General features: G+C 42.9%; 55 protein-coding genes, 1 tRNA gene, 1 other RNA gene and 1 riboswitch (1 of these 58 running past the window's edge). Of the genes, 46 read left to right on the top strand and 11 right to left on the bottom strand.

Features of this window, described 5'->3' with window-relative positions:
• From LI149_RS09360 to LI149_RS09345, 4 genes are all read right to left on the bottom strand, one after another.
• Nucleotides 1-84, bottom strand: partial view of an ABC transporter ATP-binding protein gene (locus tag LI149_RS09360; RefSeq protein WP_033121505.1) — the 5' end (the start) only. Its footprint begins 684 nt before the window's first position; the window shows 84 of its 768 coding nt (coding positions 1-84); the start codon lies at nt 82-84; its stop codon lies off the left edge, out of view.
• Between the two features lie 77 nt (nt 85-161).
• Nucleotides 162-1349: a hypothetical protein gene (locus LI149_RS09355; RefSeq protein WP_117522845.1), complete on the bottom strand. Its 1188-nt coding sequence runs from the start codon at nt 1347-1349 to the stop codon at nt 162-164.
• 31 nt (nt 1350-1380) lie between these two features.
• Nucleotides 1381-2670 carry a protein kinase gene (locus tag LI149_RS09350; RefSeq protein ID WP_227143263.1) on the bottom strand — a complete coding sequence of 430 codons (1290 nt, stop codon included), beginning with the start codon at nt 2668-2670 and terminating at the stop codon, nt 1381-1383.
• A gap of 14 nt (nt 2671-2684) precedes the next feature.
• A complete protein-coding gene (locus LI149_RS09345) occupies nt 2685-3788 on the bottom strand; it encodes a DUF6076 domain-containing protein (protein WP_117522886.1) in 1104 nt (367 codons plus the stop codon).
• A gap of 220 nt (nt 3789-4008) precedes the next feature.
• On the opposite strand from LI149_RS09345, the gene LI149_RS09340 reads away from it, so the two are divergent.
• From LI149_RS09340 to LI149_RS09290, 11 genes are all read left to right on the top strand, one after another.
• Nucleotides 4009-4620 carry a CHC2 zinc finger domain-containing protein gene (locus LI149_RS09340; protein WP_117522847.1) on the top strand — a complete coding sequence of 204 codons (612 nt, stop codon included), beginning with the start codon at nt 4009-4011 and terminating at the stop codon, nt 4618-4620.
• Complete coding sequence (locus LI149_RS09335; protein WP_227143262.1) at nt 4604-5977, top strand: phage/plasmid primase, P4 family; 1374 nt, start codon at nt 4604-4606, stop codon at nt 5975-5977. Before LI149_RS09340 ends, LI149_RS09335 begins: the two co-directional genes overlap by 17 nt.
• A 399-nt stretch (nt 5978-6376) precedes the next feature.
• Nucleotides 6377-6592, top strand: coding sequence for a phosphoribosylglycinamide formyltransferase (locus LI149_RS15720; RefSeq protein ID WP_109258817.1), 216 nt, complete (start codon nt 6377-6379; stop codon nt 6590-6592).
• Between the two features lie 63 nt (nt 6593-6655).
• A complete protein-coding gene (locus LI149_RS09325; protein ID WP_117522849.1) occupies nt 6656-6841 on the top strand; it encodes a hypothetical protein in 186 nt (61 codons plus the stop codon).
• A gap of 77 nt (nt 6842-6918) precedes the next feature.
• The gene (locus LI149_RS09320; RefSeq protein WP_117788320.1) at nt 6919-8208 is read left to right on the top strand and encodes a plasmid recombination protein; all 1290 of its coding nucleotides are present in this window, start codon (nt 6919-6921) and stop codon (nt 8206-8208) included.
• 18 nt (nt 8209-8226) lie between these two features.
• Nucleotides 8227-8529: a hypothetical protein gene (locus LI149_RS09315; RefSeq protein WP_085531218.1), complete on the top strand. Its 303-nt coding sequence runs from the start codon at nt 8227-8229 to the stop codon at nt 8527-8529.
• Between the two features lie 80 nt (nt 8530-8609).
• Nucleotides 8610-10256, top strand: a complete 1647-nt coding sequence (locus LI149_RS09310; protein ID WP_330628462.1) for a recombinase family protein — start codon at nt 8610-8612, stop codon at nt 10254-10256.
• Nucleotides 10257-10708: 452 nt separating this feature from the next.
• A tRNA-Lys gene (locus tag LI149_RS09305) sits at nt 10709-10781 on the top strand.
• 344 nt (nt 10782-11125) lie between these two features.
• Nucleotides 11126-12688, top strand: a complete 1563-nt coding sequence (locus LI149_RS09300) for a glycogen synthase (protein ID WP_227143261.1) — start codon at nt 11126-11128, stop codon at nt 12686-12688.
• An 87-nt stretch (nt 12689-12775) separates the two neighbouring features.
• Nucleotides 12776-13936 carry a phosphopentomutase gene (locus LI149_RS09295; RefSeq protein ID WP_173786146.1) on the top strand — a complete coding sequence of 387 codons (1161 nt, stop codon included), beginning with the start codon at nt 12776-12778 and terminating at the stop codon, nt 13934-13936.
• A gap of 113 nt (nt 13937-14049) precedes the next feature.
• The gene (locus LI149_RS09290) at nt 14050-14775 is read left to right on the top strand and encodes an HAD family hydrolase (RefSeq protein ID WP_173786147.1); all 726 of its coding nucleotides are present in this window, start codon (nt 14050-14052) and stop codon (nt 14773-14775) included.
• A 225-nt stretch (nt 14776-15000) separates the two neighbouring features.
• On the opposite strand, the gene aroB is transcribed toward LI149_RS09290, so the two are convergent.
• Both aroB and aroF read right to left on the bottom strand, forming a co-directional pair.
• The gene (gene aroB / locus LI149_RS09285) at nt 15001-16062 is read right to left on the bottom strand and encodes a 3-dehydroquinate synthase (RefSeq protein WP_227143260.1); all 1062 of its coding nucleotides are present in this window, start codon (nt 16060-16062) and stop codon (nt 15001-15003) included.
• Nucleotides 16063-16129: 67 nt separating this feature from the next.
• Nucleotides 16130-17143, bottom strand: a complete 1014-nt coding sequence (aroF, locus tag LI149_RS09280; protein WP_227143259.1) for a 3-deoxy-7-phosphoheptulonate synthase — start codon at nt 17141-17143, stop codon at nt 16130-16132.
• A gap of 294 nt (nt 17144-17437) precedes the next feature.
• On the opposite strand from aroF, the gene LI149_RS09275 reads away from it, so the two are divergent.
• The 4 genes from LI149_RS09275 to tadA are packed head-to-tail and all read left to right on the top strand — an operon-like array spanning nt 17438 to nt 21761.
• Nucleotides 17438-18733: a hypothetical protein gene (locus LI149_RS09275; RefSeq protein ID WP_227143258.1), complete on the top strand. Its 1296-nt coding sequence runs from the start codon at nt 17438-17440 to the stop codon at nt 18731-18733.
• Between the two features lie 35 nt (nt 18734-18768).
• Nucleotides 18769-20208: a deoxyguanosinetriphosphate triphosphohydrolase gene (locus tag LI149_RS09270; RefSeq protein WP_117494434.1), complete on the top strand. Its 1440-nt coding sequence runs from the start codon at nt 18769-18771 to the stop codon at nt 20206-20208.
• A 35-nt stretch (nt 20209-20243) separates the two neighbouring features.
• Nucleotides 20244-21275: a hypothetical protein gene (locus tag LI149_RS09265; protein ID WP_173786150.1), complete on the top strand. Its 1032-nt coding sequence runs from the start codon at nt 20244-20246 to the stop codon at nt 21273-21275.
• A gap of 12 nt (nt 21276-21287) precedes the next feature.
• Nucleotides 21288-21761: a tRNA adenosine(34) deaminase TadA gene (gene tadA, locus LI149_RS09260; RefSeq protein WP_005331869.1), complete on the top strand. Its 474-nt coding sequence runs from the start codon at nt 21288-21290 to the stop codon at nt 21759-21761.
• Nucleotides 21762-21812: 51 nt separating this feature from the next.
• Here the strand turns inward: tadA and ffs are convergent.
• Nucleotides 21813-22076, bottom strand: an RNA gene (gene ffs, locus LI149_RS09255) — signal recognition particle sRNA large type.
• Between the two features lie 160 nt (nt 22077-22236).
• Here ffs and LI149_RS09250 point away from each other — a divergent pair.
• From LI149_RS09250 to LI149_RS09155, 20 genes are all read left to right on the top strand, one after another.
• Entirely contained in the window at nt 22237-23985 is a 1749-nt protein-coding gene (locus LI149_RS09250) for a B12-binding domain-containing radical SAM protein (RefSeq protein ID WP_227143257.1), read from the top strand.
• 137 nt (nt 23986-24122) lie between these two features.
• Nucleotides 24123-25640, top strand: a complete 1518-nt coding sequence (locus tag LI149_RS09245) for a VanW family protein (protein ID WP_227143256.1) — start codon at nt 24123-24125, stop codon at nt 25638-25640.
• 113 nt (nt 25641-25753) lie between these two features.
• Nucleotides 25754-26623, top strand: a complete 870-nt coding sequence (locus LI149_RS09240; protein WP_005331872.1) for an AIR synthase-related protein — start codon at nt 25754-25756, stop codon at nt 26621-26623.
• 27 nt (nt 26624-26650) lie between these two features.
• On the top strand, nt 26651-27142 hold the full coding sequence (locus LI149_RS09235) for an Lrp/AsnC family transcriptional regulator (protein WP_005338050.1): 492 nt from the start codon (nt 26651-26653) through the stop codon (nt 27140-27142).
• The gene (locus tag LI149_RS09230; RefSeq protein WP_005331879.1) at nt 27142-28308 is read left to right on the top strand and encodes an aminotransferase class I/II-fold pyridoxal phosphate-dependent enzyme; all 1167 of its coding nucleotides are present in this window, start codon (nt 27142-27144) and stop codon (nt 28306-28308) included. Before LI149_RS09235 ends, LI149_RS09230 begins: the two co-directional genes overlap by 1 nt.
• A gap of 252 nt (nt 28309-28560) precedes the next feature.
• The gene (locus LI149_RS09225; RefSeq protein WP_005331883.1) at nt 28561-29073 is read left to right on the top strand and encodes a tRNA (cytidine(34)-2'-O)-methyltransferase; all 513 of its coding nucleotides are present in this window, start codon (nt 28561-28563) and stop codon (nt 29071-29073) included.
• Between the two features lie 339 nt (nt 29074-29412).
• On the top strand, nt 29413-29973 hold the full coding sequence (locus tag LI149_RS09220) for a hypothetical protein (protein ID WP_005331887.1): 561 nt from the start codon (nt 29413-29415) through the stop codon (nt 29971-29973).
• A 12-nt stretch (nt 29974-29985) separates the two neighbouring features.
• Nucleotides 29986-30507 carry a hypothetical protein gene (locus tag LI149_RS09215; protein WP_005331888.1) on the top strand — a complete coding sequence of 174 codons (522 nt, stop codon included), beginning with the start codon at nt 29986-29988 and terminating at the stop codon, nt 30505-30507.
• 13 nt (nt 30508-30520) lie between these two features.
• On the top strand, nt 30521-32251 hold the full coding sequence (locus tag LI149_RS09210; protein WP_005331889.1) for a V-type ATP synthase subunit A: 1731 nt from the start codon (nt 30521-30523) through the stop codon (nt 32249-32251).
• 11 nt (nt 32252-32262) lie between these two features.
• Nucleotides 32263-33558 (top strand): V-type ATP synthase subunit B, encoded by a 1296-nt coding sequence (locus LI149_RS09205; RefSeq protein ID WP_005331890.1) that lies wholly within the window; start codon nt 32263-32265, stop codon nt 33556-33558.
• A gap of 12 nt (nt 33559-33570) precedes the next feature.
• A complete protein-coding gene (locus LI149_RS09200) occupies nt 33571-34185 on the top strand; it encodes a V-type ATP synthase subunit D (protein ID WP_005331891.1) in 615 nt (204 codons plus the stop codon).
• Nucleotides 34182-36032, top strand: coding sequence for a V-type ATP synthase subunit I (locus LI149_RS09195; protein ID WP_117494442.1), 1851 nt, complete (start codon nt 34182-34184; stop codon nt 36030-36032). The genes LI149_RS09200 and LI149_RS09195 overlap by 4 nt, the downstream gene beginning before the upstream one ends.
• Nucleotides 36033-36055: 23 nt before the next feature.
• The gene (locus LI149_RS09190) at nt 36056-36490 is read left to right on the top strand and encodes an ATP synthase subunit K (RefSeq protein ID WP_005331894.1); all 435 of its coding nucleotides are present in this window, start codon (nt 36056-36058) and stop codon (nt 36488-36490) included.
• 105 nt (nt 36491-36595) lie between these two features.
• A complete protein-coding gene (locus tag LI149_RS09185; protein ID WP_005338039.1) occupies nt 36596-36979 on the top strand; it encodes a hypothetical protein in 384 nt (127 codons plus the stop codon).
• Nucleotides 36980-37231: 252 nt separating this feature from the next.
• Nucleotides 37232-37642, top strand: coding sequence for a C-GCAxxG-C-C family protein (locus LI149_RS09180; protein ID WP_117606407.1), 411 nt, complete (start codon nt 37232-37234; stop codon nt 37640-37642).
• Nucleotides 37643-37744: 102 nt separating this feature from the next.
• Entirely contained in the window at nt 37745-38239 is a 495-nt protein-coding gene (locus tag LI149_RS09175; protein ID WP_227143255.1) for a shikimate kinase, read from the top strand.
• A 305-nt stretch (nt 38240-38544) separates the two neighbouring features.
• Nucleotides 38545-39837, top strand: a complete 1293-nt coding sequence (locus tag LI149_RS09170) for a UDP-N-acetylglucosamine 1-carboxyvinyltransferase (RefSeq protein WP_005331917.1) — start codon at nt 38545-38547, stop codon at nt 39835-39837.
• Between the two features lie 86 nt (nt 39838-39923).
• A riboswitch (SAM riboswitch) is annotated at nt 39924-40022 on the top strand.
• A gap of 135 nt (nt 40023-40157) precedes the next feature.
• Complete coding sequence (gene metK / locus LI149_RS09165; protein WP_117606408.1) at nt 40158-41345, top strand: methionine adenosyltransferase; 1188 nt, start codon at nt 40158-40160, stop codon at nt 41343-41345.
• Between the two features lie 130 nt (nt 41346-41475).
• Nucleotides 41476-42972, top strand: a complete 1497-nt coding sequence (locus tag LI149_RS09160) for a HAMP domain-containing sensor histidine kinase (RefSeq protein ID WP_173786154.1) — start codon at nt 41476-41478, stop codon at nt 42970-42972.
• Nucleotides 42965-43654 carry a response regulator transcription factor gene (locus LI149_RS09155; protein ID WP_005331920.1) on the top strand — a complete coding sequence of 230 codons (690 nt, stop codon included), beginning with the start codon at nt 42965-42967 and terminating at the stop codon, nt 43652-43654. Before LI149_RS09160 ends, LI149_RS09155 begins: the two co-directional genes overlap by 8 nt.
• An 85-nt stretch (nt 43655-43739) precedes the next feature.
• On the opposite strand, the gene LI149_RS09150 is transcribed toward LI149_RS09155, so the two are convergent.
• The gene (locus LI149_RS09150) at nt 43740-44501 is read right to left on the bottom strand and encodes a TSUP family transporter (protein ID WP_005338012.1); all 762 of its coding nucleotides are present in this window, start codon (nt 44499-44501) and stop codon (nt 43740-43742) included.
• 273 nt (nt 44502-44774) lie between these two features.
• Here LI149_RS09150 and rpsL point away from each other — a divergent pair, with 273 nt between their 5' ends.
• The 4 genes from rpsL to tuf all read left to right on the top strand — a co-directional run bounded on the left by rpsL (nt 44775) and on the right by tuf (nt 49380).
• Nucleotides 44775-45194, top strand: a complete 420-nt coding sequence (rpsL, locus tag LI149_RS09145; RefSeq protein WP_005331923.1) for a 30S ribosomal protein S12 — start codon at nt 44775-44777, stop codon at nt 45192-45194.
• Between the two features lie 257 nt (nt 45195-45451).
• Nucleotides 45452-45922: a 30S ribosomal protein S7 gene (gene rpsG / locus LI149_RS09140; protein ID WP_207635665.1), complete on the top strand. Its 471-nt coding sequence runs from the start codon at nt 45452-45454 to the stop codon at nt 45920-45922.
• Nucleotides 45923-45939: 17 nt separating this feature from the next.
• On the top strand, nt 45940-48057 hold the full coding sequence (gene fusA, locus LI149_RS09135; RefSeq protein ID WP_173789787.1) for an elongation factor G: 2118 nt from the start codon (nt 45940-45942) through the stop codon (nt 48055-48057).
• Nucleotides 48058-48186: 129 nt separating this feature from the next.
• Nucleotides 48187-49380 (top strand): elongation factor Tu, encoded by a 1194-nt coding sequence (gene tuf, locus LI149_RS09130; RefSeq protein ID WP_227143254.1) that lies wholly within the window; start codon nt 48187-48189, stop codon nt 49378-49380.
• 257 nt (nt 49381-49637) lie between these two features.
• Here tuf and LI149_RS09125 read toward each other — a convergent pair whose 3' ends face one another.
• Nucleotides 49638-50120, bottom strand: a complete 483-nt coding sequence (locus tag LI149_RS09125; RefSeq protein ID WP_008790928.1) for a helix-turn-helix transcriptional regulator — start codon at nt 50118-50120, stop codon at nt 49638-49640.
• 232 nt (nt 50121-50352) lie between these two features.
• Between LI149_RS09125 and LI149_RS09120 the strand changes: the two genes are divergently transcribed.
• The 7 genes from LI149_RS09120 to LI149_RS09090 all read left to right on the top strand — a co-directional run bounded on the left by LI149_RS09120 (nt 50353) and on the right by LI149_RS09090 (nt 55709).
• Nucleotides 50353-50547: a hypothetical protein gene (locus LI149_RS09120; RefSeq protein ID WP_008373537.1), complete on the top strand. Its 195-nt coding sequence runs from the start codon at nt 50353-50355 to the stop codon at nt 50545-50547.
• A gap of 11 nt (nt 50548-50558) precedes the next feature.
• Entirely contained in the window at nt 50559-51650 is a 1092-nt protein-coding gene (locus tag LI149_RS09115) for a site-specific integrase (protein WP_004850597.1), read from the top strand.
• Nucleotides 51651-51819: 169 nt separating this feature from the next.
• Nucleotides 51820-52902, top strand: a complete 1083-nt coding sequence (locus LI149_RS09110; RefSeq protein WP_055152729.1) for an AAA family ATPase — start codon at nt 51820-51822, stop codon at nt 52900-52902.
• Between the two features lie 67 nt (nt 52903-52969).
• Nucleotides 52970-53209, top strand: a complete 240-nt coding sequence (locus LI149_RS09105; RefSeq protein ID WP_008793133.1) for a hypothetical protein — start codon at nt 52970-52972, stop codon at nt 53207-53209.
• 174 nt (nt 53210-53383) lie between these two features.
• Nucleotides 53384-53611 carry a DUF5348 domain-containing protein gene (locus LI149_RS09100; protein ID WP_008373546.1) on the top strand — a complete coding sequence of 76 codons (228 nt, stop codon included), beginning with the start codon at nt 53384-53386 and terminating at the stop codon, nt 53609-53611.
• Nucleotides 53612-53812: 201 nt separating this feature from the next.
• Nucleotides 53813-55228 (top strand): plasmid recombination protein, encoded by a 1416-nt coding sequence (locus LI149_RS09095; RefSeq protein WP_015541741.1) that lies wholly within the window; start codon nt 53813-53815, stop codon nt 55226-55228.
• A 4-nt stretch (nt 55229-55232) separates the two neighbouring features.
• Entirely contained in the window at nt 55233-55709 is a 477-nt protein-coding gene (locus LI149_RS09090; protein WP_008793036.1) for a TnpV protein, read from the top strand.
• Between the two features lie 464 nt (nt 55710-56173).
• Here LI149_RS09090 and rlmN read toward each other — a convergent pair whose 3' ends face one another.
• Both rlmN and LI149_RS09080 read right to left on the bottom strand, forming a co-directional pair.
• Nucleotides 56174-57163: a 23S rRNA (adenine(2503)-C(2))-methyltransferase RlmN gene (gene rlmN, locus LI149_RS09085; protein ID WP_002569187.1), complete on the bottom strand. Its 990-nt coding sequence runs from the start codon at nt 57161-57163 to the stop codon at nt 56174-56176.
• Between the two features lie 23 nt (nt 57164-57186).
• Nucleotides 57187-57366: a cysteine-rich KTR domain-containing protein gene (locus tag LI149_RS09080; protein ID WP_002588768.1), complete on the bottom strand. Its 180-nt coding sequence runs from the start codon at nt 57364-57366 to the stop codon at nt 57187-57189.
• Nucleotides 57367-57671 lie beyond the last annotated feature (305 nt).

Below are 57671 nucleotides of genomic sequence, written 5' to 3'. Positions count from 1 at the left end.
GGTGATCCCATTCAGTGCCTTTGTTTGACTTGGCACATTGCCATAGATTTTTGTTAAATTTTCAATATTCAAAATGGGTTTCATGTGAATACCTCCTATCATTTGTAATAAAATGATAGCATGGGAACACAGCAAATACCACTTACAGTTGTTGTAAGGATTCAGGATATAAGTGGCGGCTCAAGGGGGACGAGCATATATTTTTTAAGAGCATCAGGCGACAATGATAAAATATACCGGATCGCCTCATTGGCAAACCAGTTCGTTTTAATTGTATCCCAATCAGCAAGCCGAATGATTTCTGCTGTGCCGTTCTCAAAATCAACTGATATTTCGCCCCATTCGCCGTCGCAGTCTGCCTGGTATTCGTAGATTGCGGCGGTGATTTTCTTTTTGCGCTTGGTTTTGGATTTCTGTTTCAGCCGGACTGCATGGATAGCACCCTCGGCAACCAGAAGCTCTGTCAGCTTATCCATCGCTTTCCGGTAAGCCCGCTCTGCACCGCTGGCTGTGCTTCCCTCAAACATAACCGCCAGGTCTTCAAAGGTGGGGCGGTTCTTCCATGAGCCAACACGCCCACAGGTCATGCAAATTGCTAACCGTTTTTCGAGCAAGGTCTGCTCCCGGTAATTCAGTTTCTCAAATGCCCGTTGCACCTTTTCTGCCTGTATGCCGTTCCAGAGGATGTCGGTATAGTTCCAACTATCGTCAAGGGCGACATCTTCGCCAGTTTCCTCGCCGTCCTCGTCTGTCACATAGAATGGCTGCTGATTGCGGATACCTCGGACAACTTTCAGATATTCTTCGGCAAGAGCAAGATCACAGTTGTATTTCTTGGAAAACTCGTTGACCGCATCCTTGGTATTGTGGTACAGCCAAGCCATTGACCGCACCATTTTGTAATTAGTCAGAGAGGATACCGACCATTTTTCTTCGCCCATGCGGAAACGGAGCATAGCATCCCGGATGAACGGAAAAATGTATGTAGCATACTCCGCACCCTTGGCAGGATCATAGTCCATCAGCTTTTGGAGCATTTGCTCCCGGCAGGACAGTTTTATATCCAGAAAACGGTCTGTATCGTACAAATCGCCGCCATCCACACCAAGAAAGCTCTTGATGCGCTTATTAAGCTGCGGCTCGTAGTGATGTAGAAAGAACGAAAAATGTAGCAAATTCTTTTCATGCAAAGCAGACAGGATATATTCGTTCAGATTGCCCACTGATGGCGGCTCCGGTTCCAGTTGGAAGATGCGCTCTGCCACATAGGGAATGATGCCGTCACCGTGCGGATTGACTTGGTATTTTGGTATGTATCCGGTCATATTCCATGTAAAATCATTCAGCATAGCGCACCTCCCTTCTGTATGCCATTCTGTTTTATGAAATGTATTCCATGATTATGGAGTTCAAAATATTATACAATGATTCTACGCACATCAGCTTTACTACGCCGTTATGGTCACTTAAAATCGTACCATCTTCGGAATAATAGAACCGTATCGTCTTCCAACTATCTATTGTGTATTTTATCGTGATGCTGCAATACCTATCAGTTCCACGAGCGGGTTCATAATTAATTGAAAAATAGATTCGGTCATAAGTTCCGCTATAGAGATAATGGCTGGCATTGTTTTCAACATTTACGGATGTATAATCAATGCCATCCTTTGAATTTTTACGGTATTCATCGTAGAGTTTTTGAATCAGCTCAAAATCAGGGTATGTATTCAGTAATTCTTCTAACGCCTTTATATAATACTGACTAAAGGAATTTACAATTAGCCGATTCTTTTCTTTTATCTCCAAGAGTTCTAAATTCCGTTTCTCTTGATATACTCGTACTCGATACTGTTCTTCTTCCCCTGGCGTCATATTGCCCTCTGCAATGAAGTTCTCAATCTGTCCAATCAAACTTGAATATGCGCAGCGCTCATCAGGAGCAATATTCAAACATGATGCAATAATTGTATTAGCAACAATCATATCAGCATTTCCGGGAAAACGCTTGGTCAAATCATATTCATCAACAAACCAGAAGTTTGAAGGCATAAAGTCCTCCGGCTCACCATTGATCATACACCAAAGAACTTTACCCAAAGAAAATATATCTCCTCTTTCAGTTACTTCCTCTACACGACCTGTTTCGTATTCTGGGGCAATATACATCCTGGGACCAACTGCCATAGTTTCCGGTGTCAGTCGTTCGCTCCCATCGTTAAGAAAACACGTTCCAAAATCTGTAAGATACAGTGTGTATTCATCACCTTTTTTCAAAAACAAGATATTATCCGGCTTTATATCTCTGTGATACAAGGGCGGATTTCCGGTTGAAAGTGTATAGAGTGCTTTGATGACCGGCAAAAGCAGTTCAAATGCTAATTTAACATTCCCTTTGGTAACTTCGAGTATATCGTATACCGAACCGTCATATTTTTTCATTTCAACATAAGATTCAGCAATTTTATCCTCGTTAATATAAACATCCGTCACCTCAACAACATTGGGAATTGGATTCTTGCATAATTCCTGAAATACAGCAAGTTCTCGTTTGAAGCGTGCGACTTTTTCAACGGTAGACGTATTTCGAAGGTATTTTCTCGCAGTTCCGGTTTCAGTATCGAATACCACATCACCATTACCGCCTTTAACATCAGCTTTTCGTGCCATGTATTATCTCCTTGTCATTTTTTGTTGTAAGCTTCCTTTTTCAAGGCAGCCTGTCCCATTTCCTTTTCATAATCGCCCTTGGCATAAGCAACATTGCTCAAGGCCCGGAGCATTTTATCTTTCGCCAGTTTCTTCATAACCTCTGCAAGATCAGCGTCCAGAGTACCACGCTTCACATAGCGGTTTATGGTGTTCAGCCGCTTCTCATAAATCTGTTTCAGCGGATGATCGTCCGCAAGCTCCCGCTGTTCTCTGCCTTTCAGATTGCCGATCTGCCGGCAAGTGCGGTGCAGCTTATCTCCCGGTGCATAACCGCCGCAGTATTTGGTGTGCCTTGCGTTGGTGGTCAGAAACCATTTGCCGCAGATCCGGCATTTTTTCGGTGCATGACCAACACACAAGCCCTCAAAGAGATCAGAACGGAACATTCCCACAAAGGATACATAGTGCATCCGTTTGACGAGCTTCGCCACATCCTCGCCGGGACGGACAGTTGTCACATACTGAATAGAGTTGTTCGCAACAGACATCCAGGCATTGCCCTCCGTGATAGAAAACTCCGGCGGGAAATAGCTGCCGAACATTTTTGCAAAGCCCTCTGCGGTACGGTCTGCTTCGTTGCTGTCTGATTTTTCCGCAAAATCAAGCACTGCGGTTTGGTATTCCCTAAGAGAATATGCCAAATGTCCGAATACAGCGGTATAACGTTGGAGCATCGCCGCATCAGCATATTTCGGAACTTCTTCAAACGGTAAAGAATTGGTTGCAGCTTTTGTAGCAAACTCCACATATTTTTGTGCGCTGTCCGCAGTAAAAACCTTTTCTATCCGTTCCCGGTGCTTTGGTATATCCATATAGGAGAACGGCGGCGTTTTGCTGAGAATCTCTAACATTGTCAATGCAGCTTCCCTTGCCATAGGAAAGAGTGCAGAAGCGTCCTGTCCGGCGTTCAGCATTCCAAGCAGTAGATTAATTTTCTGGCATTGTTCATTCATTTTGGCAAGAGTATCCGCCGAAACATTCAGCGCATCACAGGCAAGAGTGCCGATAGGAAGTGCTTTGTCCTCATATATGATTGTATCCTGCCAAAAATCCAATGTCATCAATTCTTGATTCATGCTTGCTCTCCTGTCCTGTTTTTTCATTTCTTTCATTATATCATGCAAATGTGAAGAAATCTACATCCTCCGAAAAGCTGTCCTGTTTTTTGAAATGGGGTTGTCCACCGATTAGCCTGTTTTTTGAAAAATCCGGCATAACAATAGTAGACGGAGCGAAGCACCTGCCAATCACGGCGGGTGTTTCGTGCTTTCTGAATACTATGAACGGAGGTTTTCTATGACAATCTATGAAACCATCAAGGTGGCAATCAGCGTAAAGCAAGCCGCCGAACACTACGGGCTGAAAGTCAACCGAAACGGCATGGCTTGCTGCCCGTTCCACAATGACAGGCATCCGAGCATGAGGCTGAATGAGGATTATTTCTTCTGCTTTGGCTGCGGAGTCAAGGGGGATGTGATCGACTTCGTGGCAAGGTCGTTCGATCTGAGCAGCTATGAAGCAGCACAAAAGCTGGCTTCGGATTTTGGGCTTGACCCGAAACCGCCCACTTCCGCAGCTATGCTCAAGCCCAAACGTCCCTATATCCGTCAGTTTCGGGAGGACGAAATGCTGTGCTTCCGGGTGCTGATGGATTATCTGCATCTGCTGGAAGATTGGAAAGTGCGATATGCACCGAAAACACCGGACGATGATCTGGATGACCGTTTTGTGGAAGCCTGCCAGATGATTGATTATATCGAATATCTGGCAGATATTTTGACAGTCGGTGATTTAGAAGAACGGGTTGCCGTGGTGGACGAGCTAATGAAGGAGAGCAAGATTGCTTTCCTTCGGAACTATGTGGCACGGAAACGAAAGGAGGGGTTGTCCCATGGGGAAGAAAGGTAAAATGCCGGATATGAATCTGCCGATCTGGTTTGACGGGCAGAACATCAATGAAGCTCTGTTCTGTGAAGAATTTCTGCGTGAGCGCAGAATCATCTTCGCAAACGGAGCTTTTTTTACGCCCGATGGTCGGGTAACAGACGATCTCCCTCTCCGGGGTGAGATTTACGACAAGCTGAAATTCTGTGCCGTGAACAACATCCCCCGGAAGATCACCAATATTCTGGAGGTGCTGAAACTGGAAGCACAAGTGCCTGACTTTCCTCCGGAGCAGGATCGGATTCATGTTGCCAACGGTACGCTGCTGCAGAACGGAACATTCACTGAGGGCAGACCTGCTATCGTGCGGAGCCGTCTGCCTGTTGCCTACAATCCCGATGCTCCTGCTCCTGTGGTCTGGCTGAACTTTCTGGATGACCTGCTTCATACAGAGGACATTCCCACTTTGCAGGAGTTTATCGGCTACTGCCTGATTCCCTCCAACAAAGGACAGCGCATGATGGTGATTAAGGGCAACGGCGGCGAGGGTAAATCCCAAATCGGTGCGGTGCTTTCGGCAATCTTTGGCATGAATATGAAAGACGGCAGCATCGGAAAGATTTCCGAAAACCGCTTTGCCCGTGCCGATCTGGAACATATCCTCTTGTGCGTGGATGATGATATGCGGATGGAAGCTCTGCGCCAGACCAACTATGTGAAATCCATCGTGACAGCACAGGGCAAGATGGATTTGGAACGCAAGGGCAAGCAGAGTTATCAGGGCTGGATGTTCGCCCGGCTGCTTGCGTTCAGCAACGGCGATTTGCAAGCTCTTTATGATCGCAGTGACGGATTTTATCGCAGACAGCTTGTGCTGACCACCAAGGAAAAGCCTGTGGATAGAGCTGATGATCCTGACCTTGCGGAGAAGATGAAAGCCGAAGCCGAGGGCATCTTCCTGTGGGCATTGGAGGGATTGCAGCGGCTTGTTGCCAACAACTTCAAATTCACAGAGAGTGACCGTATCCGGGAAAACCGGGAAGCGGTCAAGCGTGACAATAATAATATCTTTGATTTCATGGAATCGGAGGGATACATCCGGTGCAAAGCGGATGCGTCCATCAGCTCCAAGGATTTCTATGAAATCTACCGGATGTGGTGCGAAGAAAATTCCCTTGCACCGCTGAAAGCCCGCAGCTTCAGCGACGCCATGATTGCCAATGCCGGGAGATTCAATCTGGAACATTGCAACAACATCACCAACTCTGCCGGACGGCGGGTGTGGGGATTTATGGGTGTGGAAGCTGTGGCAAGACCTCATATAAATGGGTTTTACGATGTTTCGTCATGTACGTACGTACCGGAGGAATGGCGGGATTGATTTTGCCAGTCATGCTCTGTACGTATGTACGCAGCATTTACCCCTGTTTTCTCCCATTATAGGAAACAACGGCTTTCAGAGACAACCTGTTTTCGGGTATTGAAAATCAATGGCAATGGAAACAGCAAAGTTTTTGACCGCAGGACGAAGCTATTTCACGAAATCGTGCTTCTCTGAACCGTGTACCCTGTTCACGGAACAATAGATGTTTTCATTTTTCCAGACCAAATCACACGAAACAGTAAAGCGGGATATGGTCATATATGGACAGGACATCACAAGCAAAATTCTGAACGGATTTCAGAGATTGCAGATTTTTCACTGTTCGGTGTATCTGCTCCGTTTTGGGGTGCAGAGATTGTACCGAACCACAAACAGAATTATGAAGGATTTTTCAATATGAATGTACGCAATGAAATCAAGGCACAGATCATCCGTGCTGGGATGACCATGCAGGAAGTTGTTGACCTGCTCTCGGACGAGTACGGATGGAGCGACAGCGTTTCCAACCTGTCCGCAAAATTACAGCGGGAAAGCATCCGATACAAGGAAGTATTGGAGCTTGCCGATGTGCTGGGATGCGACATTGTATGGCAGCAAAGACGGGAGAAGTGATGCCCCCGGCAACAGCCCCTCGCATCTCCCGTCCCCATAGGCTCACCGCAGTGCTGCCTATGGATGGCAGTGAAAGACGCTGCCAACGTCTGCAAGAAACGTTCCGCAGAACAGCTTCATGCAGACGGGCTGACCATGGGAAAAGTTGCAGACATTTTGCCTTGGTCAGCAGAGGTCACCGCAGTGACCGCATACCCCCTCGGGAGAGCCCACGGCACTTTGCAGCCAGAATGGATGAAAGTGTTATAGTGGGTTATTACACTTCCGCAGAAGTGCATCCCCGCAGCCCCGCCCGTCTGCTACTCTCGAAAGAAAGGAAAAAACCTATGGCAAGAAACGATGGAATTGACCGTACCTTTGCCCGTAACCAGGACTTGCCCACCCTCGACGATGTGGCGAAAGTTCAGGAGCATAACGAGCGAGAAAAAGACAGCTACTCCAATCAAGATATTGATACCACCCAGACCCACCGCAATGTCCACTTCAAGAAACCTACCGACAGCTATGCCGCCATGTTCGATCAGATGATTGCAGATGGTGTTATCTCCACCCGTGGTCTGAAAGCCGATGCGGTGAAATATGGGGAGCTGCTGTTTGATGTAAACTCTGCCTACTTCCACAACCACGGCGGCTATGAATATGCCAAACAGTTCTATGCCGATGCCTACAAAGCCGCCGTGGAGATTGTGGGCGGCGAGCAGTATATCCTCTCCGCTGTGATGCACGCCGATGAGCGCAACCGGGCAATGTCCGAAGCCCTGGGCGAGGATGTGTATCACTACCACCTCCATGTGGTTTATATCCCGGTGGTGGAAAAGCAAATCCTGTGGTCGAAGCGGTGCAAGGATGAATTCCTCCGGGGAACGGTAAAAGAAACGATCACACAGGTCAGCCGCAGTAAGAAATGGGAATCCAAACCCGTTCTCAATGAAGATGGCAATCCGATGTTGAACGCAAAAGGGAAAAAGATTTTGAAGTCGTCCTACAGTGTGCTGCAGGATGACTTTTTTAATTTCATGCGAGCCGCCGGATATACCGATGTGGAGCGTGGAGAGCGTGGCAGTACCGAGGAACATCTGACGGTGACACAGTTCAAGGTACAGGCCGAACAGCACCGCCTGGAAACTGTGACCGGACAGGTGGAACAGGCCGAGCAGAGTTTGGCGGATGCCAAGGCTGCTACGGAGAAGCAGAAAAAGAAACTGGAAGCTCTGCAAAAGGAAACCAAGGCAGCAAAGACCATTGCGCTGACGGTGCAGGATATTGAGGAAATGGGCAAGAAAAATGCCCTCACCGGAAATGTCTCGCTCACGCCGGATCAGTGCGATACACTCAAACGCTATGCGGTCAACGGCATTATTGCCAATGCTGACAATAAGCGTTTGAAAGAGAAACTGGCTTCTGCTGAAAAAACAATTTCCATCTGGAAACAGCGGTATGAAGCAGTAAACGAAAAATATATGGAACTGAAACAGAAAGCCCAGCCTTTCTTGGATGCGATAGAGATTGCGTCTGAAAGGGTTTGGGCTTTTGTTCATGCCATTCTCGCCAGAGGAAAGGAAACACAGGAACATAAGCACCCTGCCCGTAAGCGTAGGCAGGATATGGAAATTTAAGAAAGGAACTATTTGCCTATGAATAAAACCGTAGAGGAAATTAACAAGATGATTATGGAAGATGCCCCGATGGAAGAAATCAATGATGCCATCGGCTATATTGATATTTACTCCTGCTTCGACCCGATTTTTGAGCCGCCCATTGATTTTTTGGAAGAATGCCGCAAGCATTGGGAAACAGCGCAGTCTTCTTTCCGCAAAACCATTGAGCGTAAGATCGGGAACACATGGTATGTGATTGAAACAGAATGTGACGGGAATGAGCCGCTTGCCGACAAGGTAAAACGGCTCATTTTTTCTGACAAGGGGGTGATTTGTTAATGACTGCGACACAAAAGCATGATATAATTCCAGTATGCACAACGGTACTGTCGGCTGACCAACAACCGAAGGAGGATATTATGTTGGATCAGCAGAAAATTACCATTCTCTACTGTCGTTTGAGCAATGAGGATGCCCAAGATGGAGAGAGTAACAGTATCGCAAATCAGCGAGAGTATTTAACCCGATATGCCCGTAACCACGGGTATACAAACCTGAAAATTCTGGTGGATGACGGTTATACGGGGACGAACTTCAATCGTCCCGGTGTGCAGGAGGGCTTTGAGCTTGTCAAGCAGGGGCTTGTAGGCTGCTGGCTGGTCAAAGACCTCAGCCGATTTGGTCGTGACTATCTGACTGTTGGACAATATACGGATATTATCTTTCCGAGCTACGATGTCCGCTTTATCGCCGTAAATGACGGTGTGGACAGCAACCGGGGAGACAGCGAGGGCTTCGCCGCAATCCGTAATCTGTTCAACGAGTGGTATCCCCGTGATACCAGCAAGAAAGTCCGTGTCAGTTTGCGGCAGAGAGGAACCAGTGGGAAGCACATGGGCAAACCGCCCTACGGATACCGCTGTGACCCGGAGGACAAGGATCACTGGATTCTGGATGAAGAAGCGGCTCCGGTAGTCAAGCTCATCTTCGACCTTTGCATTGACGGCAAAGGCCCGGAGCAGATTGCAAGGATTCTGGAAGAAAAGCAGATTCTGACCGCAAAAGCTCTGTATGCCAAGCGAAAGAAAAAGCCGATGCCGGAAAGACCGTACCACTGGAGCAACCAGTCCATTGTAGGGATTTTGGAACGGCAGGAGTACACAGGCTGTACCTGCAACTTCAAGACTTATTCCAAGTCCTACAAGCTGAAAAAGCGGATTCCCAATGAGCCGGAGAATATGTTTTATCTGCCGGACACACAGGAAGCGATTGTATCTCAGGCACAGTTTGACAGGGTGCAGGAACTGAGGAAAAACAAACGCCGCCCCGCAAAAGCGGAACGGCAGGGATTGTTCTCAGGGCTTCTGTTTTGTGCCGATTGCGGCGGCAAGCTCCACTTTGCCACAAGCAAAAGCTTTGAGGGCAAGCAGGATCACTACGTCTGCAACAACTACAAGAGCAACCGTGGTACTTGTACTGCCCACTATATCCGGGAAGATGTGCTTCGTGAAATCGTTCTGGAACGCATCCGGGCAGTCAATGAGTATATCCGAAGCGATGTGGACGGTTTTCAGGAGGAATGGCTGCAATGCCGCAGGACTGACCAGGAGCGCAGCATCCGGGATGACAAAAAGAAGCTGGAACAGGCAAAGAAACGCCTTGCCGATCTGGATGTCATCATCTCCCGGCTGTACGAGGACTATGTTCTTGGAAATCTCAATCAGGACAGATACAGAAAGATGTCTGCGGACTATGAAGCCGAACAGGAACGGTTAAAGCTCGAAATTGAAGTTATCGAAGAATGGGTGGAACAGCGGGAAGAAATGAATGACGGTCTGGATGCCTTTATCGCCCTGACACAGAAATATGTGGATGTGGAGGAACTGACACAGACCATCGTGAACGAGTATATCAAGAAGATCGTTGTCTATGCCCCGGACAAGTCCAGCGGCAAGCGCAAGCAGAAAGTGAAGATTTTTTTCAACTTTGTGGACGATGTGGATATTCCCGTTATTTCCGAGCCTATTGTCACACAAACAACCTATGAACGCAGAAAAACGGCGTGACCTTCGGGTCACACCGTTCTCTGCGACAAAATAGTTACTTGTCACTATTAACCCTTGGTTTTTCGGGTTTTGTAACGGGTGATAGTATAGCATGGAAAAAGAAGAAAATCAAGGCTCGACTCACTTTGTGCCCACTTTAATTTTAAATTTGCAGATTGTATTACTGAAATGCATATGCTGCAATGCCAATAGGCAAAGAGAAGTGATTAGTCCATGTGACTCAATTACATTCAAGTCGAACGTCCGGAGAGGCAACTCCTGGGTTTTCTATTTGTCAGGCATCCGTTCTGAAAGGTAAAAAAATGGACAAAATGGGAAAATTTCTTGCTGATGTTTCCTAATGAAAAAATAATGAAAAAATATAAAAAAATGAAAAAAAGTGCTTGCATTTTCAGAAAGGCTATTATATAATAACACTTGTCGTTAAGAGATGCGACAGAAAAATAAGAGATGCGCGATTAGCTCAGTTGGTAGAGCACCTGACTCTTAATCAGGGTGTCCAGGGTTCGAACCCCTGATCGCGCAGTACCAAATCACTGTTTTTAGAGACTTAGAGCTCTGGGGACGGTGATTTTATTTTGCTTGAAAATAGGGGATTTAGGGGGGATAAAACGGAAATCACCAGGGAAAGCAAGGGGGAAGTGCCTTTGTCGCAGATTCTGTCGCGAGAAAATAAACAGTCCAGGAAAGATGCAGATTCTTGATCCGTTAAGATTTGCCAGAATGCTGGATTCGATGATTTGTCATTGATAATCGTTGCATTATTCGCTACAATTATTATATCAGCTGGGAGTCTTCTCGACTGAGATAAAACAATAGGATGATATTATCCGTGATGGTGCAAATGTTTTGCAGATTGGAGACCAGATATGAGTAGAAAAAAGAATAGAAAAAAGAATTTTATTAAGCAAATAGCAGTTGTAGACAAAACCTCTGTGAAACAGGAGGAACAGATGGTACAGCTGGATTTAGGGCCGCGAAGAAGTGTTGCGTTCATCGGTTCGGAATGCTATCCATTTGTTAAGACGGGCGGACTGGGAGATGTTATGTCTGCGCTTCCAAAGACTCTGGCGAAGTTAAATCTGGATGTTAAGGTAATTCTTCCAAGATATAAATGTATTCCTCAGAAGTTTCAGGAAAAGATGGAGTACAGAGGTTCTTTTTATATGGATCTTTGTTCTGACGGGAAACAGTATTATGTAGGAATCATGGAATATCAGAAAGATGGAGTTGTCTATGATTTTATCGACAATGACGAGTTCTTTTCTTGGGGTAATCCGTATACGAACCTCATAGATGATATTCCGAAGTTCTGTTATTTTGCGAAGGCATCGCTTGCCGCACTCAATTATCTGGACTGGACACCTGACATCGTACATTGTCATGACTGGCAGGCAGCTTTAGTACCGCTTTATTTAAGAACCTGTTTTCAGAATACGAATGTTGGACGGGCAAGTGCAGTACTTACGATACATAACCTGAGATTCCAGGGAGTATATGACAGAAAAATGATTCAATACTGGTCAGGTCTTCCTGATTATGTATTCAATAAAGACTGCATGATTCAGAACTGGCTGGATGCCAACATGTTAAAGGGCGGTATCGCTTACTGTAATAAAATTACGACAGTTAGCAATACTTATGCGGGCGAGATTCAGACGGAAGAGTACGGTGAAGGTCTTGCGGAACATTTGAGATATCATAATAATAAAATCAGAGGCATTGTGAATGGAATTGATACAGATAACTGGAATCCTGCAACAGATAAACTGTTAACAGCTAATTATGATGCCGAGTCAGCAGTAGAAAATAAAAAGATAAACAAGAAAGCACTCCAGGAATCTTTGGGATTAGAAGTGGATGACCATAAGATGGTGATCGGACTTATTTCACGTCTTACCAACCAAAAAGGCCTTGATCTTGTAAATGCTGTAATTCCGGGGATTATGGATGGGAATACACAGGTGGTGGTTCTTGGTACCGGTGATGCCTGGTATGAAAATACATTCCGTTATTATGAATATAAATATAAAGGCAGTTTCTGCGCATACATTGATTACAATGAAAATGTCGCCCACGGTATTTATTCGGGCTGTGATGCGGTCCTGGTTCCGTCAAGATTTGAACCATGCGGGCTTACACAGCTGATAGCTATGAGATATGGTGCGATTCCGATTGTCAGAGAAACAGGAGGACTTAAAGATACCGTTTCCCCTTATAATATGTACGACAATACAGGGAATGGTTTTACATTTGACCGGTATGAAAGCGGACTTCTTTACGATGCCATTAACAGGGCAAAGACGCTCTATTTTGAGAGCAGAAAGTATTGGGATGATATGGTGATCCGGGATATGAACAAAGATGTTTCCTGGGAAAAGAGTGCAAAACAATACAAAGATTTGTATGTAGAGCTGACACCGAGAAACTAAAAAATTTAGGAATGCAATAAAAAGTCATTCATGATGGACTGAGAATAGTAAGAAAGCGAACGCATAATACGAAAGGCAGGGGTTATTATGAGAGCATTTTGGATCGTACTGGACAGTGCAGGAATAGGAAATGCACCGGATGCAGAAGCATTTGGTGATGAGGGAAGCAATACATGGAAGACTTGTTATGATTCCGGAAAACTGCATATTCCGAATATGGAAAAATTGGGGATTTATAACATCGACGAGATGAATTATGGGGATAAGTCTTTAAGTCCAATTGGATGTTACGGAAGACTTCATGAAAAATCTATGGGAAAAGATACGACCATCGGGCATTGGGAGATGGCAGGTATGATATCTCCGAAACCATTTCCGGTATATCCAGACGGATTCCCGAAGGATGTGCTGGATGAATTCCGAAAGCAGACAGGACGGGAAGTGCTGTGTAATAAACCATATTCCGGAACAGAAGTTATCAAGGATTATGGGCGTGAGCACATGGAAACAGGTGCGTTGATCGTATATACATCTGCTGACAGTGTGTTCCAGATTGCAGCTCATGAAGAGGTTGTGCCGGTAGAAACCCTGTATGAATATTGTAAAATAGCAAGAAAGATTCTGATGGGCGACCATGCAGTGGCAAGAGTCATTGCAAGACCATTTGTAGGACAATATCCGAATTTCGAAAGAACAGACCGCAGACATGACTTTTCGCTTGTGCCGCCAAAACAGACGGTGCTGGATGATTTGAAAGATGCCGGAAAAGATGTCATCGGTGTTGGCAAGATATATGATATATTTGCCGGAAAAGGAATCACAGAGACAACTGCGAATCATGGAAATAAAAAGAACATGGAGAAAGTATTTGAGTTGCAAAAGAAAGATTTTAATGGACTGTGCTACATTAATCTGGTTGATTTTGATATGATATATGGCCATCGAAGAGATATTTTAGGATATACAACTGCATTAAATGAATTTGACAAGGATCTTGAAATATTTCTTGCTAATATGCGCGGCGATGATGTGTTATTTATCACAGCTGATCATGGCTGTGATCCGGGATATAAAGGAACTGACCATACGCGTGAGTCTGTACCGCTTCTGGGTTACAGTAAATGCTGGAAACAGGGCGTGAATATCGGAACAAGAGATACTTACGCTGATATAGCGGCCACCCTTGCACAGATATTTGAAATCGAGTATCATGGTGATGGTACGGGATTTCTTGAAATGCTAAAATAAAGACTGAAAATGAATAGTAATTAAAGTTATGAATGGGGCAGAAGCGTCTGACGGGCGATTTTGCCCCTGTAACTGTAATAAGCGAAAATAGAAAGGATGATAGAAAACGAAATATGATAAAACATGTATTATTTGACTTGGATGGGACATTACTTCCTATGGATCAGAATGAATTTGTAAAGTATTATATGCCACTTCTGGCAAAGCGATTTGTAAAATATGGAATGGAGCCGAAAGCGCTGATCGGGACAATCTGGAAAGGTGTGGAGGCAATGGTACTGAATGATGGAAGCATGACCAACGAGGATGCCTTCTGGAAATGTTTTGAGGAAATATCCGGGCTTTCCAGAGCAGAGGTAGAGCAGGAGACGTTGGATTTTTATGCAAATGAATTTAATGAGGCAATTGCATCTACAAAACCGAATCCGCGCGCAGACCAGGTTGTTAAACTGTTGAAAGAACATGGTGTGAAAGTGTACCTTGCGACCAATCCGATCTTCCCGCGTGTGGGAACTATGAACCGTATCCGCTGGGCAGGAATCGATGCAGAAGACTTTGAAGTTATTACGACCTATGAAACATATCATTACTGCAAGCCGAATCCGAAATATTTTCAGGAAGTTATGGAGGAATTTGGACTTAATCCAAAAGAATGCCTCATGGTAGGAAATGATGTGCAGGAAGACCTGACGATCCGCTCCCTTGGCGTAAAGACATATTTATTAACAGATACACTGGAAAATAAAAAGAACATTCCATTAGAAGAAGTTGAGACAGAGTACAAAGGGACTATGGAAGAATTATATGAATGGTTTCAGTCATATTTTGTTCACAATTAGTTTTCATTTTAAACATAGTTTCATCACACTTTGTGTCTATACTATTAATTGTTCGAAAGAACAAAACAATTTTCTTTTTCATAACTTTTTCCTCAGGGCTGCAACCTCCCAAACATGCAGTCCTATTTTATTGTTTGAAATTAATTTCATGATATAAAAGCCCAACCGGGTAGACTTCAAGATGCCCGGTTGGGCTTTTATTTACATATTAAGAAATTTTACATATTACACCATTCTATCATGCTCTGTGAAAAATTTCGTTGTAGTCGGGTAGGTATAACTCTTACCAATTTCCTTGAGCAGCACGACATTTAATTTTCCACCCAGGTTTTTCTTGTCGAGGGCAATGGCTCCGATCAGGTCGTGGAGCATAAGGTCACACTTGTGTGGAAGTCCATAGATATCCAGGACTTTGCGTATATGTTCCGCTTCGCCGGGTTTCGTCAGTCCCATTTCCTCTGCAATCTTTGTAATCTGATACATTCCGATGGCAACTGCCTCACCGTGGCTTTCGCGTGTGTAGTGGTAATGCTGTTCGATTGTGTGAGCCAGAGTGTGACCAAAGTTCAGGAGCATGCGCTCGCCGGTGTCGAACTGATCGTGCTCAACAACGATTCGCTTGATATCTACACAGCGATAGATAACTTCGGCCAGATCTTTCTTCAAATTTTCAAATGAGGTGTGTGCCTCCAGATTTTTGAATAAATCAGCATCCCAGATGCAGCCGTATTTGATGACCTCGCCCATACCGTCGTTGATGTAACGCTCTGGCAGTGTATTTAACACAAGTGGGTCGATGAGCACAAGAGCCGGCTGATAAAAAGCACCGACCAGGTTCTTGCCTTCCGGCAGATCTACGGCGACTTTTCCACCGACGGAAGAATCGACTTGTGCCAGAAGTGAGGTCGGAATCTGGATAAACTTGATCCCACGAAGGAAGCTTGCGGCTGCAAATCCTGCCAGATCTCCGATGACACCGCCTCCGAGGGCAATGATCAGATCACTTCGTGAAAAACGGGCTTCCAAAAGTGCGGAATAGATTTTCGGAAGACTTTGAAAACTCTTGGTTGGCTCACCGTGTGGGAGAATAAGAGAATGAACCTCATATTTATCTTCCAGTGTTTTTACAATAGTATCTCCGTACAGAGGAAATACGTTGTCGTCTGAGATGATCATGATTTTTTTTCCGGAGTAAACTTTTTCGATATAGCTTCCGGTATCTTTCAAAATATTATTTTCAATATAAATGGAGTAGCTGTGTGCTCCGAGGTCTACATATAATTCCATGCTGATAATCCTCTTCTTTCTTTTACACCTGTGAAAACGTCAAGACCCGCGAACGGGTCTTGAATAGTTAAAATGTTTTTCCGACTACTTTTGCGATCTCAGCAACCTGTTTCAGCAGTGCATCATATTTCGCAGGTTTCAGAGACTGGGAACCGTCGCACAGTGCCATCTCAGGATTGTTGTGAACCTCGATCATCAGACCGTTTGCTCCTGCAGCAACAGCAGCCTTAGCCATTGGTTCAACCAGCCACCATTTTCCACCGGCATGGCTTGGATCAATGATGATCGGAAGATGTGAAAGCTTCTGGATAACCGGGATACTCTGGAGATCCAGTGTATTTCTTGTATAGGATTCAAATGTACGGACACCGCGCTCGCATAAAATGACATTTTCATTACCGGATGCCATAATGTATTCTGCAGACATCAGCCACTCTTCGTAGGTAGCGTTTAGACCACGTTTCAGAAGAATCGGGCGGTCTACCTGTCCTAACTGTTTCAACAGATCGAAGTTCTGCATGTTTCTTGCACCAATCTGTATCAGGTCAACTTTTTCGTTGAATATATCCAGATATTCGGCGGACATCAATTCTGTAACGATTGGCAGTCCTGTTGCAGCTTTTGCTTCACAGAGGATATCCAGACCTTCAAGACCGAGTCCCTGGAATGAATATGGACTTGTACGAGGTTTGAAAGCACCACCGCGGAGCATGTTGGCTCCGGAAGCTTTCGCAGCTTTTGCAATCTCAAGAACCTGGTCTACAGACTCTACAGAACAAGGTCCGGCGATCAGCGCCAGATTATCTCCTCCAACCTTGACTCCGGACACATCGATGATGGAGTTGTCCGGGTGGAAGGCGCGGCTTGCTAATTTGTAAGGCTCCTGCACATGCATAACCTTTGTGACAGCAGGATCAACTTCGAAGAGTTTCGCGTCGATACGTGATGTGTCACCGATACAGCCGATGATCGTCATCTCTGCTCCTTCAATTACGTGAGTGTCCAGACCTCTTGCTTTGACCATATTTTCAACACGTTCAATATCTTCCTTTGGGGAAAGTGGTTTTAATACAATAATCATAATAGTAACTCCTTCTATACTTTTATATATGTAACATCTATAATATTCGCACTGTAAAATTTTAGTTGTTTAAAGTGTGAAACTAATACATATAGTACCCCGTTAGAATGGCATTTGTCAATGGGTTTTATGAAAATATCTCTCATTATGTTCCAGTTTAATTAAGTTGACTTGATACAGGGCATTTGCTAAAATGAAAGAGGAAAAATAAGGGTTTATCTAGCAACAAAAAAGTTTACAAAGACAGAAAATTTTCAAGGGAGAGTAAGGGAAATTTAATAAGGAGGAAATGCGATGTTAGAGTTAACATTTGGGGAACAGGTCAAAATCGTTCTGAACCGTAAAGATATGACGATCAAGCAGCTTGCGGAGATGATTGAAGAACGAACAGGAAAGAAAATGTCCAGACAGAATCTGACGCAGAGACTGGCCAGAGATAATTTTCAGGAACAGGACATGCGTTTAATTGCATCTATATTAGAGTGCCCATTTCATCTGAGTATACTGGAAGAGAATGCGGATAGTGAATATACAACCCGTGAAAATATCAAAATCGATAAGCGAGCTGAAAATAATATTATTATAGATGAAGAACCACAACAGCTGACACTGAATCTGGAGTATGATGAACCAGAGCAGGTACAGGAAGAACAGCCGGTAAAAGCAAGGGAATTTGGCATATCTGGAGCAGAACGTGATATTACAATTGGAGAACTGGTAGATATCCATAAAGATTTAGATCAGATGGAAGAAACATCAGAATATGCAGACCAGACAGAATATGAAGAACCGGCAGAATATGAGGAGCCGGCAGAATATGAAGAACCGGCAGAATATGAAGAAGAGCCGCAGTCTTCGGAAGATGTTGAGTATGACAAGCAGGAGGATGTGAAGGATATTCTGGAAGAAATGGCTGCGATAGAGGCTGAAGAGAAGAAGGCAAGAGAAGATAGAGAAGAAAGAGAAAGAGAGCGAGAAAAGGAACAGGAAAAAGAGCAGGAGAAGCCACGTGGCTGGAGGGCTTATTTTCCGCGCCGTAAGAAAAAGCAAGCAGAGGCGGTTTATGAGGACAAGCAGGAAGCTGCCACAGAACAGTTGGAGGCAGAATCTGCGATGAATCAGGCGCAGCCGGAAGACAAGACAGAAGAGGCTGTATCAGAAGAACCGTATCAGGAGTCAGAAGAATATCAAGAGCCGAAAGAATATCAAGAAGCTGAAGAGCATCAGGAGCCGGAAGAATATCAGGAAGCTGAAGAGTATCAGGAGTCAGAACCGTATCAGGAAGAGGAGCAGGCATACGAAGAATATGTTGAGGAAAATCAACAGGATATGGAAGAAGAGTTTGCTGATACCGCACAGGATTGGGAAGCGCCGGAAGAAGAAAATGTGGGTGATATCAACCCATATACGGGCATGGAATATGAATCCAACAGTGTGAGAATGCATCCAAAGAGAATCGGTTATGTCCAGGTCTATGACAGAAGTGATCATCAGTGGACCGACATGACAGAGTGGGCATTCCTTGGATATCAGGAGCGCAAGAAAGCGCTTCTCGGCAAGGATTACGAGCCTCCGATTTATCTGGATTAAGTAATAGTAGATCATTTGTGAGGAGAAATAAGAAGATGAGATGGGAAGAACTTCTGTCGGCAAAGAGATGTCGGGGCGGACAGACGAGAGGGAGAAATGCTAAAAGTTCAGATTTGCGGAGTGAATTTGAAAAAGATTACCATCGAATTATTGGCAGTGCTTCATTTCGAAGACTTCAAGATAAGACACAGGTATTTCCACTGGATAAAAGTGATTTTATCCGGACAAGACTAACTCATTCTCTGGAGGTTTCTTCTTTTGCAAAATCTCTTGGACAGAACATCGGAGAAAACATTTTAGTTTACAAAAAAGATTCTGAGTTTACACCACAGATGAAAGAAGATATATGTAATATTTTGCAATGCGCAGGGCTGATTCACGATATCGGGAATCCGCCCTTTGGGCATTTTGGAGAAGATGTGATCCGGGAGTGGTTCGAACGGAAGCTGCCACTTATGACATATCATGGAAAGCCGATGGAACAAGTGATGAGCCGGCAGATGGTAGAGGATCTGTATCATTTTGAAGGAAATGCACAGGCGTTCCGGCTTGTGACGAAACTGCATTTTCTGGTGGATGAGCGAGGTATGAACCTGACGTATGCGCTTCTGAGCACCATTGTAAAATATCCGGTGCCGTCCACAGGAATCGACTTGGATTCCGGGGATATTAAGACGCGCAAGATGGGATATTATCTGGCAGATGAGAAAATGTTCCGTGAGATTGAGAGGGAGACTGGAACGAATGGCTGTCGGCATCCGTTGACGTTTATATTAGAGGCGGCAGATGACATTGCATATAAGACTGCGGATATCGAGGATGCATTTGTAAAAGGGTACTTAAGTTATCATACATTGCTGGAGGAACTTAAGGAACTGCAAATGATGTATCATCAGGAAACGAATATATTTCGCCCGGCGGATAAGCTGGAAGAGTTATATTTTCGGGGGAAAGAGATGCATGTGGCAAATCCAGAGGAGTATGCAGTAAAGAACTGGATCATCCGTGTGCAGGGATTTGTGATCAACTGCGCAACTTATGGGTTTACATCGAATTATGATGCAATTATGAAGGGTGAATATAAGTATGATCTGTTTCACGGTACTTACTGTGAGCGGCTGATGCAGCTTCTTGGTGACCTGGCATACAGAGAAGTCTTTACATCAGAACCTATTTATCGAATGGAAGTGACAGAATCTGTCATGCTGAGTGATCTTTTGAATAAGTTTATGACAGCAATCATCAAATATGATGACCCTTCGCAGAAATTAAATTCCATGGATCTTAGGATTGTGTCATTTATTTCTGATAACTATAAGCGGGCATATCATTGTCAGGCAGAGGGCAAGACGGAGGCGGAAAAACTGTATTTGAGGATTCTGCTTGTGACAGATTATATATGTGGAATGACGGACAGCTATGCAATGCGTCTTTATCAGGAAATGCGAGGAATGTTTTTGAGTGGAACAGAATAGACTGTGGTAAATGATACAAGTCAGGACGGATAGGATTGAAGAGGTTTATTCGATATCTGTATGAATATGAAGGGAATCAGAAAAAAAGAAATGTCGGGTTTGTAAAAGTCGAACAAGATGGGAAAGAAACAACGATTTCTGTACATGGGAAAGGGCTGTGTGGAAAAAGCAATGAAAACATTTCCTGTTATCTTATAAAATTGGATTCTGAGATGGGAAATATACTTTTCGTTCCGGCAGGAGAGATACAGATTGGAATGATTTCCTGCGGGGGATGTTTTTGCTATACAGAAGAACTGATAAGAGCTGGCTATGGAAAGACAGAGCAGAGTGTCGGTCAGACGTGTGAGAAAAAAGACGACATTTGTGGGCTTGGTCTTGGTGATCCCAAGGAAGCATTTTATGTAGCGCTTTGGAATGAGGAAATGTATGGAGACCTTGATATTGCGAGGGCGAAGGTCTTTCAAGAATTCGATAGTGATAAAACCGCCGGGGAATCTAAGAGTATTAAGAGTATAGACGAAAAAGAGGCAGAGGTAGAAACGCAGTTCGGGGACGATGAAGAGACAGAAAATCTGGAAGAAGAACAGCCAGAGAAAAAAGATCAGGAAACAGTAGAAGAATCCTCGGAGAAAAAGGAACAGGAAACAGTAGAAGAGTTCCCGGAGAAAAAAGATCAGGAAACAGTAGAAGAATCCTCGGAGAAAAAAGATCTGAAAAAAGACGATAGAGACATAGATTTGCAAAATTTCCGGCGGCAGATCATGAAAATCCAGCGTGGAGAAATCAGTATCCTGCCACGATGCGAGTGGAAACTTGCCAATAATAATTTTCTGCTTCATGGATATTATAATTACCGGCATCTTGTTCTGATCGACGAAGGTAATCAATTAAAGCTGGGAGTTCCTGGCATTTATCATGAACGGGAAGCAAGAGCGGCGGCAACATTTGGATTTCCGGAATTTATTGCAGAAGCAGATGTGAATGTGACGCTTGAACCACAGGAACGAAATGAAAATCAGCAATTCGGCTACTGGTGCCGGCAGGTGCGAAGACCGCCGAGATAGTAAGGAGTAAAAATGACTGCAGATGAAAAATATATGCGGGAGGCAATCAAACAGGCGAAAAAGGCATATGCTATCGGAGAAGTTCCGATTGGCTGTGTAATCGTGTATCAGGACAAAATTATTGCTCGCGGATATAATCGAAGAACAATCGATAAAAATACACTGGCTCATGCGGAGCTCCAGGCAATCCGTAAAGCAAGTAAGAAAATGGAAGACTGGAGGCTGGAAGAATGTACGATGTATGTGACTCTGGAGCCGTGCCAGATGTGCTCCGGCGCAATCGTTCAATCTCGAATGACAAGAGTTGTAGTTGGCTGCATGAACCCAAAGGCAGGATGCGCAGGATCTATATTAAATCTGTTGCAGATGCCGCAGTTCAATCATCAGGTAGAGCTTACAACAGGGGTTCTGGAAGAAGAATGCAGTCAGATGATGAAAACATTTTTTAAAGAATTGAGGGAAAAACGTAAAAAAAATAAGCAATAATCCAAAGTTACGGATTATTGCTTTTATTTTTGTGCACGAATAATATTTTTTTCGTGCGTTGTGCGTCGAACACGATCCAACGAACGTTACCCTGGCAGTAAACTCAACCCAGGCACCCTTACGGCACCCGAAAGATTCCACTTAGTGCTGCTTCGTTCCCGACCTGACACGGTTCATGGATTTTCGTCGCGTAAGACCCAGATATCAACGCCACATACCAGGGGCGGCTTCACCAGACCAATGCCCTCGGCACAACATCACCCCTGCTATAGCGGATTGCAGGTTCAAGGTACCGCTACCACCCCGGCTGCACAAGTCCATATTATAACGGAAGATGGTGGAAAAGTCAATTGGGGACGGGGTTTTTTCAGTTTTACCCCGGTTCTTTTTCAAAAAAACCCCGTCCCCAATTGAACTTTAACCTGTCCCTTTTTGATTTCAGGTGGTATAATCGTTCGAAAAGGAGCATATATTTATGAAGATTTTACTTGTCGCGATCAATGCGAAATATATACATTCGAACCTTGCCGTGTATTGTCTGAGGGCATATGCCGAAAAGAATATGCCGCAGGATGTGAATGTTCAGATAGAACTGGCGGAATATACGATCAATCAGAACAGAGATGAGATTTTAAAAGATATTTATAGGAGACAGGCAGAGATGATCTGTTTTTCATGTTATATTTGGAATCTGGATTATGTGGAGTCGATGATTCGGGATGTGAAAAAAGTTATGAAAGATGTAATCATCTGGGCAGGGGGACCGGAGGTGTCCTATGACTCCCGGGAGACTTTGGGGAGGCTGCCGGAACTGACTGGTGTGATGAAAGGGGAAGGTGAGAAGACATTTGCAAAATTATGTGAAGTGTATGGGAAGCGTTCCGAAACATCAGAATTATCGCTGGAGCAGATAGACGGGATTACATTCCGATGTCCGGATGGGACGATTTGTGAGCGGCCGTGGCGTGTGCCAATGGATCTGAGTGAGGTTCCATTTGTCTATCACGATATGAAAAAGTTCGAGAACAAGATTATTTATTATGAGACGAGCCGGGGGTGTCCATTTTCATGCAGCTATTGTCTGTCTTCGATTGATAAGCGGCTTCGATTCCGGAGCCTGGATCTGGTGTTTAATGAACTGCAGTTTTTCCTGGATCATAAGGTTCCGCAGGTGAAGTTCGTGGATCGTACATTTAACTGTAAACATGACCATGCTATGGCAATCTGGAAATATATTCAGGAGCATGACAATGGAATCACGAATTTTCACTTTGAAGTTGCGGCGGATCTGCTGAATGATGAGGAAATCAGACTGATCCGGCAGATGCGTCCGGGACTGATCCAGCTGGAAATCGGGGTGCAGTCTACGAATACGGATACGATTCGGGAGATTCGAAGAACAATGAGGCTTGAGGAAGTCCGTGAGCATGTGGCAAGGATAAAAGAAAAGGGAAATATCCATCAACATCTGGATCTGATCGCAGGACTTCCGTATGAAGACATAAAAAGCTTTCGAAAGTCATTTGATGATGTCTACAACATGCGCCCGGACCAGTTACAGCTTGGTTTCCTGAAAGTGTTAAAAGGTTCGTATATGCAGGAGATGCAGCAGGAATATGAGCTGCGATATAAAGATGGGCCGCCGTATGAAGTACTTTCTACAAAATGGCTTCCATATTCAGATGTAATTGAGCTGAAAGGGATTGAAGAAATGGTGGAAATCTACTATAATAGTGGACAATTCACCCATGTAGTGGAAGCGTTGGTGGAAAACTATGCATCTGCATATCAGATGTACCAAGATTTGTGGCAGTATTATGAAGATCACGATTACATGGGGATTCAGCACCGAAGAAGCGCCCGGTATGAGATCGTGCTGGATTTTGTGAAAGAAAAATATCCAGAGCAGGCGGACGTAATGCGGGAACTTCTGACTTATGATTATTATCTCAGGGAAAATGCGAAAAGCCGTCCGGAATTTGCAGGCGAAGATGCAACAGACAAGCGGTTTGTCAGAGCATTTTATGAAGAAGAGGAAAAAGAACGAAAGCATTTGCCGGGATATGAACAGTTTGATAGAAATCAGATGCGCAAGATGACGCACCTGGAATATTTCCCGCATATGGGGAAAATGTTACTTTTTGATTACAAGTTTCGAAATCCGTTGAATCAAGAAGCGAGAACGTGTATGATAAAGAAAGATTCGTTGGAAAGAAGAGGATAGAGAATGAATTTCAATGATAAAAAGACAAGGAGAATCATTTCAATCGTAGTACTTGTTGTGATTGTCGCGATGGTGGCAACGATGATTATCCCTTATATGATGGCCTAGAATAAACCGGAAAGGATGCAGAAAATAAGATGGCGCGAAGAAGACGCAGGAGAATGACCAGAAAACAGGCGAGAATGAGAAGACGTAGAATCAGGATTGCAGGATTTTGTCTTGCAGGCTGTATTCTGATACTTGGAATTGTCTGTGGCGCGTTTCATCACTATGTATCACAGTTTCCGGAGGATAAGATTGCAGAGAATATCTATGTGGGAACCGTAGATCTGTCCGGGCTTTCAAAAAAAGAGGCACTAGAGAAACTGGCCGGTCAGAAGAAAGCAGATCAGAAGCAGACGGTATCGCTGACTGTGGAAGGTCAGAAGGCAGAAGCGACACTTGAGGAATGTGGATTTGATTACGCAGACGTGAAGGCGAATGTGAAGGCTGCCATGGACTATGGAAAAAGCGGCGGACTTTTTGGACGATATAAGAGTCTTCGTAAACTATCTAAAGAAAAAGTTGTCCTGAGCCCGGAATATACATTGGATCAGAAAGCGACGGAGAATATTCTGGAAGAACGGGCAGTTCCATTTGCAAAGCACGCACAGAATGCGACCATTACGAAAAGTGGAAGCGGACTTCAGATTAACAAAGAGGAAATTGGCGAGACCGTAGATAAGAGTGGAACTATAAAAGCAATTAAGAAACATTTAAATGACTCCTGGGATCATGGATCATTCGCCATGGAGGCAAAGGTAAAAGAAGAACAGCCAAGTGTGACAGAGGCGGATCTGTCCACGATACAGGATGAACTTGGCTCATTTTCTACAGATGCCGGAGGCGGAGAACGCTGGAAGAATCTGAAAAATGGTGTGGAGAAACTGAATGGTACAGTCGTGATGCCGGGAGAACAGATTTCGGTTCACGATGTAACAGCACCATATGATGAAGAACATGGATATGTGCAGGCAGGTTCTTATGAGAATGGTCAGGTCGTAGATACATATGGCGGTGGCATCTGTCAGGTTTCCACGACACTCTACAATGCAGTGCTATTCTCTGAATTGAAAGTCGTAAAACGGTATCCACACTCGATGCTGGTGTCCTATGTACCGCCGTCAAGAGATGCGGCAATTGCCGGTGACACGAAAGATTTTGTGTTTGAAAATAACTATGATACTCCGATTTACATTTTTGGAGAGATTGATGACGATAATCAGCTTTGTTTTGCAATTTACGGAAAAGAGACAAGAGATAAGACAAGAAAGATTGAATTTGAGTCGGAAGAGGTATCGACAGAAGAGCCGGGAGTCAAGTATAAAGCAGATGCGGAATTGGCGCTTGGAGAGATGGAAGTGACCGGAAGTGCACATACGGGGAAAGAAGTAAAACTTTGGAAGATTGTCTATGAGAATGGTAAGCAGGTGAGCAAAGATGTCATTAACGAAAGTACTTACAGCAAAGCGGACAAAACCATTTCTGTAGGAATCAAGACAAAGAACAGCAGTGCGGCAGCGGTTGTGAAAGAAGCAGTCTCAACACAGGATAAAGCAAAGATACAGGCGGCGATTAGCGAGGCGAGTTCCATGGAATCTTCGTCTGAGCAGTAAGAATGCCGGGAGGAATTTTCTGCCGGGTAAAAAGGACAGATTTGTTTTTTTGAAAATTAGGAAATCAATGAGAAAATAAATGAAATAAAAGACAGGAGGTGAACAGACAAGATATGAAGTTTGAGACAGAACATGGCTGTGTGGTCAGTGAGATGGCAACAGCTTACGGAAATTCAAAACAGATAGGAAGATATGCAATTGCGGCGGCAATGAATGAAGTGCTGACGCGGGCGGAACGGGTGGATCAGATGGAAATCAGAGTCTGTGCACCGCTGGAAGAAAAGAAAACGCATCTTTATGATGTGAAAGCTGAAGCCGCGCGCTGTGCAAGAGAACATGGTCAGACGTTTTGGGAGCCGGAGATTATCCGCGCAGCCTGGGCAGCAGGTACATTTGTACAGGTGAACGCTTTGGCGGCTGATGTAAAGCAGCAGGCGTGGAACAAGGAGACGATGCGAGCCGGTCAGGACATTGTCCTTACAAAATGGATTGGTCTGGAGGGAACTCTACGTATTCTGGATGAAAAAAGAAGAGAACTTGGAAAGCGTTTTTCCGGAACTTTTTTGCATCAGGTAGAGGAATTCCGAGAGACCATCTTCGCAGAACGTGAAATCAGGGTTGCAAAAGCCGGAGGCGTATCTGTCATGCGCCAGGTTGGAGAAGGCGGTATCTTTGCCGCACTTTACAGACTGGCTAAGGAAGCTGATACCGGACTTGTAGTGGATCTCAAGGCAATGCCTGTGAGACAGGAAACAATCGAGATTTGTGAATATTATAAGCTCAATCCGTATCAGCTTGCTTCCACGGGAAACATATTAATGATATGTGATGACGGGGAAGCACTGGCAGATGCGCTTCGAAAAGAGGAGACAGAGGCGGCTGTGATCGGACGCCTTACGGATAATAATGACAAAATAATACAGAATGGGGAGGACATCCGCTATATCGACCGTCCTGCTCCGGACGAATTGATGAAGATATAGCAGAATCCTCCAAAGTGGAGGTTTAAGATGAATGAAATTCGTAGTGAGATATTAAAACATCTGGAAAAGAACAGCAAAGCTGATCTTGGGGAACTTGCAATTTTACTTGGGACAGACGAAATTTCTGTTGCAAATGAAATCGCAGACATGGAGAAAGAAGGGATTATCTGTGGTTACCATACACTGATCGACTGGGACAAAGCCGGAAGAGGTTTTGTGAATGCATTGATCGAAGTTCGCGTGACCCCGCAGAGAGAGCGTGGATTTGACCATATGGCTGACCGTATTGTGAACTATCCGGAAGTAACTGCAGTTTACCTGATTTCCGGATCTTATGATTACCTTGTCAGCATTGACGGAAAGACACTGATGGAAGTATCAAGATTCGTATCAGAGAAGTTATCGACTCTGGAAGGTGTAGTAGGAACAACGACACATTTCATCTTAAAGAAATATAAGGATCATGGAACGATCCTGAAACATGAGAAAAAAGAAGAAAGGATACCGGTGATGCCATAATGAGAGATCCATTATCTAAGAAAATAACCGGCATTGCACCGTCAGGTATCCGTAAATTTTTTGATATTGTAAGCGAGATGCCAGATGCAATTTCTCTTGGAGTGGGGGAGCCGGATTTTGACACTCCTTGGAGAGTACGGGAGGAAGGAATCTATACTCTGGAAAAAGGACGTACATTTTATACGTCAAATGCAGGACTTAAGGAACTGCGTCAGGAAATCAGCAACTACCTGGACAGAAAGATCCATGTGCGTTATGACTATGTGCATGAGGTTATGGTAACGGTTGGCGGAAGTGAGGGAATTGACCTTACCATGCGTGCTATGCTAAATCCGGGAGATGAAGTGCTTGTGCCTGAGCCGTCTTATGTATCCTACGCACCGTGTGTCACACTGGCAGATGGTGTGCCGGTGCCGATTCCGATGAAAGAGGAGAATGAATTTAAACTAACGGCAGAAGAACTGGAAGCTGCAATCACACCGAAGACAAAAATTCTGGTGCTTCCGTTCCCGAATAACCCGACTGGTGCGATCATGACAAAAGAAGACCTGGAACCGATTGCCAAACTTGTAGAGAAATATGATCTCTATGTATTGTCTGATGAGATTTATTCAGAACTGACTTATAAGACAGAACATGTTTCCATTGCATCCCTTCCTGGTATGCGGGAGAGGACGCTGGTCGTAAATGGATTCTCAAAAGGTCTTGCCATGACGGGATGGAGACTGGGGTACATATGCGGACCGCAGATCATCATGGAGCAGATGGTGAAGATCCATCAGTACGCAATCCTGTGTGCACCGACAAACAGTCAGTATGCGGCAATCGAGGGATTGAAGAACTGTGATGATGAGATCCAGAAGATGCGCACAGCATATAATGAGAGAAGACGTTATCTTATGCATACGTTTAAAGAAATGGGGCTTCGTTGCTTTGAGCCATTTGGAGCATTTTATGTGTTCCCGAACATTCAGGAGTTTGGGATGACGTCTGAAGAATTTGCGACGGAACTGCTTCGAGAGGAGAAGGTCGCAGTTGTTCCGGGAAGTGCATTTGGTGCAAGTGGAGAAGGATATATCCGAATTTCCTACGCATATTCATTGGACGATTTGAAAGAAGCGCTCGGACGGGTAAATCATTTTATCGAAAAACTGAGAAAAAAATAGAGGCTTTAATATTGTTAAAAAAATGCTAATAAAGCCTGAAAATAAAGAAAAAATGAAAGGGAAGAGACATATCTGCAAGCATACAGGTATGTCTCTTTCTGCAAGTAATTTGTTCATAATATGCAAAAAATATCAATTAGGATAGAAAGAAAAACACATTTTTACTAGAAAAACCATTGACTTATTGTATAAAATTAAGTACAATTTTGTACAAATAGTTTTTTTGAATAAATGCAGAAAGGTGATAGATAAATGCTAAATATCGTACTGCACGAACCGGAGATACCAGCGAATACTGGGAATATCGGACGCACATGTGTGGCAACTAATACCAGATTACATCTGATCGAACCATTAGGATTTCGTCTGGATGAGAAAAACCTGAAACGGGCCGGTATGGATTACTGGGGAAGTCTGGATGTGACTACATACATTGATTATGCGGATTTTCTGGAACGCAATCCAGGAGCAAAGATCTACATGGCGACGACCAAGGCACCAAAGGTGTACACGGAAGTGAGTTATGAACCGGATTGCTATATTATGTTCGGAAAAGAGAGTGCGGGGATACCGGAGGAGATTTTGGTACAACATCAGGAAGACTGTGTAAGAATTCCGATGGTGGGTGATATCAGATCTTTAAACTTAAGCAATTCCGTGTCGATTGTTCTTTATGAAGCTCTGCGGCAAAATGGCTTTGCAGGGATGAATCTGGAAGGACATCTGCACAGATTACACTGGGGAGACTCAGGGAAACTATTATAATAGCCTTCATGAAAATATAAAAACACTCTGTAAATATATGAAAAAATGATAAATTTATAGATTTTCCAGGTTTGGTATATTATAATTTCAATTAGAAGGTTTATTCTATCTAAAGGGAGAGGTGGTGAGCAAACGGCAGAAGCAGCCATTGAGAAGAAGGGGGAACGGAAAACCTCTGGAGTTCTTAATGTGAAGCTTGGGGAAGCTTTGTACTGCTGAGTCCCAGACACGGACAATGGGATGAAAGCCTGAAAGAAGAATTAAAAGTCCGAAAAATGCCATAACAGCAGATGCTGTGGCATAACAGAACCAAGAAAATAAAGAAAAGGAAGTGAACTTATGGAATTACAGATTCAAGACTTAGTTTCGTCAATCCGCAAAGACGGAATTGAGGCGGCTAATGCAGAAGCAGAAGCAATTATTTCAGAAGCTAAGAAAAAAGCAGAAACAATTGTAGCAGATGCGAAGGCTGAGGCTAAGAGTGTTCAGGAAGCTTCAGAAAAAGAGATCGGTATTCTTAAAGAAAGCGCTGCAATCAGTGCAGAGCAGGCAAAAAGAGATGCTATGCTTGCATTCAAAACTGAGGTACAGGCTGAATTTGAAAAGATTCTTTCAGCAAAGATTGAGAACAATCTCTCAGACGCAGCTCTTGGAAAACTGATCCACGCTGTAGTATCAGATGAAGATGTGAAGAATTATGCAGTTGAAGTTTCAGAAGTGAACGATTCACTCAAAGCAGAACTTGCAGAAGAGATCAAGAATGGACTTGAGATCAGACCTACAAAGGGTGTTCGAGCAGGATTCCGTTTGGCTGCAAAAGACGGTTCAGGTTATTTCGACTGTTCTGATGATGAGATCATGCAGATGCTGATGCCATACTTCAGAGATCTCGATTTCTAACAGGAGGTGCCTATGGCTTCATATTATTACTTGATATCAAGCCTGCCGGACCTGAGAACAGACGGGGAGATGCCATTTTCCTATGAGGAATTTCTTGGCATGTGCCAGTCAAATGTAAGTGAATCAAAGTATGAGTGCTTAAAGAACCTGACACTTTCGTCAGAAGAGGGACCAATCATGAAAGAGTGGGCTGCCTCTTATAAGAATCTTATGAGCGAACTCAACTATCAGAGAAGTGTAAATCTGGGAAGACCATATCTGGCATCCTATGATAAGGATTCTGTGACTGCACAGGTAGCAGGAGCAGCGCTGGCTGCAAAGAATCCGCTGGAAGCAGAGAAGATCTTGTTGGATTATGAATTTGATAATCTTGATTCATTGGTAGGCTTGCATACTTTCGATGATGTATATTTATTCGGGTATGCGATTAAATTAAAATTGCTTGAACGCCAGAGCTGTTTTGTTCAGTCAAAAGGACAGAAGGAATTCAAACGTCTTTTTGATCAGGTGCAGCAACGCGTATATAGCTTATAACAGGAGAGAATTGATGGAAACAGTAACAGGATATGTAACTGGTATTAACGGAAACCTGGCAAACGTCAGCTTTGATGGTGCAGTTCATAAGAACGAAGTTGCTTATATTCTTGTTGATGGAAAACGTCTTAAAGGAGAGGTTATCCGAATCAACAATGGTGTTGCCAGCATGCAGATCTACGAGATGTCAAATGGTATCAAAGTCGGAGATCAGGTAGAGTTTACTGGTGAGCTGATGAGCGTAGAACTTGGACCAGGTCTGTTAACCCAGGTATTTGATGGACTTCAGAACCCGTTGCCGGATCTTGCAGAGCAGTGTGGATTCTTCCTTGAGAGAGGTGTGTATCTTGATCCTATTCCAGATAGAGATTGGGAGTTCACACCATCTGTAGCAGTTGGAGATTCCGTAGAAGCAGGAGATTCAATCGGTAGTGTTCCTGAAGGATTATTTAAACATGAAATTATGGTTCCGTTCACACTGAAAGGTAGTGACTGGACAGTTAAATCTATTAAAGAAAAAGGCTCTTATAATGTAAGAGCAACAATTTGCGTGATCGCAAACAGCAAAGGTGAGGAGAAAGAACTCAGCATGGTAATCTCACAGCCGATCAAACAGGCTGTAAAATGCTATGATGAGAGACTTCGTCCGGACGAGCCGCTGGTAACACAGCTTCGTTGTGTAGACGCATTCCTCCCGGTAGCAAAAGGTGGAACATTCTGCGTTCCTGGACCTTTCGGAGCTGGTAAGACAGTTCTTCAGCATATGGAAGCAAAGAATGGTGAGGCAGATATCGTTATCGTGGCAGCTTGTGGAGAGCGTGCCGGTGAGGTTGTAGAGATTCTGAAAGAGTTCCCTGAACTGGAAGATCCTAAGACAGGAAGATCTCTTATGGAAAGAACAATCATCATCTGTAATACATCTTCCATGCCGGTAGCGGCCAGAGAGGCTTCCTGCTACACAGCCGTAACACTTGCAGAGTACTACAGACAGATGGGACTTGACGTTCTTCTTCTTGCAGATTCTACAAGCCGTTGGGCACAGGCGATGCGTGAGATGTCAGGACGTCTGGAAGAGATTCCGGGTGAAGAGGCATTCCCGGCTTACCTTGAGTCTACAATCGCTTCTTTCTATGAGAGAGCTGGTAAAGTAAGACTTAAGAATGGTAAAGTCGGATCTGTTACAATCGGTGGTACAGTATCACCAGCCGGTGGTAACTTTGAGGAACCTGTAACACAGGCAACACTGAAGGTAGTTGGAGCATTCCACGGACTTTCAAGAGAGCGTTCAGATGCTCGTAAATACCCTGCAATCCATCCGATGGATTCATGGTCTAAATATACCGGTGTTGTAGATATGGGACGTATCGAAGAGGCTCGTGCAATCCTTACAAGAGGAAACGAGATCAATCAGATGATGAAGGTAGTTGGTGAGGAAGGAACATCCGCAGAAGACTACATCATTTATCAGAAAGGCGAACTTCTTGATGCTGTATATCTTCAGCAGAACTCATTCGATCCGATTGACGCAGCATGCCCACCGGAGAGACAGAGACAGGAATTCGATAAACTTTATGAAGCATTAATGGCGTCCTATGATTTGGAAGACAAGAATGAAATTCGAAGCTTCTTCAACCAGTTGAGACAGGAATTCCTTGACTGGCATGGTACTGTCTTTGAGACACCAGAATACCATGAGCAGGCGAAGAAGATTGAGGAATTCTACAAGTCAAAAGCAGTTGAGTAGGAGGTTCTAAAGTGCAGAAAGTATATACAAAAATTGAATCAATCGTCGGTAACGTTGTTACTGTTAAAGCAGAAGGTGTTCGTCTTGGCGACCTTGCTTTAGTAGGTGACAGTTACGCGACAGTTATTAAACTTGACAGAGACATTGTATCTCTTCAGGTATTTGCAGGTGCACAGGGTGTTGGAACCAACGATTCTGTTCGTTTCCTTGACAGACCTATGATGGTTTCCTTCTCAGAGCATCTGCTCGGACGTGTATTTGACGGAGCAGGAGTTCCAAGAGATCACGGTCCGGCACTTACAGAGAACATGATTCCGATCGGTGGACCTTCATTTAACCCTGCAAAACGTATTCTTCCTAAGAATATGATCCGTACAGGTATTCCGATGATCGACGTGTTCAATACACTGGTAGAGAGCCAGAAACTCCCGATTTTCTCTATTTCAGGTGAGCCTTACAATGCGTTACTTTCACGTATCGCTCTTCAGGCAGAAGTAGATGTTATCGTACTTGGAGGTATGGGTCTGAAATATGACGATTACCTTACATTCCGCGATACACTTGAAAAAGGTGGAGCAATGAGCCACACAGTTATGTTTATTCATACAGCAGCTGACCCGATCGTTGAGTGTACACTGGTTCCAGATATGTCTCTTGCTGTTGCAGAGCAGTTCGCTCTTGCCGGAAAGAAAGTACTTGTACTTCTTACTGACATGACAAACTACGCAGATGCACAGAAAGAGATGGCTATTACGATGGAGCAGGTACCATCAAACCGTGGTTATCCGGGAGACCTTTACAGTTGCCTTGCATCTCGTTATGAGAAGGCGGTTGATATCGAGGGTGCAGGTTCTATCACAATCCTTGGTGTTACAACAATGCCAGGTGATGATGTAACTCATCCGGTACCTGATAATACAGGTTATATCACTGAAGGTCAGTATTATTTGAAAAATGGACATATCGAGCCATTCGGTTCTCTTTCACGTCTGAAACAGAACGTAAATGGTAAGACAAGAGATGACCACCGTGCATTGATGGATGGTATGATTCGTCTGTACTCACAGTACAAGGAAGCTCTCGAGAAGAAATCCATGGGATTCCTTATGAGTGAATGGGACGAGAAACTCTTGAAATACGGTGAATTGTTCGAAACAAAATTAATGGACCTTAGTGTTAATATCCCACTTGAAAATGCACTTGATCTTGGTTGGGAAATTCTTGCAGAGTGCTTCGAACCAAATGAGACTGGTTTGAAGACAAGTCTTCTGAAAGAAAGATGGCCAAAGAAAGAGGCATTAAACTAAAAGGAGTAGTTGATGGCTATCAAACTTACAAAAAATGAGCAGAAGGTGCAGAAAGACCACCTGAAACAGTATCAGCGCTATCTTCCTACTCTGCAGCTTAAAAAACAGCAGTTGCAATCGGTAATTATGAAGACAAAAGCTGAACTGGAGCAGAAGGAAGTCGAACGTGCTCAGATGATTGGAGACTTGGATGACTGGGTTGCAGTTTTCGCGGAGAATGAAATCTTCGATGAAGAGAAAAAACTCGATCACCTGGTACAGCCAGAGACAGTTATCTGTAAGAATGAGAACATCGCAGGTGTAACGGTTCCAACATTTCAGGAGCTGACATTTAAAGACATTGTTTACGATGTTGACGACTATCCTTTGTGGGTTGATACTGCAATTGTAAAACTTCGTGAGATTGCTCGTCTGGATGCATTGGTATCTACACTTCGAAAACAGGAAACACTTCTTGAGAATGAGCTTCGTGCTACATCTCAGAGAGTAAATCTGTTCGAGAAAGTTAAGATTCCGGAGGCAAAGGAGAATATCCGTGTGATCGGTGTATTCCTTGGAGATCAGCAGACAGCGGCAGTTGTTCGCGGAAAGATTTCAAAGAAAAAACTTGTGGAGGCGGCAAAATGATTGAAAAGATGAAAATGGTCTATGTCGTGTCATCCGTCTCCAAGAAAGATGAGATGCTCGATGGACTTCGGGATCTCGGACTTCTGCATCTGGCAGAGAAGAAAAGTCCGGCACGCGCAGCGTCAGAAAGATTTACAACACTTTCTAAGACTGCCGGAGTATTATTAGACTATGCGCCGGATAAAAAATCCAAGGGGAAAGAAGAAGCTCCGATCCTTTCAGACGAACAGTTTGAAGAGATGTATCAGGGCGTGCTTGCAGCACTAGACAAAAAGTCAGCGCTGTCCCAGGAGATGAGCGCAGCAGGTGCAGAGATAGAACGAGTAAAAGCATGGGGCGATTTCGCACCGGCTGAATTAAAAGAATTAAAAGAAGCAGGGTATGATCTTCATTTTTACCGTCTGGCAAAAAATGAATTTGAGATGGCTGAGCAGGATCCGGAAGTTAAGATGATCCGTCTTGCTACTATTGATAAGATGGATACCGTTGCTGTAATCGGAGCTTTACCGGCAACAATTCCGGCAGCAGAGTTCGCAATTCCGGAAAAAGGAATCAGTGAACTTACAAAAGAGATTGAGGAGTGCCAGCGTCAGAACGCAGAGTGCGACGAGATCCTTAAAAAAGCTGCTGTATATGATGCCAGTTTTCAGGCTCAGATGCTCAAAGCTCAGAACGAGGAGAATTATTCTTCCGCAAGTGAGACCGCAGAAAGCGATGAGGATTTCGTATGGATTTCAGGATATCTTCCAGAGGAAGACCTTCCAAAATTCAAAGAAGCGGCTTCAGCAAATAAATGGGCTTGGGCGCAGGAAGATGTAGCAGAGGACGACGATCAAGTGCCTACGAAAGTTAAATACGGAAAAGTCTCCGGACTGATCCAGCCGGTATTTGACATCTTAGGAATCCTTCCGGGATACAGAGAGTCTGATATCTCACTTTGGTTCTTCCTGTTCTTCACACTGTTCTTTGCAATGATCATCGGTGATGCCGGATATGGTATGCTGATTCTGATCGGAACAATAGTATTTGCAGTGAAGACAAAAGGCGAAAAGAAATATAGCAACATAGTTTACTTATTATTTGTACTTTCAATTGCAACCGTTATATGGGGAGCGATTACCGGTACCTGGTTCGGAATGGAGTCAGCAATGAATGTTCCGTTCCTGAAAGCACTGGTAATTCCAAGCTTTGCAAACTATCCGGATTATTTCGGAGTTACAGCTCTTGCACAGCAGAACATGATCATGAAGTTCTCATTCTCTGTAGGAGCAATTCAGATGGCACTTGGTAGTCTGATCTCTATTAAGAAAAAGATTGCTGAGAAGAACCTGAGCTGGGTTGCAGACCTTGGCTGGCTCGTAGCAATTGTAGCAATGTATTTATTATCGCTTTATCTGGTAATCGGAGAGAGCATTAACATCACACCGGTATTTGCAATGATTGGTGTAGCATTTTTACTCGTTGTTCTCTTCGGTGCAATGTCACCGGATCGTACATTTGCACAGGGACTGAAAGCTGGTCTTGCAGATGCGTTTACCGTATTCCTGAATACGATCAGCTGCTTTGGTAACGTAATGAGTTATATCCGTCTGTTCGCAGTAGGTATGGCAGGACTTGCCATTTCTCAGAGCTTTAACGGAATCGCAGCAGGATTCCACGGACCGCTTATTATTCTCGCTGTTGTAGTTGTACTTATCGGACACGGCCTGAATATTATCATGTGCTTCCTGTCAGTCGTAGTACACGGTGTCAGATTGAACGTTCTGGAGTTCTCAGGACAGGCAGGACTGGAGTGGACAGGAATTGCATACGAACCATTTAAAGTAAACGATAAAATTATTAAATAGTATTTAATTAAAGGAGAAAAATTATGAATTTAGCATTTGTTGGAATGGCAGCTGCACTTGGTTTATCTGCTTCAGGATCAGCATTCGGTGCAGGATTTGCAGGACAGGCAGCAGTAGGAGCATGGAAAAAGTGTTATGCAAGTGGAAAACCGGCACCGTTCATCATGATCGCGTTCGCTGGAGCACCTCTTACACAGACAATCTACGGATTCCTTCTTATGAACTTTATCAAATCAGCAGTAGAAGGCGGAGCAGACGCAGGACTGGCACTTGGTGTTGGTATCTTCTGTGGACTCGCAATCGGACTTTCAGCATTATTCCAGGGTAAATGTGCCGCTGGAGCATCTGATGCATTAGGAGCAACCGGAAAAGGTACAGCTAACTACTTCATCGTAGTAGGTATCGTAGAGACAGTAGCCCTCTTCACATTGGTATTCGGCTTACTGCTCTTAGGTTAATAAAAAACAGAATACAGAAAAATTTGAGCGGAACAGCAATTGCTGTTCCGCTTTTTTCCTTTCTGCATATGATAAAGCAGATGAATTTTGTGGGAGTGTATGAACATGGATGAAAAACTTCCTTACTATATGGCGTATCCAATGCCGCTATTATATGATGATGAGCGTCAGAACCAGAGGGATTATGAATATATGAAGAGTGTATATCCAGGAACGGCAAAGCGTCTGATACCATATATCGAAGAGGAATGTGACCGTCTGGAGTATACGGGGAGCGTTATGTATGACGAATATCCGGACCGGCTGCAGTTGCTGCTGCTTTGCAGAAGAATTTATAATCGCGCGAAAGAAGATGAAACAAAGAAAGATGAAGCAAAAGAAGGCGAGGAAACAGGCGAGTGGCTGCAGAATCTGATCCAGGTCATGACCTATCAGGAACTGTGTCAGAGAAGACGGGAAAACAGAAGTATGAGACGGAAATATTATTGATTTAGCTGCTTAAAATCGGGTATTATTAGAATTCTCAATAAAGAAGAAAAAGATAAGGGATGGGAAAAAGAAAAGATTCGTGATAAAATATACAGTATCTTTTATAGCTTGAAAATTAAAAGTGAAGGAACACGGAATGCATAAGTGACATATCTTGTTGGAAAAGCGGATAAATGCAATTAAGTCATGCATAGCATATGTCGTGAGATAGGCTGATATCCTATAAATTATGGAAAAGATAAGGAGATAGGAATGGAAACAAGAGTAGACAAAGTTGCAGAAAAACATAAGAGTGGATACAACTGTGCACAGGCAGTAGCGTGTGCATATTGTGATCTGGTTGGAATTGATGAAGAAACGATGTTTCGTATGACAGAAGGGCTTGGCCTTGGAATGGGCGGCATGGAAGGAACATGTGGAGCTGTCACAGCAGCCTGTGTAATTGCCGGTGCCAAGAATAGTACTGTGGAAATGGGTGGTCCGGGAAGTAAAGGGGCAACTTATAAAATATCCAAAGAAATTGTGCGCAGATTCAAAGAGGAGAGCGGTAGCGTAATCTGTAAGGAATTAAAGGGAGTCGAGACAGGAACGCCGGCAAAAGCCTGTCCGGATTGTGTGAAAGATGCAGCCCGCATATTGGAAGAGGTTGTATTTGGCGAGTAGAAAAGTCACCTGTCCATTAGAGGCTGCATATAATAAAAGGAAAAGATGAAAGCACATTTATTATAAAAGGAAGAAAAGCAAAAATAGAAGGATAAAAACATCATGGATAACATCATTTTAATAGGTATGCCAGCAGTTGGAAAAAGCACCGTGGGTGTTATTGTTGCAAAGCGCCTGGGTTATAATTTTGTAGATACAGATCTGGTCATCCAGGAAAAGGAAGGAAAGCTTCTTAGAGAGATCATAGCGGAGGTTGGACCGGACGGTTTCCTGGAAGTTGAGGATAGGATCAATGCTGAAATCGAGGCGGAAAAAACAGTGATTGCACCGGGCGGAAGCGTTGTATATTGTGAAAATGCAATGAAACATTACAAAGAAATCGGAAAAGTCGTATATTTGCAGGTATCATTTGAAACAATAAATAAGAGACTTAGAAATGCAAAGAGCCGTGGAGTCGTACTGCGTGACGGACAGACATTGAAGAATTTATACGAAGAACGTGTAAAATTGTTTGAAAAATATGCAGATGTGACAGTATGCGAAGATGGATTGGAACTGGAAGAAACGATTGAGAAAGTGTTGGCGAGTCTGAACTAATTCATGCGAAGCTCACGAAGCAAGTCCGTTCGCTTATGGCTTGTCAGGTTCAAATGTTACAAAAACATTACGTAAATGTAAAAAATATTTTACGTGGCAAGTGTTTTGTGCTATACTGTTGTGGTACCCATAAGAGGGCGTGTTATTGTCATGCCATAAAAATATGACTTGACATACGGGGAGGTTATATAATATACTGTCCCTCGACCATGCATTTTTGTCTCGCTCAGGGATAAGGAGCTTGAGAGAAGGAAAGATGCATAATATTTTAGAGAATATTGGTAGAATATATAGAGGTGTTATCTATGGAGCAATATATTATTAAGGGAGGTCACCCGCTTGTAGGCGAGGTGGAGATTGGTGGAGCGAAGAATGCGGCACTTGCGATTCTTGCTGCAGCAATTATGACAGATGAGACAGTCCGTATTGAGAACCTTCCAGATGTTAATGATATTAATGTACTTCTGGATGCGATTGCAGGTATTGGAGCAATGGTACAGCGTACAGACCGCCACACTGTTAAGATTAATGCGAAAGCAATTCATGATTTCAATATTGAATATGATTATATTAAAAAGATTCGTGCATCTTATTATCTGTTAGGAGCCATGCTTGGAAAGTATAAGCATGCAGAAGTTGCACTGCCTGGAGGATGTAATATCGGAAGCAGACCGATCGATCAGCATCTGAAAGGATTCCGTGCACTTGGAGCAGATGTAGAGATTGAATATGGTAAGATTCTTGCTGAAGCGGACCGCCTGGTCGGAAAGCACATTTACTTTGATGTAGTCAGTGTTGGAGCAACCATTAATGTTATGATGGCAGCTACAATGGCAGAGGGACTTACCATTATGGAGAATGTTGCAAAAGAACCTCACGTTGTTGATGTTGCAAACTTCCTCAACAGCATGGGAGCAAATATCCGTGGCGCCGGAACAGATGTGATCAAGATCCGTGGTGTTCAGAAACTTCACGGAACAGATTATTCTGTAATCCCAGATCAGATTGAAGCCGGAACATTTATGTTTGCAGCAGCAGCTACAAAAGGCGATGTGACAGTGTTGAATGTAATCCCGAAACATCTGGAAGCAACAATTGCAAAGCTTCTTGAAATTGGCTGCGAAGTAGAGGAATTTGACGATGCAGTTCGTGTAGTGTCAAAGGGAGACTTAAGAAGCACACATGTGAAGACATTACCATATCCGGGATTCCCGACAGATATGCAGCCGCAGATGGGCGTTACACTGGCTTTATGCAAAGGGACAAGTATTGTGACAGAGAGTATCTTCGAGAATCGTTTTAAATATCTTGACGAGCTCGCAAGAATGGGTGCAAATGTCAAAGTAGAAGGGAATTCTGCAACGATTGAAGGTGTTGAGAAGCTTTCAGGGGCAAGGGTAAGCGCACCGGATCTTAGAGCAGGAGCAGCACTTTGCATTGCAGGTCTTGCAACTGACGGAATCACGATTGTTGACGACATTGTGTATATCCAGAGAGGATATGAGCGTTTTGAGGAGAAGATCCGTGGAATCGGCGGAATCATTGAACGTGTGTCTACAGAGCGTGAGATTCAGAAGTTCAAGCTGAAAGTCAGCTAATACAACAGAAAGTAAGATATGTATATTGACATTTCTTATGTATTGCGATAAAGTCATACATGTTACAAGATAATAATAATATTTTTCTCTTATTCAGAGCAGTGGAGGTACAAAGGACCTGTGAAGCTGCGGCAACCCCCGGTTCGGGAAGGTGCCGACCTGAGCGAGTAATCGAACAATAAGAGGATTGGCTTATGAAATATAAACAGTCCACTTAGTGTGGGCTGTTTCTTTGTGCAATGAACCCGCCATGCTATGTGCATTTTCAGGGTTTTAGCGAATCTCAGAATAAGAGTAAAGAACATGAAAAGGAGAAGAGAATGGAAAGACATTTATTTACATCAGAATCAGTAACTGAAGGACATCCGGATAAGATGTGCGACCAGATTTCAGATGCAATCCTGGACGCCCTTATGGAGCAGGATCCAATGAGCCGTGTTGCCTGCGAGACATGCACAACAACAGGTCTTGTTATGGTCATGGGAGAAATCACAACAAATGCTTATGTGGATATTCAGAAGATTGTAAGAGATACAGTCCGCGAGATTGGTTATACTCGTGGAAAATATGGATTTGATGCAGATACGTGTGGTGTGATTACAGCAATCGATGAGCAGTCTGCAGATATCGCGCTTGGAGTTGACAAAGCTCTGGAAGCAAAAGAGAATAAAATGTCTGAAGAAGAGATTGCAGCAATCGGAGCAGGAGATCAGGGAATGATGTTCGGATATGCTTCCGATGAGACGCCGGAATTGATGCCATATCCGATTTCACTGGCACACAAGCTTGCAAGAAAACTGACAGAAGTCAGAAAAGACGGTACATTAAAATATTTAAGACCAGACGGAAAAACTCAGGTTACTGTAGAATATGATGAGAATGGTACGCCGAAGCGTCTGGATGCAGTTGTACTTTCTACACAGCACGATCCGGATGTGACACAGGAGCAGATTCACGAAGATATTAAGAAATATGTTTTTGACCCGATCATTCCGGAAGGAATGGTAGATGAGAATACAAAATTTTTCATCAACCCGACAGGTCGCTTTGTAATCGGTGGACCACACGGTGACAGCGGACTGACTGGAAGAAAGATTATTGTAGATACTTACGGTGGAATGGCTCGTCACGGTGGTGGAGCATTTTCCGGAAAGGATTGTACAAAGGTAGACAGATCTGCAGCTTACGCAGCACGTTATGTTGCTAAGAATATCGTGGCAGCCGGAATTGCTAAGAAATGTGAAATCCAGTTATCTTACGCGATCGGTGTTGCACACCCGACATCTATCATGGTAGATACATTTGGAACAGGTAAGCTTTCAGATGAGAAGCTTGTTGAAATCATCCGTGAGAATTTCGATCTTCGTCCGGCTGGAATTATCCAGATGTTGAACTTAAGAAGACCGATTTATAAACAGACAGCAGCTTACGGTCACTTTGGACGTACAGATGTAGAGCTCCCATGGGAGAAGACAGACAAAGCAGAGTTACTGAAAAGTTATCTGTAAGATTGATTTATAAAATTTTTAGAAATGTTTATGGACGCTTTCGTGTGAAGCGTCCTTTTTCATGCTATACTTGATTTTAGATGCAAAATGCATTTTGAGTGAGACCTGAACTTAAAAGGAGATTTATTTTATGAAATTTAAGACCAGGCTGGTAGTAGCGTTTTTTACAATTATATTAATTCCGCTTGTATTATCTTCGGCGCTTGTGTGTATGGTTGGAAAATATCAACTTAGTTCTATTGAGAAAAATTATGGGATCAAGAATACAACGGTCGAGAGTCTGGCTAGTTCTGTAACCGTTCTTACACGGCTGACAGAACAGCCATATCGTGAGCTGGAGGCATTGATACGGGAAAATCCGGAAGAAATGGAAGATGCAGCACAATTGGAAAGCCTGAATGGTGAACTGCAAGATAAAAAATCTTATCTTCTTGTGAGAAAGAATGATACGATTGCCTATATTGGTACGGAGGCTTCTGAAGCTGAGAAAGTCATCGACCAGCTTCCGGAATATGGAGCGGCTGAGACGACATCAGAAAATGGCATGTATCTTGGAGGGAAAGCACAAGTCCTTCTAAAACAGATTGATTTTCAGTATTCGGATGGAAGTGAAGGCAGTGCATTTATTGTGACAAATGTAGGAAGCCTGATTCCGGAAGTGAAAAATCTGTTCGTGGAGATTATCGTATGCATTTTCCTGGTACTTGTATTTACCGCATGTGTGCTGATCATCTGGATTTACCGAAGTGTCATGGGACCGGTCGGAAAGATGCGGGAGGCAACAAAGAGTATAAAAGAAGGAAATCTTGACTTTGAACTGCCGGTTGAGACAGATGACGAGCTCGGACAGCTCTGTGGGGATCTGGAAGACATGCGCAAACGTCTGAAGAATACGGCGGAAGAGAAACTGAAATTTGACAAAGAAAATAAAGAATTGATCAGTAACATTTCCCATGATCTAAAGACACCTGTGACGACCATCAAAGGTTATGCAGAAGGAATCATGGATGGTGTGGCAGATACTCCGGACAAAGTGGCAAAATATGTACGGACCATTTACAATAAAGCAAGCGAGATGGACGTACTGATCAACGAGCTGACTCTTTATTCAAAAATTGACACGAACCGTATTCCGTACAATTTCACAATTTTATCTGTGAATGATTATTTTAATGATTGCTCAGAGGATCTGTCTTTGGATCTTGAGGCAAAAAATGTGGAATTTGGTTATTTTAATTATGTAGAACCAGAGGTCAAGGTTATTGCAGACCCGGAACAAATTAAGAGAGTGGTGCATAACATTGTGAATAACTCTGTAAAATATATGGATAAAGACAAGCCAAAGATTAATTTGCGCGTCAAAGATGTAGGGGATTTTGTTCAGGTCGAAATCGAAGATAACGGAAAAGGAATTGCGTCAAAAGATCTGCCAAATGTGTTCGAGAGATTTTACCGGACGGACGCATCAAGAAATTCCTCAAAAGGAGGAAGCGGTATTGGTCTTTCTATTGTAAAGAAGATTATAGAAGAACACGGTGGAAAAATCTGGGCAACGAGCCGGGAACATACCGGGACGACCATGTATTTTGTGCTTAGAAAGTATCAGGAGGTACCAGTAAATGAGTAAAATATTAATCGTAGAAGATGAAGAGACAATTGCAGATCTGGAAAAAGATTATCTGGAACTGAGCGGATTTGAGGTGGAAGTTGCAAATGACGGAGAGACAGGACTTGAAAAAGCCCTGAAAGATGAATACAGCTTGTTCATACTGGATCTCATGCTTCCGGGTGTGGACGGATTTGAAATCTGTAAGAAAATCCGAGAAGAAAAAAATACACCAATCATTATGGTATCCGCAAAGAAAGACGATATTGACAAGATCCGTGGGCTGGGACTCGGTGCAGACGATTATATGACAAAACCATTCAGTCCGAGCGAGCTGGTAGCAAGAGTAAAAGCACACCTCGCAAGATATGACCGCCTGACAGGAAGCGCAGTGGAAAAGAATAAAATTATTGAGATCCGCGGACTCCGTATCGACACAACTGCAAGACGCGTATGGGTCAACGATGTAGAGAAGACATTTACAACAAAAGAATTTGATTTACTCACATTCCTTGCAAGCCACCCGAATCACGTATATACAAAAGAAGAACTGTTCCGGGAAATCTGGGATATGGAATCTATCGGAGATATTGCGACTGTGACTGTTCATATCAAAAAGATCCGAGAAAAAGTAGAAGTAGACACATCAAACCCACAGTACATTGAGACAATCTGGGGTGTGGGATACAGATTTAAAGTATAAAAATTAAATTGGGACCGTAGCATTTTAACAAAATACTACGGTCCCATCGCTGATTAAGGGTGTTCCCTTTGGCGATTGTGCTGAATTAATAAACCCCAAGTGCTTTAAGTGCAAGCAGGAATAATACGAATACAATACTTGGTCTGGCAATTTTAGAACCGTTTTTCATCACAAGTCCGGCACCGATGTATCCGCCAAGCATATTGCAGGCTGCAGATGCAAGTCCGAGACTTAAAACGCCTTGTCCATTGTAAAGAAAGATTGCAAGTGCGGTCAGGTTCGTGGTCAAGTTGATGACCTTTGCCTGTGCATTTGCGGTCTGGATGTTCAGATGAGCAAATACTGTGAACGCGATAATTAAAAATGTTCCGGTTCCCGGTCCATAGAATCCGTCGTAACATCCGACGATAAATGCAGCTATCGTTGCAGTTAAGTAAGTTCTTCGATTCAGAGTGATCTCTTCACTCCCTTCATCGTTAAATAATTTCTTGTTTAATACGAGAAATGCAGATACCGGAAGGATTACCATTAATACATAGGAAAGAATGTGTTCCGGGACGCGAAGGGAGATCTGTGCACCGATGAAAGAACCACAGATCGCAGCGACTACCGCAGGCGCTGCCAGCTTTAAATTAATGAGTTTTGCTTTCGCAAAACGGTAAGTGGCAAGTGCAGTTCCGAATGGACTGGATATTTTATTCGTGGCTATTGCTGCATGAGGCGGAAGCCCGGCAATTAAAAAAGCTGGAAGTGAAATCAGACCGCCGCCACCACCGATGGCGTCGACGAGCCCGGCGAGAAAAACAAGCGGGCATACGACTAAAAATGTATGAAGTGTGATATTCATATCAAGTGTTCTCCTGTCTTTTGTAAAATACTTTGATTCCAAAAAAGAAATCTTTTTTATTATAGAGAAAGATAATTTAAATGACAAGGGGAAAATCCATGAAAAACGTTATGTAAATCCGTAGAAAAACTCTGTAAAAATCTTGCAAAACCCCTTGACAATTAAGCGGTTTCATAATACTATAATCTAGCGTGCATAAAAAGGCATTAGTTTTTAGTGCGCATATTTCGTGTAAACGAGGCAACTTATTACTATCATAGGAGGTGAAAGAGAATGCCAACATTTAACCAGTTAGTAAAAAAAGGACGTCAGACATCTGTAAAGAAGTCTACAGCTCCTGCACTTCAGAAAGGGTACAATTCTCTTAAGAAAAGAGCAACTAATGAGTCTGCTCCACAGAAGAGAGGCGTATGTACAGCTGTTAAGACAGCTACACCTAAGAAGCCTAACTCAGCTCTTAGAAAGATCGCCAGAGTTCGTCTTTCTAACGGTATCGAAGTAACAAGCTATATCCCAGGAGAAGGACACAACCTTCAGGAGCATAGTGTTGTACTTATTCGTGGAGGAAGAGTAAAAGACCTTCCAGGAACAAGATACCACATCATCAGAGGAACACTTGATACAGCAGGTGTTGCTAAGAGAAGACAGGCTCGTTCTAAATACGGCGCTAAGAGACCAAAAGACGCTAAATAAATCCTGAGCACTTAATGAGCATGACCGCAAGGGAGATGTGAATTTAGTACGAAGATTGTTCTTCGGAACTTAGCGAGGTAGTTCACGAGCTTAGTAAGAAGAACTGCCATATGAATTTATATTCACAAACAGAACTATGATTGAGTAAGTTGCGAGACATATAGATGTTGAGTTATGTCTTTGCACTACACTGTATCATCAGAACGACACATGTGAGTACCTATGAATTAATCAAAATGTTTAAGGAGGGAAGGACCGTGCCACGTAAAGGACATACTCAGAAAAGAGACGTATTAGCAGATCCAATGTACAATAGTAAAGTGGTAACAAAGCTTATCAATAACATCATGTTAGACGGTAAGAAGGGTGTTGCACAGAAGATTGTATATGGAGCATTCGAAAGAATCGCAGACAAATCCGAGAAGCCAGCAATCGAAGTATTCGAAGAGGCTATGAACAACATCATGCCAGTACTTGAGGTAAAGGCAAGACGTATCGGAGGAGCAAACTATCAGGTGCCAATCGAGGTAAGAGCAGACAGAAGACAGACTTTAGCGCTTCGCTGGCTTACAACATATTCCCGTCAGAGAGGCGAGAAGACAATGGAAGAAAGACTGGCAAATGAGATTCTTGATGCAGCAAACAACACTGGTGCATCTGTAAAGAAGAAAGAAGACATGCACAAGATGGCTGAGGCAAACAAAGCATTTGCTCACTATCGTTTCTAATATTTTAGGAGGCAATAATGGCTGAGAGACAATATCCATTAGAGAGAACCAGAAACATCGGTATCATGGCTCATATTGATGCTGGTAAGACTACACTGACAGAGCGTATTCTTTACTATACCGGTGTAAACTATAAGATTGGTGATACTCATGAAGGTACTGCTACTATGGACTGGATGGAGCAGGAGCAGGAAAGAGGTATCACAATTACTTCTGCAGCTACAACATGTCACTGGACATTGGAAGAGAACTGTAAGCCGAAGCCGGGTGCTCTTGAGCATCGTATCAATATCATTGATACTCCGGGACACGTTGACTTTACTGTTGAGGTAGAGCGTTCACTTCGTGTACTGGACGGAGCGGTAGGTGTATTTTGTGCTAAGGGTGGTGTAGAGCCACAGTCAGAGAACGTATGGCGTCAGGCTGACACATACAACGTTCCAAGAATGGCATTCATCAACAAGATGGATATTCTTGGTGCTGATTTCTACAATGCTGTAGATCAGATCAGAACAAGACTTGGTAAAAATGCAATCGTTCTTCAGCTGCCAATCGGTAAAGAAGATGATTTCAAGGGAATCATTGATTTGATGGAAATGAAAGCCTACATCTACAACGATGATAAGGGAAATGATATCACAATCACTGATATTCCGGAAGATATGAAAGATGATGCTGAGCTTTATCACACAGAGATGGTTGAGAAAATCTGTGAGTTAGACGACGAGCTTATGATGATGTATCTTGAGGACGAGATTCCTTCAGTTGATCAGTTAAAGGCAGCTCTGAGAAAAGCAACATGTGAGTGTACAGCAGTACCTGTAACATGTGGATCAGCATACAGAAATAAAGGTGTTCAGAAGATGCTTGATGCAGTTATCGAGTACATGCCTGCACCAACAGATATCCCACCAATCGAAGGTGTGGATGAGGATGGAAACAATGTTGTAAGACATTCTTCAGACGAGGAGCCATTCTCAGCACTTGCATTCAAGATTATGACAGACCCATTCGTTGGTAAACTGGCATACTTCAGAGTTTACTCTGGTACAATGAACTCCGGTTCTTATGTACTGAATGCTACAAAGAATAAAAAAGAGCGTGTTGGACGTATCCTTCAGATGCATGCCAACAAGCGTGAAGAGCTGGATAAGGTTTATTCCGGAGATATCGCTGCAGCTATCGGATTCAAATTCACTACAACAGGTGATACAATCTGTGATGAGCAGCACCCAGTAATTCTGGAGTCTATGGAATTCCCAGAGCCAGTTATCGAGCTTGCTATCGAGCCTAAGACAAAGGCTTCCCAGGGTAAACTTGGTGAGTCCCTTGCAAAACTTGCAGAAGAGGATCCTACATTCCGTGCACACACTGATCAGGAAACAGGACAGACAATCATCGCCGGAATGGGTGAGCTTCACCTGGAGATCATCGTTGACCGTCTTCTTCGTGAGTTCAAAGTAGAAGCTAATGTTGGTGCACCACAGGTTGCATACAAAGAAGCATTTACTAAGGCTGTTGATGTAGATAGCAAATATGCTAAACAGTCTGGTGGACGTGGACAGTACGGACACTGTAAAGTTAAATTTGAGCCTATGGATGTTAACGGTGAGGAGACATTCAAATTCGAGTCTACTGTAGTTGGTGGAGCTATTCCGAAAGAGTACATTCCGAAGATCGGAGAAGGTATTGAGGAAGCTATGCAGTCAGGTATTCTTGGAGGATTCCCGGTTGTTGGTATCCACGCTAACGTATATGACGGATCTTACCATGAGGTCGATTCCAGTGAGATGGCTTTCCATATTGCAGGATCACTTGCATTTAAAGATGCTATGAAGAAGGCAGATCCGGTACTTCTTGAGCCTATCATGAAGGTTGAGGTAACAATGCCAGAAGAGTACATGGGAGATGTTATCGGTGATATCAACTCACGTCGTGGACGTATCGAGGGTATGGATGATCTTGGCGGTGGTAAGATCGTACATGGTTATGTACCACTTGCAGAGATGTTCGGATACTCTACAGACCTTCGTTCCAGAACACAGGGACGTGGTAACTACTCAATGTTCTTCGAGAAATACGAGCAGGTACCAAAGTCTGTACAGGAGAAGGTATTATCCAATAAAAATGCTTAATTCCTTGTAAAAAGGCGCAAAAAGGCTTGAAAAACTGTATGATTTGAAATATAATCAAAACTAGCCGAGTAATCGTAAAATATTTTTAGAAAATGCTTTAAAAGCATATATTTAAGGAGGATATTCAAAATGGCAAAGGCTAAATTTGAAAGAACAAAACCGCATTGTAATATCGGTACTATCGGTCACGTTGACCATGGTAAAACAACTCTTACAGCTGCTATCACAAAGACACTTGCAGCAAGAGTTGAGGGTAACGCAGCTGTAGATTTCGAGAACATCGATAAAGCTCCAGAAGAGAGAGAGCGTGGAATCACAATCTCTGCAGCACACGTTGAGTATGAGACAGAGAAACGTCACTATGCACACGTTGACTGCCCAGGACATGCTGACTACGTTAAGAACATGATCACAGGAGCTGCTCAGATGGACGGAGCTATCCTTGTTGTAGCTGCTACAGACGGAGTTATGGCTCAGACAAGAGAGCATATCCTGCTTTCTCGTCAGGTAGGTGTACCTTACATCGTTGTATTCATGAACAAATGTGACATGGTTGACGATCCAGAGCTTCTTGAGCTCGTTGAGATGGAAATCCGTGAGCTGTTAGACGAGTATGAGTTCCCAGGAGATGACACACCGATCATCCAGGGATCTGCTCTTAAAGCTCTTGAGGATCCTAACTCAGAGTGGGGAGACAAGATCATGGAACTCATGGATGCTGTAGATTCTTATATCCCAGATCCAGAGCGTGATACAGATAAGCCATTCCTTATGCCTGTAGAGGACGTATTCTCTATCACAGGACGTGGAACAGTTGCTACAGGTAGAGTAGAGCGTGGTGTTCTTCATGTATCTGACGAAGTTGAAATCGTTGGTATCCATGAGGATGTTAAGAAAACAGTTGTAACAGGTGTTGAGATGTTCCGTAAGCTTCTTGATGAGGCTCAGGCTGGAGATAACATCGGAGCTCTTCTTCGTGGTATCCAGAGAACAGACATCGAAAGAGGACAGGTTCTTTGTAAACCAGGTTCAGTTACATGCCACAAGAAATTCACAGCTCAGGTTTATGTACTGACAAAAGACGAGGGTGGACGTCATACTCCATTCTTCAACAACTATCGTCCACAGTTCTACTTCAGAACAACAGACGTAACAGGTGTTTGCGAGCTTCCAGAGGGAACAGAGATGTGCATGCCTGGAGATAACGTAGAGATGACAATCGAACTGATTCACCCAGTTGCTATGGAGCAGGGACTTCGTTTCGCTATCCGTGAAGGTGGACGTACTGTAGGATCAGGACGTGTTGCTACAATCATCGAGTAATCACTGACTAATATATATTGAGTACCGCAAGGTACATTGTGTCCAAACGTAAGATACCCCGGAACCGTAAGGTTTCCGGGGTTTTTCTGTACTCTAAGAAAAGAATTATTCGTAAATTTATCAGGTTAGTAATAGTGAAACATTTATCAGCAAGATGAAATACAGATAAATTTATAATTAAAAAATAAGACCAGCGGTGCCAAAACGGTGCCAAAAAGAAACTCCTGCGAATGTTTGCTATTCACAGGAGTATTTTTTTACCAGCCTTTGATCTGTTTGATTTGTTCAGCACGTTCTGGATCACGATGATATTGTAATTTCAGACGGATAGTTTCCACAACTTCCTGTCTGGATTCATCATCAAGCTGATAGAACGATGTAAGCAGATTATCTACATCAGGCATACTGTTCTTACCGAAAAGGTACATCAGCGGATACATAGAATTTTTTAAGTAAGTCTTTACACGACTTGCGTCTAATGCTCCGTTCAAACCGTCTGGAAGTGTAGGATAAATCTCTTCTTCCTTAATTGTGCCAGAAAATGGACTGGCAGAACATATCTCATTCACATCAATTTGCAATTCATTCGCAAGTCTTAATGCAAAATCAAATCGAATATTGGAATCTTTTTGAATAATTGAATATAAGGTTGTAGCACTGATTCCGGTTGCCTTTGCAATTTTGCGGACATTTGTGCCTTTTTCATCAAGATATTTCTTTAAATTTTTACCGTCACCCATAGAATCCTCCTTTTTCATATATTAGAAAATTACGAAAAACATAAATCTATAAAATATCATAACACAGACGTGGAATAAAATAAAGAAAAAATAGTGTACGAAGTTCGTAAAAATGTGTTTACGAAATATTGACAACGATAGAAATACATGATATTATCAATTTACGAAAATCGTACAGATATAGAAATACAGTAAACGTATTCTATATCTGGAGAGGAAAGGAGGAGGCAATATGGCAAGTTACAATTATATGATGAGTGCTGATGAAGTGGCACAGGAATTAAACTGCTCAAAATCTCATGCCTATAAACTGGTGAAAGCTATGAATAAAGAATTATCTGCACAGGGATATATTACGATGGCTGGAAGAATACCAAAGGCGTTTTGGGCAAAAAAGATGTATGGCTATGAAATAGCAGAAAATTAGGGAGGATCAATATGGCTTACAGAGAAAAAGACACAAAAAAATGGACAGCCCAGTGGTTTGAGACAAATGTCATGGGTGAGAAGAAAAAACGCAGAAAGCGTGGATTTGAAACAAAGCGAGAAGCATTGGAGTTTGAACGAAGCAAAAAGTTGAGCAATGAGCGAAGTATGGATATGAAGCTGAGCGATTTTATTGAGATTTATTTTTCAGACAAACAAAATGATCTGAAAGATCGAACAATCAAAAATAAAAGATATATGATGCAACAGCATATCGTTCCATACTTCGGAAATCAGATGATGAGTGAAATCAAGGCTTCACAGATTATTCAGTGGCAGAATGAAATTCAGAAAAAAGGCTATTCAGATTCTTATCTGAGAATGATTCAGAATCAGTTGACCAGTCTGTTTACACATGCAGCTAAAATCTATGACTTGCCGGTTAATCCATGCAAGAAAGTGAAACGAATGGGAAATTCAGATTCAAGAAGTTTGAACTTCTGGACACTGGACGAGTACAAACAGTTTATACAGACAATGGAGCCGGGAACAAGATATTATCTTATGTTTGAGATGCTGTTCTGGACTGGATGCAGGATCGGGGAGCTGCTTGCGATTACAAAAGCTGATATCAATTTTGAAAAGAATCAGCTTAGTATCAATAAGACTTATTACCGGACAGGAATGCAGGATATTATCACAGAACCGAAAACAAAACAGTCCTTTCGGACAATCGAAATTCCGGAATTTCTGAAAGAGGAAATTAAGGAATTTGTAGATGGTCATTACGGAATGCCGGATACAGAAAGATTATTTCCGGTTGTTCAGGAAGCGGTACAGCATAAGATGAAACGGCAGATTGAGCTGGCAGGAGTGAAGAAAATTCGAGTGCATGATATCAGGCACAGCCATGTGGCTTATCTTATTGAGAAAGGTGTGGAACCGTTATTGATTCGGGACAGATTAGGTCATAAAGATATTCGTATCACATTGAACACTTATGGACATCTTTATCCAAATCAGCAGAGAAAGATTGCAAATCTTCTGGATAATGAAAATGGAAATGCTGTTACCGGATTGGGAGAAGAAAGAGATGAATGTTGAAAAGGCAAAAGAAAAAGCCCAGATAAATAATCTGAGCAAGTTCTCTGATAATCAGATTCACTGATATACCATCTTGGCAGATTCAGTATATCACGAATCGGGAAATACGACAATTCCCGAATATCTGTTCATCAGAGACTTGCCCGGAAGGGCAGGAGGAGATGATGGAATGAATATGAATGAAAAAAATAAAATTGAGAATTGTAGAATAGAACCAAAACTGAAACTGATCAATATGGATTCAGTAGAGGTGGAACAGGTAGAATGGCTGCTTTATCCGTTTATTCCTTATGGAAAAGTGACCATTATACAGGGAGATCCAGGAGAAGGCAAGACAACGATGGTACTTCAGATTATTGCAAAACTGACCAGAGGAGAGCCGATTCTTCCTGTTACTGATAAAACGAAAACAAAAGAAAAACGAAGTGATGAAGTCGATAGTGAGAATGAAGATTTAGATGCTGAAGATAATATGCAGGAACAGTCTTCTGTGTCACCTGTAAATGTAATCTATCAGACAGCAGAAGATGGACTTGGAGATACTATCAAACCCAGATTACTTGCTGCAGGTGCAGATTGTTCAAAGGTGCTGGTGATTGATGACAGTGACCAGCCACTGACAATGGCAGATGTCAGATTGGAAGAAGCAATCGTGCAGACAAAAGCAAAAATGGTTGTTCTTGATCCGATACAGGGCTTTCTGGGAGCGGACGTAGATATGCACAGGGCAAATGAGATCAGACCACTGATGAAGCGTATCGCAGTGCTGTCAGAAAAATATCACTGTGCAGTTATTTTAATCGGTCATATGAACAAAAACAGCAACGGCAAATCTTCTTATCGAGGACTTGGCTCCATTGATTTTCAGGCTGCTGCAAGAAGTGTTCTGATTGTCGGGCGAGTGAAAGATGAACCGGAAGTAAGAGTGGTATGTCATACGAAGAGTTCTCTTGCACCGGAAGGAACGTCCATTGCATTCAGACTGGATAAGAATAATGGGTTTGAATGGATTGGAGAATATGATATCAGTGCCGATGAACTTCTTAATGGAGACGGAAGAGGACAGAAAAGTCGGAAAGCAAAAGAATTTCTCCTTGAGATACTGGCAAATGGAGGAATGACTCAGAAGAAAATTGCAGAAGAAGCAGAAGCCAGAGGAATCAAAAGTAAAACGCTATGGAACGCCAAACGGGAACTTGAAATTGATTCCGTAAAACGTGGAAAGCAATGGTATTGGATGTTGCCAGAATAAAAATGGAAGATGGCAAGATTACCATTTCTTAAGAAGAGGGGATCTTGCTACCTTGAAAGGAGAATAGATGCAAAATAAAAGTGTACAGATTCCATACGAGTTATTCTTTCAGCTCTTGCAATATTTTTTGATGGATAACTACGATGGTGAAGAAATAATACGGTTGGGATTGGAGAAAAAACTGGATGCAATGGTGAATCGTGAAGTATACAGCAAATCCAAAACAGCACCAACGGAAGAAGAAAGAGAAAAGTTCCGGAAGGAATATCTGGACAGACGGGGAATACCGGAGAACTTTCGATGGTAAAGGTTCTTTCTGAACACTTTATTACAGGAGCGTGTCACGCACCTGTAGATAGCAGACAAGGAGAATGTTGGTAAGGTGTAGTCGGGAGTTGACTGGCGTAGAAGAGAATTTTCAAAAGGGAGCCCTGATTCAGGGCGCCCCTGCGGAAACGGTAGATGAAAGGAGATTGGCACAATGAGAGAAGGAAGATTAGGATATAACAGTTATAACAAAAGATATGGATTATTATCATCAGATCTATGGATTGATACAGGATTTCACTGTGGAGAATGCCTGGAAGTGTTGCTTGATGATGAATGGGTTCAGACCAGAATGGAAATGAATCCTGCAAGAGAATGGTATCTTGTAGGGACACCGTATTGTGGTGATTTGGAATATATTCGGGCAAGGATACCGGAGTAAAGGTCTCTGTACCCCCGGAGGGCGCAAGGGTACTTTTGATGGACGGTACGGCTGTCGAAAGTGCTTTTGCGTTACTTTTGACAAAAGTAACAAAACCGCCGTATCCGGCGAATATTTCTTTTTATACTATAGCTGGCAAAGATACAAATTTATGTGCCATGTCTGGCACTGGTTTTAGAAAGCGGGGTGAGGAATATGACGATGAAACGAACAATCAGTGGTATGATCGGGACAGGGTCTCTGGCTCATAACAGACGAGATTTTATAGCAGAAAATGTTGATCCAGACAGAGTGCAATTAAATATTTGTTACCGGAATGAGAATCTGAAAGAAGTCTATAAAGAGCTGTTTGATGAAGCTGTAGAACGGTATAATGTCGGGAAAAGAAAAGATCGGCAGATTACAAATTATTATGAAAAGATTCGCCAAGGAAAACAGGAAAAGTTGTTCCATGAAGTGATTTTCCAGATTGGAAACCGAGAAGATATGGCTGTTGGAACAGAAGCAGGAGATCTGGCTGTAAACGTACTGGATGAGTATGTAAAAGATTTCCAGAAACGGAATCCGACACTTCGGGTATTTAGTTGCTATCTGCATCAGGATGAGGCTACTCCACATCTCCATATTGATTTTATTCCTTATGTGACGGACTGGAAAGGAAAAGGAATGGATACCAGAGTTTCACTGAAACAGGCATTAAAAAGTCTTGGATTTCAAGGTGGAAATAAGCATGATACGGAACTGAATCAGTGGATAAATCATGAAAAAGAAGTTCTGGCAGAGACTGCAAAGCAGTATGGAATTGAATGGGAACAGAAAGGTACTCATGAGGAACATCTGGATGTCTATAACTTCAAGAAAAAAGAACGGAAAAAGGAAGTACAGGAATTGGAGCAGGAGAAAGAGCATCTAACTGCTGAAAAAGAAGAATTAACAGCACAAATTGCAGAATCCAGAGCAGATATCCAGAATTTAAAAGACGATAAGGAACAGGCAATCAAGGCGAAGCAAGAAGCAGAACAAAAGGCAGGGAGCGCAGAAAAAGAACTAAAAAGCCTGGAAGATCGCAGAGAACAGCTACAACCGATTATGGATAGTGTGAGCAAAGAAATCAAAGAATATGGAACGGTTAAAATGTTACTGCCGGAGGCGGGCACGCTAGAACGGGCAGTAACCTATCGAGATAAAAAAATTAAACCACTGTTTCTTCAAATAAAGAATAAGGTTGCTGTAATGGCGGCTCAGGTTAAAGAACTTACGAAAGAGGTGGAAGGTTGGAAGAGAAAATATCAAAAGGTGAAACAAAAATATAATGCTATTCAGAGAGAACTGGATGATATACGTAAAGATAATCAGAAATTGTCAGAAGAAAAAGATATATTACAAGGTGTTTCTGATAGGTATGATCGTGTTGTGCGTGTTCTTGGAATAGAAACTGTAGATACAGCAGTACAGCAGGATATTCAAAACGAGAAAGTCCTGGAAGAAAAGCGACGGATGGAACAAATGCCGAAGGGAAATATTCATGAAAGATTGGCATGGGGAATGAAAAAAAGCGAGATGGAGAATCAGCAGCGTAAGAAAACTAAATCAAAAAACAGAGAAATGGAGAGATAAGATTATGGAAACACACATTTATGATGAAAAGAACGGATTAAGCTATACTTTGCATGGAGATTATTATTTGCCGGATTTGGTATTGAATGAAGAAGAACCGATATATGGGAAATATGGAATGCTGAGGAAACAGTTTCTGAAGGAACACAGATTAGCAAAATATCAATATTTGTTGTTGACTGGAAAGCTGACGGAACACCTGAATCAAATTGATCAGGAGAGCAGAGAGCAGGTGGAAATGCTTATGGAACAGATGGCAGAAAAACAGGGCGTAACTGAAGAATTAAAGGTACAGAATCGGACGAAGTGGGTTAGACTGATGAATAATATAAAAGCTAGTGCAGAAGAAATGGTGTTGAAACTTCTGAAAAGCACATTGTTTGTAAAACTCCCTGCTATTAGGTTCCACATTCTCACCTCCTTTCTCGTTGGAAAGTTGGTGGTGCTTCCCCCTTTTCGCGGGGCAATACGGCGTTTTTGAAAAACGCCGAAGATTTTTTGAAATTTTTTCAAAAAATTTTTTGAGCAGCAAAATACGCCTGTCCGAAAAGCCCGGACAGGCGTATAGGTATTGTAAGCAGTATTTAGATGATTAGACAGTTCATAGTCAAGGGTAGAGAGGTTCCCGGCGGTGGTCGGGCTTTTTTTGATATGTCAATGACCGTCGGATTTTGTCGATAGGGTATGTGCTTCATGGCGGCTACCTCCTTTAGCCGCCGCTTTTAACAGTGATACCGCGTCATTTCATTAGAAGATAAAAAGAAACGGCGGCTTTGATTTTTCAAAGCTGCTGCGGAAATCAAAGAACGACAAGCAACAGTTCTGATTTTGCTCCAATATGGTTATTAGGGGCACAAATTAAAATCAAAAAAGAGCCGATAACAGCAGTATTTCAAACTGCATATTATCGGCTCTGCGTCTGTGCGTCTGGCTCTTTTAATTAAATTATTTCTGTTGTTTTTTGGCTTTATTATATGTATTAGCTAACTGTCCACAAGCTGCTTTAATCTCTCTACCATGAGAAACTCTCATGGTAACTTCAAGTCCTGTTTGCTCTAATTGATGTTTGAACGCAACCATTTCTTGTTTTTGTGGTGCTCTAATTTTTGAATTACTCGTCGGGTTGTATTGCAGCACGTTAATCATAACATTTTTGCCCTTAAACCATTTTGCAAGTTGCCTTATATCTGAGGAACGGTCATTTATACCTGGTAAAAGCAAATACGCAAATACCACTTTTCGATTATGCCTTTGAGAATAGGACAATGCTTGCTTAACAACATCTTCAATAGCGTACATGTGCATATGAGGAATGATACAGTTTCTCGCAGCCTGTGTTGCTGCATGTAAAGATATTGTCAACTGAATTTTTAGATGTTCTTCGCGCAATTTTTTTAATTGATTAACTGGACCAACTGTTGATACGGTAATGCCGTCGGTTGGAAAGTTAAGTCCATTTCTATCTCGAAGAATATGGATTGCTGCAATCAAGTTGTCGTAATTGAATAAAGGTTCTCCCATTCCCATAAAAACGATACGATTTACTTTTTGACGTATCAATACAACCTGCTGCACAATTTCAGACGGTGTTAGATTACGAACAAAACCATTGCGTCCGGACTCACAAAAAATACAGCCAACAGAACAACCAACTTGCGTACTTACGCAAACAGTCCCACCATCTCGCCGTTTAATAAAAACCGTTTCAATATACCTGTTATCTTTCAATTCATAAACATACTTTTCAGTATCGCTACTTTTATAGACTTTTTTTGTTGATATTGATAGATTTTCTTTGTGAAATGGCTGTTTATACAATTCCGTATATAAGGCTCTTGCTTTATCCTCTCCAATTACTTCCGACATTTCTTTGTAAGTAAATCCGTATGGGTCATTCAATATTTCCGTAGGTGTACTTTTAGGTAAGTGTTTCATTTAAATATCCTTCCTTTTCAAAATTAAAAAGTTTGTTTTTCAGAGTTTTTGATTATGATTTCTAGTTTTTCAACATCAACGATATGCGTTAATTTACATTTAGGGCAGAAAAGAGGAAAATTTCTTAATACCGTATTATAAAATACTTGAACCCTCGTCTTTCCGTTACAAATTGGACATTTTATCCAATATTTTTCAAGCATAATATTTCTCCTTTTGCGCAAAAAAATGCAGGTCAATTCTCAACATGAGCATTGACCTGCATTTATACATATAATACTACAACAAAATTAAGGCATAGTTTTTATACTATGTCTATACGTCGTTAGTTTTGTTGTATAGCATACGCAAAATAAGCATGACAAAAAAGCCCATATTGAAAATGGGAAAAATCTTTTTTGATTTCAATGCTTATCGAATACGCATGCTATGTAACATAAACATTCCCCCCCTCAGCCTGTCCGAAAACCTTATTTTTAGGCATAAATTTAGCCCCTTTCCTTCATCT

The sequence above is a fragment of the Dorea sp. 210702-DFI.3.17 genome (assembly GCF_020560825.1).
Lineage (GTDB): Bacteria > Bacillota > Clostridia > Lachnospirales > Lachnospiraceae > Dorea > Dorea formicigenerans.
The sequence above is the reverse complement of the archived record's forward strand: the minus strand, read 5'-3'. Positions and strand labels throughout refer to the sequence as shown.

Excerpts from the sequence above, each read along its gene's own strand:
- LI149_RS09220 (WP_005331887.1), top strand. The coding sequence starts at position 29,413 with ATGGAATTACAGATTCAAGACTTAGTTTCGTCAATCCGCAAAGACGGA.
- LI149_RS09315 (WP_085531218.1), top strand. The coding sequence starts at position 8,227 with ATGAATAAAACCGTAGAGGAAATTAACAAGATGATTATGGAAGATGCC.
- LI149_RS09235 (WP_005338050.1), top strand. The coding sequence starts at position 26,651 with ATGAATGAAATTCGTAGTGAGATATTAAAACATCTGGAAAAGAACAGC.
- LI149_RS09325 (WP_117522849.1), top strand. The coding sequence starts at position 6,656 with ATGGCAGTGAAAGACGCTGCCAACGTCTGCAAGAAACGTTCCGCAGAA.
- LI149_RS09300 (WP_227143261.1), top strand. The coding sequence starts at position 11,126 with ATGAGTAGAAAAAAGAATAGAAAAAAGAATTTTATTAAGCAAATAGCA.
- LI149_RS09310 (WP_330628462.1), top strand. The coding sequence starts at position 8,610 with ATGTTGGATCAGCAGAAAATTACCATTCTCTACTGTCGTTTGAGCAAT.
- LI149_RS09150 (WP_005338012.1), bottom strand. The coding sequence starts at position 44,501 with ATGAATATCACACTTCATACATTTTTAGTCGTATGCCCGCTTGTTTTT.
- LI149_RS09245 (WP_227143256.1), top strand. The coding sequence starts at position 24,123 with ATGGCGCGAAGAAGACGCAGGAGAATGACCAGAAAACAGGCGAGAATG.
- LI149_RS09290 (WP_173786147.1), top strand. The coding sequence starts at position 14,050 with ATGATAAAACATGTATTATTTGACTTGGATGGGACATTACTTCCTATG.
- LI149_RS09240 (WP_005331872.1), top strand. The coding sequence starts at position 25,754 with ATGAAGTTTGAGACAGAACATGGCTGTGTGGTCAGTGAGATGGCAACA.
- LI149_RS09215 (WP_005331888.1), top strand. The coding sequence starts at position 29,986 with ATGGCTTCATATTATTACTTGATATCAAGCCTGCCGGACCTGAGAACA.
- LI149_RS09120 (WP_008373537.1), top strand. The coding sequence starts at position 50,353 with ATGGCAAGTTACAATTATATGATGAGTGCTGATGAAGTGGCACAGGAA.
- LI149_RS09320 (WP_117788320.1), top strand. The coding sequence starts at position 6,919 with ATGGCAAGAAACGATGGAATTGACCGTACCTTTGCCCGTAACCAGGAC.
- LI149_RS09105 (WP_008793133.1), top strand. The coding sequence starts at position 52,970 with ATGCAAAATAAAAGTGTACAGATTCCATACGAGTTATTCTTTCAGCTC.
- metK (WP_117606408.1), top strand. The coding sequence starts at position 40,158 with ATGGAAAGACATTTATTTACATCAGAATCAGTAACTGAAGGACATCCG.
- rpsL (WP_005331923.1), top strand. The coding sequence starts at position 44,775 with ATGCCAACATTTAACCAGTTAGTAAAAAAAGGACGTCAGACATCTGTA.
- LI149_RS09110 (WP_055152729.1), top strand. The coding sequence starts at position 51,820 with ATGAATATGAATGAAAAAAATAAAATTGAGAATTGTAGAATAGAACCA.
- LI149_RS09200 (WP_005331891.1), top strand. The coding sequence starts at position 33,571 with ATGGCTATCAAACTTACAAAAAATGAGCAGAAGGTGCAGAAAGACCAC.
- LI149_RS09270 (WP_117494434.1), top strand. The coding sequence starts at position 18,769 with ATGAGATGGGAAGAACTTCTGTCGGCAAAGAGATGTCGGGGCGGACAG.
- LI149_RS09335 (WP_227143262.1), top strand. The coding sequence starts at position 4,604 with ATGGGGAAGAAAGGTAAAATGCCGGATATGAATCTGCCGATCTGGTTT.
- rlmN (WP_002569187.1), bottom strand. The coding sequence starts at position 57,163 with ATGAAACACTTACCTAAAAGTACACCTACGGAAATATTGAATGACCCA.
- LI149_RS09195 (WP_117494442.1), top strand. The coding sequence starts at position 34,182 with ATGATTGAAAAGATGAAAATGGTCTATGTCGTGTCATCCGTCTCCAAG.
- LI149_RS09155 (WP_005331920.1), top strand. The coding sequence starts at position 42,965 with ATGAGTAAAATATTAATCGTAGAAGATGAAGAGACAATTGCAGATCTG.
- LI149_RS15720 (WP_109258817.1), top strand. The coding sequence starts at position 6,377 with ATGAATGTACGCAATGAAATCAAGGCACAGATCATCCGTGCTGGGATG.
- LI149_RS09125 (WP_008790928.1), bottom strand. The coding sequence starts at position 50,120 with ATGGGTGACGGTAAAAATTTAAAGAAATATCTTGATGAAAAAGGCACA.
- LI149_RS09190 (WP_005331894.1), top strand. The coding sequence starts at position 36,056 with ATGAATTTAGCATTTGTTGGAATGGCAGCTGCACTTGGTTTATCTGCT.
- aroB (WP_227143260.1), bottom strand. The coding sequence starts at position 16,062 with ATGGAATTATATGTAGACCTCGGAGCACACAGCTACTCCATTTATATT.
- LI149_RS09210 (WP_005331889.1), top strand. The coding sequence starts at position 30,521 with ATGGAAACAGTAACAGGATATGTAACTGGTATTAACGGAAACCTGGCA.
- LI149_RS09295 (WP_173786146.1), top strand. The coding sequence starts at position 12,776 with ATGAGAGCATTTTGGATCGTACTGGACAGTGCAGGAATAGGAAATGCA.
- LI149_RS09100 (WP_008373546.1), top strand. The coding sequence starts at position 53,384 with ATGAGAGAAGGAAGATTAGGATATAACAGTTATAACAAAAGATATGGA.
- LI149_RS09170 (WP_005331917.1), top strand. The coding sequence starts at position 38,545 with ATGGAGCAATATATTATTAAGGGAGGTCACCCGCTTGTAGGCGAGGTG.
- tadA (WP_005331869.1), top strand. The coding sequence starts at position 21,288 with ATGACTGCAGATGAAAAATATATGCGGGAGGCAATCAAACAGGCGAAA.
- LI149_RS09345 (WP_117522886.1), bottom strand. The coding sequence starts at position 3,788 with ATGAATCAAGAATTGATGACATTGGATTTTTGGCAGGATACAATCATA.
- LI149_RS09090 (WP_008793036.1), top strand. The coding sequence starts at position 55,233 with ATGGAAACACACATTTATGATGAAAAGAACGGATTAAGCTATACTTTG.
- LI149_RS09350 (WP_227143263.1), bottom strand. The coding sequence starts at position 2,670 with ATGGCACGAAAAGCTGATGTTAAAGGCGGTAATGGTGATGTGGTATTC.
- LI149_RS09225 (WP_005331883.1), top strand. The coding sequence starts at position 28,561 with ATGCTAAATATCGTACTGCACGAACCGGAGATACCAGCGAATACTGGG.
- LI149_RS09160 (WP_173786154.1), top strand. The coding sequence starts at position 41,476 with ATGAAATTTAAGACCAGGCTGGTAGTAGCGTTTTTTACAATTATATTA.
- aroF (WP_227143259.1), bottom strand. The coding sequence starts at position 17,143 with ATGATTATTGTATTAAAACCACTTTCCCCAAAGGAAGATATTGAACGT.
- LI149_RS09275 (WP_227143258.1), top strand. The coding sequence starts at position 17,438 with ATGTTAGAGTTAACATTTGGGGAACAGGTCAAAATCGTTCTGAACCGT.
- fusA (WP_173789787.1), top strand. The coding sequence starts at position 45,940 with ATGGCTGAGAGACAATATCCATTAGAGAGAACCAGAAACATCGGTATC.
- LI149_RS09095 (WP_015541741.1), top strand. The coding sequence starts at position 53,813 with ATGAAACGAACAATCAGTGGTATGATCGGGACAGGGTCTCTGGCTCAT.
- LI149_RS09115 (WP_004850597.1), top strand. The coding sequence starts at position 50,559 with ATGGCTTACAGAGAAAAAGACACAAAAAAATGGACAGCCCAGTGGTTT.
- tuf (WP_227143254.1), top strand. The coding sequence starts at position 48,187 with ATGGCAAAGGCTAAATTTGAAAGAACAAAACCGCATTGTAATATCGGT.
- LI149_RS09185 (WP_005338039.1), top strand. The coding sequence starts at position 36,596 with ATGGATGAAAAACTTCCTTACTATATGGCGTATCCAATGCCGCTATTA.
- LI149_RS09080 (WP_002588768.1), bottom strand. The coding sequence starts at position 57,366 with ATGCTTGAAAAATATTGGATAAAATGTCCAATTTGTAACGGAAAGACG.
- LI149_RS09250 (WP_227143257.1), top strand. The coding sequence starts at position 22,237 with ATGAAGATTTTACTTGTCGCGATCAATGCGAAATATATACATTCGAAC.
- LI149_RS09230 (WP_005331879.1), top strand. The coding sequence starts at position 27,142 with ATGAGAGATCCATTATCTAAGAAAATAACCGGCATTGCACCGTCAGGT.
- LI149_RS09340 (WP_117522847.1), top strand. The coding sequence starts at position 4,009 with ATGACAATCTATGAAACCATCAAGGTGGCAATCAGCGTAAAGCAAGCC.
- LI149_RS09180 (WP_117606407.1), top strand. The coding sequence starts at position 37,232 with ATGGAAACAAGAGTAGACAAAGTTGCAGAAAAACATAAGAGTGGATAC.
- LI149_RS09355 (WP_117522845.1), bottom strand. The coding sequence starts at position 1,349 with ATGCTGAATGATTTTACATGGAATATGACCGGATACATACCAAAATAC.
- LI149_RS09175 (WP_227143255.1), top strand. The coding sequence starts at position 37,745 with ATGGATAACATCATTTTAATAGGTATGCCAGCAGTTGGAAAAAGCACC.